Source organism: Pantoea sp. WMus005 (assembly GCF_013415305.1).
Classification (GTDB): domain Bacteria; phylum Pseudomonadota; class Gammaproteobacteria; order Enterobacterales; family Enterobacteriaceae; genus Pantoea; species Pantoea rara.
The window spans coordinates 228,748-285,693 of record NZ_JACBXU010000003.1; the positions used below are offsets into that span (position 1 = coordinate 228,748).

Genomic DNA, 56,946 nt, shown 5'->3' on the forward strand with positions numbered 1-56,946 from the left:
AGTCCGCTCTGTGCCAGAAGCGGACGTTGCCAACTCTGTATCACATTGATTCCTAGATAACAGCTCACGATCTTATAGGCTAGTGATTTCTGCCACGGTAGACCCCACCTTTGAAGGTTCAAATGCTACATATTTTGTTTTTAAACAACCGTGGGTTAAAATCTTAAATGTAAAAAGCAAACATCTTTAAATGTGAGGGATAATTTGGGAATCATTGACTTATACAGAAAAAATATTGAACGTAAGCGCAGTGACTTAAACCGATTGAGCGAGCAAAAATCTAAAGAATTAGCCAAGATTTCAGGTTTGAACAATAAAATTCAAACCGCGATTCGGCAAATGAACTCGTCTAAGTCCGCAACAACAATTAACAACCGGCAAAAGGATGTTTTCAAACTTCAGGTGGATATATCAAAAATAGAAAAAAAGGTTGCCGATTTTGAGGCAAAAATAGCTTCAAAAAACAGAGAGTTACAGGATGAACAGCGAAAACTAGATGCTCAAGAGCTAAAAGAACATAAGAGTCGCCAAAAAATGCAGGAAAAATTTCAGCGTCAGCAAAAAAGCGCATTGAGCGATGTTAGCAAAACTCTCTCGGAACACACCGACATGATAAACACTTTGAGTAAGTTACCTAAAGAAATTACGGTACTTTTTTTTGCCTCTAACCCTCAAGATCAAGGACAACTGAGATTAGATGAAGAGGTAAGGTCTATTAAAGAGATGATAAGAATGTCACGACATCGTGATGCCGTAAAACTGGAGTCATGTTGGGCAGTCAGACCGGGTGATATTTTGCAAAACATAAACGAGTACTCACCAACTATTGTGCATTTTAGTGGGCATGGAAGTTCTGATGATGAATTGGTTCTCATGGATAATCAGTCCAATACTAAACTGGTTTCTATGCAATCCATTGTACAGGCTATGAGTGTGGCAAATGACAATCTGAGACTGGTTTTTTTCAATACTTGTCACTCGCAAAATCAAGCAAGTAAAGTAATCGAACATGTCGAATGTGCTATTGGAATGAGTACATCTATAAGAGATGATGCAGCAAGAGTTTTCTCAGCTCAATTTTACTCCTCGCTAACTTTTGGACTTTCAGTTGAAAAATCTTTTAATCAGGCAAAAGCAGCTCTGATGCTTGAGGGTATTCCACAAGAAGATACTCCTATGCTTTTTATGAGAGATGGTCTTGAAGCAGCTGATATGTACATTATCTCACAGTAATCTGAGCTTGCATGAGAGTGACTTTGAGAATTTGTATAATGTGGGCAAACGTCCGCCTTTCGCTCATAGCGGACATTGGGTCAATGTCAGTCCGTTTTGTGCCAGAAGCGGCCTCACCAGTTTGGCGCAAAAGTGAAGCCAGCCGCTGGCTGTCAGGCCAGTGCGATCAGATTGACCATGATGACACTTAATGCCAGACCGATCAGAATGACGCCTGAGACACGCTCCAGCCAGGGCAATATCTGCGAAAAGTATTTCAGTATGACGCGGTTGCCAATGAAGATAGCTACCAGTAAATCCCACAGCAGCACAATGCTGAACATCCATACGCCATAGACGACCTTCAGACTCATCACGGTTGTACCGCCAATAAGCGTGGCCAGACTGACATAAAACAGCGCATTTTTTGGATTGAGAATACCGGATAAAAATCCCATGCTGAACTCACGGCAGTGTCTCCATCCGCCAGCAGACTCTGTAACTGAGCCATGGTTTTTTACATTGTATTCAGAAACAGAGTTTGCTCCCGCAAAGCGAATAAAAAGCACACCCATATAGAGCAGATAAGCACAGCCCGTGAGCTGAATAACGATGAAGCTGATGCTGTCAGGACTGAACAGCGTGATACCGCTGAAGGCGGCAAGAATGAACAACCCGTTCGCTATCGCTATTCCCAGACAGACATTTGCAGCGTGACGCCAGCCGGCTCTGATGGAGGTGCGCGCAACGAGAAAAAAATCCGGACCGGGTGACAGCAACGCCAGAAAATGCGCTGCAGCTAAAAAAAGAAATTCATGCATCCAGGTATTACCCTCTTAAAAATTTTTAACAGGGTGCATTCCTCGGGAAGGATTGTATTGAACAAAATTGCAGATTTTCAGCTCCGATAGCAGCCTGGCGTTACGCCGGCATGCGCCTTGAATACGCGCTGGAAATGACTCTGATCAGCGAAACCCAGCCGGTAAGCAATTTCGGCCATATCATGACCTGACTGCAGCCACCGCCGCGCCTGATTGATGCGTGCATTAAGCTGGTATGCATGCGGTGTCATCCCGGTCGCAGCGCGAAATGCCCTGATGATCTGATAACGACTCATGCCTGACAAATGTGCCAGCTCCGCTAAAGTCCAGGGCTGCCTTTCGGTCTGCTGCATCATATCAATAACGTTTTTCAACGTCCGCCTCACTTCAGACGACATGACAGGAAAAGCCTTCGCCCCACAGGATTCATATTCGCAGTCGCCGATAAACTCAATTAACGCCACATTTTTGTCTTCTGCACTGACTGTCGAAAACAGGGTGGCATTCAGTTCACAGAAGCGACGATACAGGTCCTCATCAGTTGTCACCCGAACACTTTCGTCACAAATAAGACTGCCTGAAACATCATGCATTTCAGCAATCAAAGCCCTTAACCACGCGGCATCAATATGCAGCATCTGATAGCTCCAGTGCTGATCGGGTAAGGGATTACAGGAATGAACAGCACCGGCTGGAATGAATACCATCATCCCCGGTCGCAGAGACCAGGTATCACCCGTCGCCCCTGTGAACACACTGCTGCCCGCGTCAACAGCGCCCAGAGAAAAAGTCGGATGACTGTGTAGCTTGTAACACGCGCGGCTGTGGCAGGCGCGACGGCTTTCTACAAAATTCATAGACGAATCGCGCCAGAATTCTGCAAGGTTACAGGTGCTGCCATTATCGCACCTGCAGCTGGAAGTACATGGGGGCAGGGTGAGCATACTGGTTCCATCCTTGTACAAATCATTGCGGTGATGCCTGCAAGGTGTTGAGCCAGACATAATACGATTAATTCCGATATTACCTCAGGCAGGCCTGCACATATCTATTAATATGTCCGCTTTTCGCTCATAGAGGACATTAGCCTGATGTCAGTCCGCTTTGTGCCATAAGCAGATGTTGTCGCCTTACTCGAATTAGATAGTTATGCTTAAAAATTTTTATGGCACATGCAAAAGGCTCGTAGAATAAAACTCACCAGGAAAAGCGATGACAATCATGCTGGCCTGCTCCAAAAAAACTGACTGGCGGCGTTATGTCCTTATTGTCAGGATGCCCGTCGCAGGTCGTCATGAGGATGCTGTGCCTGAAGCGTGTTTTGCAGTCAAGCCTCGTGCCGAAAATTTTAGCGGGTACGGTGCATCAATAAAGCTGCTCAGACAAAGAGAGAGTTATGGCGAACATTATTGACGATAAATGGATTAGGATATCTGTGATATCAGCAACATTTAGTAGTCTCGTGGGTTCATTACTGGTTTTAATCTATCTTTCCCTGGGGAAAGACAGTGCACCGGTAATAGGCCTCATATTTATTTATTTTTTCATCGTTACGATGAGTATTATTGGGACCACGATGGGAACAATGATAATCGGCATGCCATTAGCGATGATTTCGAAGCGATTTTATCCTGATGCCGCCCTGAAGGGGAGCTTTTGTATTGTGTGCTCTGTGCTCTTCATGTGGCTGTTTATACTGGCATGGCCTGTTATCAGGATATGTGAGGCGTCTTATTCGGATATTTTGCTTTTAAGCCCCTATGCTTTCTGTTCAGCTGCTGCACTTGCTTACCTGGTTTACTGGGAATGATGCGTATACATCAGATAGTGCAGACCGAAGGTAAACGGCGAACGCGCCGCCTGGCATGAACGCTGTTCAGCATATTTAATGTTGTTCCGGGCTCATGCATTCTATAGCAAAGCCCGCATTTAATTTTATATCTGCCTGCATAGCACTGTTTGTCTGGGGTAAGGAGCGTAAATGGCCAATGTCATCATTTTACCTGTTCACCTGAAGTAGAGGTCAGGCCTGGGTTGTTTACCATCCTATCGACTTGCACCGGCTGAATTCAGTCTGTGGAACAATGAGCGCCATATGATTTTCTGCCATGCACTGTTTAAAAACCTCCTTTTTGTAATCCCCTGCCTGTAAACCCAGCAGGGTGCTGGTCCGTTCGGCTGCGTTTTTTTCAATGTAATAGCCACAACTTTCTTTTAAATACTTAGCGTTATCGCTCCCAGAAATCGACCGTCTCAGCTGGGCTTCAACTGTATTAACTGACTTATCCTGGGGTACGGCTTTTGCTGATTTCAAGCCAGAATAGAGTGGGTTGACCAGTAACTTCTGTGCAAATCTCTGATTTTCTCCGGTTAAATGGCCGGTTTTACACAATTGCAGATAGACCTGCGAAAGGCGTTGCTCCTCAGCGTTGGCAGCATGAGTGCATTCTTCCTGGACTTGTTCATCAGACTTAGCCGGATGTTTTTCAGTGGACCTCCAGTAACTATTTTTAAAGTCCGGAACCGTGCCTTCAAAGCTGCCAAAAGGGCATAATGCACTGGCACAACCCAGTAAAAACATGGGTACGCACGTCAGCATCAGAATACGTAACAGGGGAAAGGTTTTAAGACTGCTTTTATTCATATTATTCTCATTTTATTTAGCTTCGGAGAGAAGGTACGGACAATGTAATTATTTTGACAGACTGCGTTCAGATGAGGCCCGGTCTTCTGCACAGAGTAACATAATCGGGGCAGACCTCGCTTTTTAGGGCAAGTTCGCATATCGATCTAAGTAAAGAAGGGGGCGTGATATTTTATCAATTCTCACTCTCACACCGGCTGCGTGCTATTCTGTTTCCTGCCTGCAACTTTGCTGCGTGTCGTCAGAGTGTGGCCTCATTCATTAATTTCAGATAACGGTAACCCGATATATTTCTGCCGCTAACCACGCAGACGACCTTACGTCCACTCAGTTCTTTTGCATAACGAAGGACTGCCGCAATTGCAGGTGCTCCCGAAGGTTCAATAACATGGCTGTGCTGATTCAGCATTAACAGCATCGCTGCTTTGATCCCGGCTTCTGAAACAATAAGAACACGATCAACGCGGTCGCGTACAAGGGGCCAGGTTATTGCTTCAGGCTCAATATAGCCACTGATGCCTTCGGCGATTGACGGGGATAATTCAACCGGGATCGTTTGGCCAGCCTCTTTCCAGTGTGCAAAAGTCGGGCTGGCTTCACTTTGAATTGCCCACACTTCGGCTGCAGGGTTGATAGCTTTGACGGCCGTCGCAATACCTGACGCCAGCCCGCCGCCGCCAATATTTACGAGAATGACGTCAGCGTCTGCCCAGTCTTCCATTATTTCCAGACCGACGGTGCCGGCTCCGGCTATCATCTGCTCATTATCGTAGGCGGAGACAAACGTCGCGCCGGACTCCTGCGCAGCCACAATCGCGGCCTGTCTCGCCTCTTCAATATTTTCAAAGAACGTAACCTGAGCACCATAGCTTTTCATTGCTGAGACCTTAATCGGGTCTGCTGAATAGGGCAGAAATATGGACACCGGTACACCTGCTGCGTGACCCGCGCATGCAAGCCCCAGTCCATGATTTCCCGCCGTCGGGGCAATGACGCCGGCAATGCGCTGGTCTGCATTAAGACTGGCAATGACGTTTGCAGCCCCCCTCAGTTTAAAGCTACCCGTATGCTGAAGACTCTCCATCTTGAGCCTGACCTCTGCTCCTGCAAGAGTAGACAGCGCCTGCGAAAGCTGCAGCGGGGTTCTGCAAACCGTTGTTTTGATGCGCGCGGAAGCAGCATAAATCGCCTTTAGCGTGACACTGTCCATTGGTCTTTGTGTGTGGTTTGTCATAATATGACCTCAGAGTTTATATAGGAAAATAACTATATAGGAGGTTGGCTATATGAACAATCCTGAAACATCAATGGCAGACCTTTTCCGCGCTCTCGGCAATGAGCACCGGCTCGTGATGGTGGAGTGGCTTTCCGATCCCAGGTCGCATTTTCCGGAACAGCAGGATGGCGATCTGGTTGAGGATGGGGTGTGTGTCGGGTTTATTACCGAAAAGATTGGTCTCAGTCAGCCGACCGTGACAGGCCATCTTCAGATTCTGGCTAAGGCCGGAATAGTGACCTCGAAACGTATCAAGAACTGGGTGTTCTATAAACTCGACCGTCAGCGGATGGATGAAGCAACAGTAATGCTGTCAGGATATGGGTAGCTTGCTACAGGTCCAAATTAACAGCCATAATCGGGCAGAGTGTCCATAACGAAGCGAGCAAAACCGGTAAGTAGGTATACTTCGTTTATAGTACTCCCGCCTTTCAGAGGGACATATCGAATCATCGTTATCTGCCGTCATCTTATGTGCAGTTTAAACTTCAGAAACTACACTGGCTGATAACCATCCTGCAGGTCAGGGTGCGCTTTTCGCTCTTAGCTGACGTTCATCTGATTCCTTCCGCTCTCTGCCAGAAGCGGACTTTGCCAAATCGCTTTTAGTTGGCCGTTGCCGCATAGCGCCCGGCGGATATCCATTGATGCGCTTAAAAGCTCTGCTGAATGCAGCCTGTGAGGCATAGCCAAGACGTAAAGCTACGGTGTCTATCGAAATTTTATCATGAAGAATCCAGTGACCTGCGAGGCGCATGCGCACTTCCCTTGCATAGCGCAGGGGAGGTATTCCAATGATTGATGTAAAGCGTTCAGCAAAAACAGAACGTGACACATGAGAGAGAGCAGCAAGCTCAGCAACAGACCACTCACGGCCCGCATCGCGATGAATGGCCAGAATCGCACGGGCAAGGCGTGGATCACGAAGCGCAGCGATAAGTCCAGCGGCATTCTCGCTGCCGTTTTCAATCCATCCACGCACGATCATGGCAGCAGCCACTTCTGCCAGACGTGCCAGAATGCCTGCGAAGCCCGCGCGTCCGGAACAGATTTCAAATTTCATCGCACCCAGAATGGGAACCAGCCCCGAATAGATCTGTTCATTAGCCTCGACCACTATAGCGTGCGGCATCAGTTTACCCAGACCCTGCATTCCACCGAGGTCGAACTCCATACAGCCATAAAACAGAACTGTACTGGGCGTCGGATGCGAACTGGGGCAGGTATTAATTCCGCTAACGGCCTCGCCCAAAGGCGCAGAGCCTAATGTATCGATATCCTGGAATGCACAGCCAGCTTCCGATATAAGCTGATGCTCCTCACCCTGGGGCATAAATACCATGCTTCCGGCTTTCAGCTCGTGAATTGCACCGTCGTTTGTGCGCAGCAGTGCAGTTCCCACCGCAATGTAATGAAAATAGGCATGTCCCGGCCTGTTACTAAAACCGATGCCAAACTCAGAGCCAGTCTGTAAACGGCGGTACTGCACACCACGCAGACGCATCTCCAGCAGCAGCTCACTGACGAGATCGGATGACAGGGCAAAATGTTTATTCACATACACGTCCGGGGTTTCGGGTAAAAAATCAGGATGTGGCATCATAGATCGTCCAGCTTCTCACCTCTAGACTTGGAACTGAAATTTTTTCAGAAAGAGTATGTTATGAGAAATGAAGCTACTGAAGCGGTATCCGCTTGTTTGTATAGTTCAGAACCTAAAGAATCCTCATGGATGGCTGTTATTTCACTGACTATGGGAGTTTTTGGATTGCTGACGGCAGAATATCTTCCTGCCAGCCTGCTGACACCTATGGCCGCCGATCTTGGTGTGACCGAAGCCCTTGCAGGTCAGGCTGTGACTGTAACTGCAGTGGTAGCCCTGTTTGCCGGCCTGATGGTTCCCCGCCTGACGCGTAATTATGATCGTCGAAATGTCTTGCTGGGTTTTACTTTGCTTATGATTGCCTCCAACCTGCTGGTCGCACTTTCATCAAGTCTGGCCGTTTTGTTAGTCATGCGCATTCTGCTGGGCATCGCGCTGGGAGGCTTCTGGAGTATGGCTGCCGCCGTAGCTATGCGACTGGTCCCTGCTAAAAGCGTCCCGCGCGCTCTCTCCATTATTTTTAGTGGTATTGCCGTTGGCACCGTCATTTCAATTCCACTGGGGAGCTATTTAGGTGGGCTATATGGCTGGCGCAGTGCATTTATCGCTGCAACCGGTGTAGGTGTTCTGACCCTGGTCTTTCAGCTGTTTACGCTTCCTGGCATGGCTCCGCGCAAAATGAGGGTGACAGCATCTGTCATGGATGTCCTTCGACGCCCGGGCATTGCGATTGGAATGACAGGATGTGTTATTGCGCACACGGGCCAATATGCCCTATTTACCTACATTCGTCCGGCTCTTGAAAATATTGCTCATCTGGATTCAGACCATTTGTCTTTAATACTGCTTGGATTCGGTGTCGCTAATTTTATTGGTACGCTACTGGCGGGATGGCTAATGGAAAGAAGCCTGCGCTTAACCCTGATAATGATGCCGGCACTTGTGGGTTTAGCCGCATTGAGCATGATTTTATTTCCACTGGAAGAAAAGGGATTGATCGGGCTTGTGGCGTTGTGGGGGATGGCCTTTGGTGGCGTGCCTGTAGCCTGGTCAAACTGGGTTGCGCGTTCCGTTCCCGATCAGGCTGAAACAGCAGGTGGGATGGTAGTCGCAGCAGTACAGTCTTCCATTGCTGCTGGGGCTGTGTTGGGAGGCTTACTGTTTACTATCAGCGGTGTACCCGGTGTTTTCATCACAGCGGGTTGCATAATGTTTCTTGCCACGCTCGTTATTGGACTGAAAGTGAAGGTCGCGGTGATCTGATCATTACGAATATGATCCCGATTTATATAAAGGCCAGCTGAATTCGATTGCTGGCCAGAATAGAAGCCTTAAGATTTCCTGCGTTGTTCCGCTTATGTTCGTGCAGGATAATGCCACCATAATTGAAATCGAATTTGACGCAACACTCCAGGCGTTGTGACGCAATCTGCCAACCCACCTGCTACATCCAGGCAGGTGGGTTGCTTTTGGAAATATTATTCACCAGGGCGCACGCTTTTCATCGAAATAGAAGCCTGCGGTAAGTGTCTGGGCTGCTTCAGCCGCGAGCCAGACGATTCCTCTGGCCGCTTCGGAGACCGTTCTGTAACCGGTATGTCCGTTAAAATCGGTGGCCGTATAACCCGGGTCAACTGCGTTTACGCTGATGCCATATTCTGACAGCCCGTTGGCAAATGCCACCGTAACGCCATTAAGTGCTGTTTTCGAACTGGTATAGCCCAGTGCCGCTACCTGAGAGTAAGGATGCGTTCGGTCGGAAACCCACTCCAGAGATCCCAGTCCGCTGCTGACCATTATTATCCGCGGCGCATCGCCCATTTTGAGCAGTGGCAGAAAAGCCTGCATTACCCTGATGACGCCAAAAACATTGGTGTTATAAACCGTCATAATATCGCTGATGCTCTGTGCCTCTGGCGCGCTGGGGTAGATTCCGGGAATACCCGCATTATTAACCAGCACATCAAGCTTTCCATCTTCTGACTTTAACTGCCCGACGGCCGCATCAATACTCTCCTGGTCTGTCACGTCAATGATAGCCAGCCGTGCGTCAATTCCTTCCGAGAGCAACAGACTGACTGCATCCTTACCGCGTACTGCGTCGCGACATCCCAGCCAGACCTTAAATCCCGACTGCCCCATCTCTCTGGCCGTTTCAAAGCCAATACTTTTGTTTGCGCCCGTAATTAAAACTGTTCTTTTGCTCATGTTGTTGCCTCAGTAATTTATGCAGGTGTAGTTGAGTTATAAATCTCTCAGGTCTGTTTGATAAGAGGTCACAATACGAATACGCTGTTCGGATATTCGAACAATGGCGGAATTGAGATGGATGATATCGCGATATTTCTTGCCGTATTCAGAGGCCGGGGTTTCCGGGCCGCAGCAAAGGCGTCAGGACTGGCACCCTCAACGGTTAGTGAGAGGGTCACCGCGCTGGAAGTGAGCCTGGGCGTTCCGCTGTTCATCCGCACAACCCGCAGCGTAACGCCGACCGAAGCGGGCAGGATGCTGGCTGAGCGCATGGCACCTCTGCTGAGCGAAATGAGATCGGTGATGAATGACGTGGCAAGTTCTCAACACGAGGTGCGTGGGCTACTCAGGCTAAACGTGACGGGCGCGGTGATGGTCGATATTCTGCCGCCTTTACTGGAGCAATTTCTCAATCGCCATCCCCTGTTGCGCGTCGAGATCATGGTGGACGATCGCCTGATTGATGCCACGGCAGAAGGTTGCGATGCAGGCATACGTTATGGAGAACATCTGGCCCAGGACAGCGTTGCCGTTCCTGTCGGTCCGCGCCGCCAGCGTCTGGCACTGGCGGCGGCTCCCGACTACCTCATTTCCCACGGTGCTCCTGTTCATCCGACTGAATTGACCGAACATCATTGCATCCGCCTTAAATATTCCAGCGGCGCGCTGATACCCTGGGAATTTGAACGTAACGGCGAAACCTGCAGTGTTAACCCTGCTGGTCGCCTGACGATCGGCGTCAATGGGGCTTCAGGGGCGATTGAGCTGGCAAAAAAAGGGCAGGGGATTATCGCCGTCTTTGAAAACTGGCTGCAGCCCAGCTTTACGACAGGTGAACTGCAACCCGTTCTTCCGGACTGGTGGCCTGAATTTGAAGGTCCCTGGCTCTACTTCCCCAGCCGATTTATTTCAGCACCGCTGCGCGCCTTTGTGGATTTTCTGAAAGAGGTACAGGAACAGCCTGAGCCGCTCAGTTGACTGCCGCAACAATAAAAAAGCCAGATTCTCATGTGAATCTGGCTACCAGAGTCAAAGCGGAGATAAATGCACCTGAACTTGCTGCGGTTTGCCATGCTGATCGGCGGTGCCTTTCACAATCACCAGGTAACGGCGTTCATCCCCATGAAGGCTATTCGAACAGGATCAGCGTGGTCGCGGGCAGCACGCTTTTTACGGCATTCACGGCATTCACCGCTTTCAGCGTTAAAAGCTACTCTGGCAGCAAAAGCGCAGGTGGCAACAACGTCCTTTCTGACACCGCTGATATTTACAAATAAGCAGAGTAATGCCCGGTAACGCAATGCAGACCGTATGCGTTCCGCGTTGCGTTTACTGCATCTGCTACTCGCATATAAACTGCTTTTTTGTCAGCATGCCCTGTTTTTCACTCATATCCCGACGTTACGTCAAATTTACTAAAAGGAATAAACATGGAAGTCACGGTAGAACGGTGTCCACCAGATGAATGGGAATCTGTAGTAACAATCTTTACTGAAATGGAAGAACACTATTATGGAAAAGGCATTATTCAGGAACCACTGTTGAAGCATTATCTCCGCCATCAACTTTTCAGCCAGTCCTCCGGTACATGGGTGATCAGGGCTCGCTGCGAGACGCATATTATTGGGCTGGCCTGCTGCAGTATTCTCTATCCCTCACCCCGATACAGCGGACAACTTCATATCAAGGAGCTTTATGTTTCACAAAGCGAGAGAGGGAAGGGTACAGGAAAATCCTTAATGCGCTTTATGGCGAAACTCGCTCTTGAGCAGGATTGCCGCAGCCTGAGCTGGAATGCTGAGAAATCAAACCACCGGGCTAATCATTTTTATCGCTCTTTAGGTGGAAGAGTAGATGACAGCATTGTGAATTATGCCCTTCAGGGTGAACGCCTGAGCGCGCTGGCTTCCGGGGATTAGGTCGTACCTCAGGCTGCTGACGAACGGCGCAATGAAAAAAATAATTAATGTTTTTTAAAAAGAAACCGATGAAGGAATTTGCCTTAACGGTTCAAACCTGCGAGCAAAAAGGTTTAAGCGTCCCCGGGGCTTTAGACGAGTCATAGCGCCGGGTTTCGTCAGTTTTCCAGGTTTCGTGCCCCACAGGTGAGTATAGAAACGCAGTGGTCGTGCTACGAAAAGAACGGCACTGCTGTACAAGGATTACCTTCATGGATATGGAATTAAAATGAAAAAAAGCACCGTTGCAGTGATGATGATGACTTTGTCAGGCGGAGCCTGTGCAGATTCAGGTCGGTTTGCACCGACTCTTTCGCCTGAAAGTTTTACCGTCTCGACGTCAGCCGGGATGCTGAGTGGCAAATCTCATGAGATGGTTTACGATACAGAAACAGGCCGCAAAGTGAGTCAGCTGGACTGGAAAATAAAGAATGTGGCTATTCTGAAAGGCGAACTCTCATGGGATGCATATTCATTTCTGACACTGAATGCGCGAGGCTGGACTTCCCTGGCTTCTGGTTCAGGTCATATGGATGACTATGACTGGCTTGATGACAACCAGTCTGACTGGACAGACCATTCCTCCCATCCCCGCACGGATGTTAATTACGCCAATGAATACGATCTCAATATAAAGGGCTGGGCTTTACAGGGAGATAACTATAAGGCCGGGTTAACTGCTGGTTATCAGGAAACGCGTTTAAGCTGGACGGCCTTTGGCGGATCCTACAATTACGATAACGGCGCTTCTACCGGTGATTTCCCAAGAGGCGAACGTGGTATTGGCTACAGCCAGCGTTTTTCCATGCCGTACATTGGCCTTGCGGGCCAGTACCGTATTAACGACTTTGAATTTAACGCCTTATTTAAATTCAGTGACTGGGTCCGGGCGCATGACAACGACGAGCACTATATGCGTGATCTTACTTTCCGTGAGAAAGCGACTAATTCGCGATACTACGGAACATCGGTAGATGCCGGATATTATGTGACCCCAAATGCCAAAGTTTTTGCCGAATTCACTTACAGCAAATACGAAGAAGGCAAAGGCAGTACGCAGATTATTGACAGGTTTTCCGGTGATTCGGGAACAATTAACGGAGATGCGGCTGGTATATCAAATAAAAACACTACTATTACCGCGGGTCTGCAATACCGGTTCTGATCCAGAGCGTTGCGTCATATGATTGTTTAAACATAAAGCCCCCATGGGCTTTATGTTTTTCAAAAAATCACCAGATGCATCAATCCTGAAAAGAGGGCTTTGAATAAGCCGACAGCCAGTTATCTGTTTCAGCGATACACATCAAGTGCAGCGTTGCTTCTCTAACCGGATAAAATCACCATCAATTTTTGTCTTATTATCCCAGCCGAGTTGCATATAGAATTTCGCCGCGCGGCTATTTCCATCGGTTTCAAGCCAGGCAATATCGTGATGCCTGAACAGCTCCTGTTCCGCAAGCAGGGTCAGTCTGCGACCGATGCCTTTGCCTTCATAGGCAGGAAGAACAAAAAGACCATAAAGACAGCCTTTCTCCGTTAAAATCATCGAAAAACCGATAACTTCATCATCTTTTGTCGCAACCCATGTGCAATGACCCTTTTCGATCATTTCGCCTACAGTACTTTCGGTGATGCCCATCTTCCGCATTTCTTCATGGCTAAGATGATTTTCGATAACAGATGTTCTGACAGTGAAAATACTCTCAACATCAGATAATTTGGCTGGTCTGATATTTATGTTCATCAGTCTTACTCCCTGTATGACAAAGATAAATGTCAATGATAATGCAGTTATATCCTTAAGAGCCGAATAACACAAAGTGACATTGCTGCTGAAGATGATGCCCGCTTTTTTGCTCTTAACAAACCTTATATCAGTCTCCTGATCTCAAAATTTATATCGTCCAGACGTCACGCCAGATACACGGCGAAAAAAGATGATAAATGCACACACATTGTCGTAGCCCAAATCCAGCACGATTGCCCTTGCAGACTGAACCGTAGCCAGACGTTCAGGAGCCGCACACGCTGTCTATCTTCAGGGAAGCCAAAGCCGGTTTCAGCGCTGAATCACCGCGTGACTGTCTGTGGCGATAGTCCGGCCCATGTCGCCCATGTACATGTGTTCAGTCGCCTGATCGGCATTACTCCAGATGTTGATCAGAAAATGATGAGCCGTGATTAGCGTTACTGACAAAGACGCTTATCCACAGAGCGTTAAAGCCACATTGATGTCTGGCAGATTGGCGATCCTGAAAATGGCTTTCACGGCTGCGCTTTTTACGGCAAAGTTGATGAAAAAGCTGTAAATCCCTCGTAAGCTCCCCGGACAAGAGGTGTTTCCAGTAAATCGACTAAGATCAGACAGATAAAAACGTTATATCATTATTTTTATAGCGTTTTATTTCCTTATACACCTCAGATAACGCTGACTTTTACCGACTTCTCCACCAGATCCCAAAAAAGCTGCTAAACATAAAGGCAGAGATACGCGCGTAAAGATTAGGGTTATCACAATTTCCCCGATTTAACTCCCGTCAGAAAAATACCAATAAAAACTTATCTTTTTAGCCCACAACAATGGGAAGCAGACAATGTCGGAAAAAATATCGCTAACAATGCAGGTTAATGGCCAGTCGCAGCAGATGCAGGTCGATCCGCGTGTCACGCTGCTCGACGCGCTGCGCGAACAACTGAACCTGACCGGCACCAAAAAAGGGTGCGACCAGGGACAGTGCGGTGCCTGCACGGTACTGATTAATGGTCAGCGTGTGCTGAGTTGTCTGACGCTGGCGGCCCAGGCGGACGGCGCAGACGTGACCAGCATTGAAGGGCTGGCCTCCAGCGAGGGTGAACTGCACCCGGTGCAGCGCTGCTTTATGGAAAATGATGCCTTCCAGTGTGGCTACTGCACGCCGGGCCAGATTATGTCCGCCGTCGCCTGCATCAAAGAGGGCCACGCCGGTTCGGACGATGAGATTCGTGAATACATGAGCGGCAACTTATGCCGTTGCGGGGCTTATCCGCACATCGTCGATGCCATTAAACAGGCTGCCGCAGAGATGGCGAAGGAGATCGCATGAATGAATTCAGCTGGAAAGTCGCCCAGTCTCCTCTGGATGCTGCATCACTGAAACAGCAGTCAGGCAGCCAGTTGCTGGCAGGCGGCACCACGCAGCTCGATCTGATGAAGTGTGGCGTCTTCACTCCCCCGCAGTTAATTGGCATCAGCGGCTTAACGGAGCTAAAAAACCTGCAGTTTGGAGAAGATAAGATCACCGCTGGCGCGCTGGTCACCATGAGCCAGCTGGCGGATGATCCCGCGTGCCAGCAGAACGCGCCCGCCATTTATGGCAGCCTGTGGCAGGCTGCGTCTCCCCAGATTCGAAACATGGCGACGCTGGGTGGCAATTTACGTCAACGCACCCGTTGCGCCTATTATCGCGATCCGGCGACCTTCACGGCCTGCAACAAACGCAATCCAGGATCTGGCTGCGCCGCGCTGGATGGCGTCAACAGCAACCATGCCATTCTCGGTGCCAGCAACAGCTGTATCGCGGTCTATCCCGGCGATCTGGCCGTTGCGCTGGTGGCGTTTGACGCCATTGTGGTCCTGCAGAATCAGCAGGGCGAAACCCGCCGCATTGCAATTGATGATTTCTTCCTGCTGCCAGGTGATACGCCTGACCGCGAGCACGATCTGCATGATGACGAAATTATTGTGGCGATTGAAGTGCCGCAAACCGGGTCACTTCGTCGCTCTCACTATCTTAAAGTCCGCGACCGCAGTTCCTATGAGTTTGCTGCAGCCAGCGCAGCCGCAGGCTTTACGCTGGAAAACGGTGTGATGCGTCAGGTGCATATCGCCCTGGGCGGCGTGGCAACCAAACCCTGGCGGGTCAGGTCAGTAGAGCAGGCGCTGGAAGGCCAGCCGTTTAATGAAGAGACGGTGTTCCAGGCGGCTGAACTCATTACTCAGGAAACGCAGGCGCTGACTCATAACGCCTATAAAGTGAAACTGGCACCGCGCGTGATTGCACGCGCGCTGATGGCAGCAGGAGAAACCGCATGAGTGACGTAAATGACAAGGCGCGTCCGGATTTAACAAAGGCGAACTCAGCGGCAGACACAGCGATTGAAGGGCTGGGTGCTCCACGCTCGCGAGGCGACGGTAAAGTAAAAGTCACCGGCGAGGCACGTTATGCGGTCGAGCATCAGCCGGAAAATCCGCTCTATGGCGTGGTGATTCAGTCCACTGTCGCCAGCGGTCGTATCAGCCGCATGTCGACGGAAAAGGCACAACAATCCTCGGGTGTGCTGGCGGTCTATACGCACCTGAACACGCTGAAGATCAACAAGCCAACCGCAATTGCAGACGGCGGTGCAGCGCAGACAACCTATACCCCCATTCAGGACGATGTGATTGTTCACAACGGCCAGAACATCGGTCTGGTGGTGGCAGAGACGTTTGAGCAGGCGACCTATGCGGCCTCGCTGGTGGAAATTGAGTATGAAACCTCACCCGCGCTGATTTTTGCCACGGATGAGGGCGTCGAGCCGAAACCGGTCTCGAAGCAGGATATCGATATGGGCGATGCGCAGGCGGCGATGCAGCAGGCCGAGGTGCGTCTGAGCCAGCGCTACACCACACCGCGCGAATACAACATGCCGATGGAGCCGCACGCCTGTGTAGCGCAGTGGCAGGATGGACGCATCACCGTCTGGGAGCCGAGCCAGTGGGTAGCGGGCGCGCAGGTTGAAATCGCCGAGTGGATGGGCATTGAGGTTGAGGACGTGCGCATCATCTCGCCTTATGTCGGCGGCGGATTTGGTTCAAAGCCGGTTCCTTATACCCACGTCGCGCTGGCGAGTGTGGCATCACGGGCGCTGAACCGTCCGATCAAGGTGTCGCTGACCCGTCCGCAGATCTTTACCGGCTTCGGCGGACGTGCCGCCACCTCACAGCAGCTGGAGCTGGGTGCATCCCGTGACGGCAAAATCCAGGCGATTATCCAGCGTAGCTTCAGTGAAACGTCACTCATTGACGTGTTCGCCGAGAACTGCAGCAAAGTCACCGCCCGTATGTATGCGGTGGAAAACGTCTCTGCTCAGCATCAGATCAGGCCGATCAACACCGTGACCCCAGGCTGGATGCGTGCACCGGGTGAAAACCCCAGCGCTTTTGGGCTGGAAGTCGCGATGGATGAGATGGCCTATGCCCTGAACATCGATCCGCTGGAGCTGCGTCTGCGCAACTGGGCAGACAAAGATTATCAACTCGACCTGCCGTGGAGTTCGCGCCGTCTGAAAGAGGCCTATCAGAAAGGCGCAGAAGCCTTTGGCTGGGACCAGCGGATCATGACGCCGCGATCGATGCGCGAAGGGCGTGAACTGATTGGCTGGGGCATGGCTTCCGGCACCTATCCGGTCAACAAACTGCCCGCTGAAGCGAAAATCATTCTGACGCCGCAGGGAACATTTGTGGTGCAGTGCGGCGGTGCGGATATCGGCACCGGAACCTATACCATTCTGGCGCAGACCGCCGCCGACATTCTGGGCGTCGCTTCCACTACCATTGAGGTTCAGCTGGGTGATACCGAGCTGCCGCGCGCGGGTGTAGCAGGCGGTTCGCAGCTGGCAGGTAACGTAACCGCCGCGGTGGACGACACGGCTAAACGTATGCGTGACCAGCTGCTGAAGCTGGCCAGTGAGCTGCCGCAGTCGCCACTGAAGGGAACGCCCGTATCCCAGCTCACGCTGAAAGGCGACGGTGTGCAGCATACTCAGGGCAGCAATCTGGCGGTGTCATTCGTGGAGCTGGCGAGCCTGGCACCGTCGGAGAGTCTGGCGGTGAAAGGCGGAACCTTCCCGGACGATATGTCAGAAAGTGAGCGCGACAAGATGGTGCGCAACCTCAATGACGGGACCCGTCCTGAAAAATTCTCTGCCCACAGCTGGAGTGCGCATTTTGTTGAAGTGCGCGTCGATGAAGATTTCGGCACCATTCGGGTAAAACGAATGGTGGCGGCACTCGACAGCGGCCGTCTCTACAATCCTAAACTGGCGCGCAGTCAGTGGATTGGCGGCATGATCATGGGTGTCGGTCAGGCACTGATGGAAGAGGGCATTATCGATCCGCGTAACGGTCGGGTGATCAACAACAACCTGGCAGATTATCTGGTGCCGGTTAACGGTGATATTCCTGACATCACGACCATCAACGTTGGCGAGCCGGACTTTGAGGCGACCACGATGGGGGGTAAACCCGTGGGTGAACTGGGTATCGTCGGCGTTGCGGCAGCGATCAGTAATGCCGTGTTCCATGCCACCGGCAAGCGTGTACGCGACCTGCCCATTACGCTCGACAAGATTATCTGAGCCGGTTCCTGATCTGCTGACAGCAGATCAGATTGTCGTTTTGCGGGCGTCGGCTGGAGCCTGCGCCCGTTTTGCACGTCAGGCGGAGAAGAAAGTGAAGATAGCATTGGTCATACTGGCCGCCGGGCTGAGCCGCCGTTTTCGGCAACAGGCTGGCGAGCATAAGCTGCTGGCTGACCTGGCGGGCAAACCGGTACTGCAGCACACGCTGGAGAATGCCGCTGCCAGCGGGCTTGACCTGTTCGTGGTGACACGTCCTGATGCTGTTGCTATCCACATGCTCTGCTCGCAGGCGACTTTAGTACCCTGTGACAGCGGCGGGCTGGGCGAATCGATCGCTGCCGGCGTTGACGCCAGCCGCGACTATGATGGCTGGCTGATTGCGCTGGGCGATATGCCGTTTGTCACGCCTGAAAGTTATCGTGCGGTCAGTGCCGCGCTGGCGGATGCGCCGATCGTCAGGCCGTGGATTGACGGCAGGGCAGGCCATCCGGTGGGCTTTCAGCAGCAATGTTATCCGATGCTGAGCGTTTTGCAGGGCGATGCCGGGCCGCAGGCGGCAGTGAAGTCACTGGCCGTCCGGCTACCGCTTTACGATCGCGGCTGCCTGTGTGATATCGACCTCCCCGCCGATCTCCAGTTAATAAAGGAATTTTCATGATAACGCTGGATCAACGCGTCATTGATGCGGCACTCAGCAGTTGCCAGGCGGGCCAGCAGGTCTGGCTGTGCACGGTGCTGCGCACCTACGGCTCTTCACCGCGCGCGCCGGGCACGCTGATGACGGTTAACGAAACCGGGGCTTACTGCGGATCGCTGTCAGGCGGCTGCATTGAAGAGGATTTTCTGGCACAACTGGCGGCGGGTGCCTATCGCGCCAGTAGTCAGCGTGTGCGATACGGCGAGGGCGGCATGCGGCCTGACGTCAGTCTGCCGTGTGGTGGCAGTCTTGAGATCGTCATAGAGTTTCTGCCGCCTGATGACACCACGCTGGCGCTGCTGACGGCGATGCAGCGCGCGCTGAGTGGACAACAGCCAGTGGTAAAAATGATACGGCCCGGCGAACGCGCGCAGTGGGAAATCCTCGCCGCCGATCGGGTTTTACCCGCGCTGGATGCCAGCGAAGACCACATGTTACTGCCGGTCGGTGCGATACCGGAACTGCTAATCGCGGGCTACTCCAGCGTGGCCCATGAGTGCATCCGCCTCGGGCAGATGCTGGGATTTCACGTGCGGGTCTGTGAGCACCGCCCGGAGATGCTGACGGAACTGGAAAGCCACTTCAGTGGCGCAGATAACGTGACGCTGGTATCACAGCATCCGGCGCGCTGGCTGGAGCTGAACGGCGCGCACGCGGCGGTGGCGATTGTAGCATTGACCCACGATCCGCGTATTGATGACCTGACCATGATGGAGGCGATTGCCACACCCGCATTCTATATCGGCATCATGGGATCGGTGAAAAATAGCGAGAAACGGCGGGCGCGACTAAAACAGATCGCCGGACTGGATCGTGCCGAACTGGACCGCATCCATGCGCCCATCGGCCTGCCCATCGGCAGCAAAACGCCGGCAGAGATTGCGCTGTCGGTTATGGCCGATATCGTCCGGGTGAAAAATCGCGGGGAGTCAGCCGCCTGATGCCGGTTTCTCCTCGGGAGCCAGCCGATAGAGGTAGCTGCCCGAATAGGGGACAGGCAGGAAATCCCGAAACAGCTGTCGTAACGTCTGTTCAGGATCGACGTCATGAAACAGCTGTGGATAGAGCGTAGTCGCGAAAAACTCGGTCGCGACCACATGCCACGGACTGAGATAAAAGTTGTGCCAGATGGCGCCGGCATGACCGTCGCGCAGTGCTGTGAGTTGCTTCAGCGCATTCTGCTGACCCGTCAGCGCCAGCAGGCTTTGCCGGGTTTGCGCCGTGGTGACGGCGGGACCAGCCTTCAGCGCGCCTGCGTCATCAGCGCTGCCGGTGCCGGTGGCGAAGTAGTAATCTGGCTGGGCCGCAATCACGCTTTCCTCACTCAGCCGCCCAAACACACCTTTGATCTGCTGGCTGGCAAGATTGTTGCCACCGGCAAACTTCAGCAGCTCACCCAGATTGCCATTGACCGACGTCACGCAGCACTCACTGCGGCGTCCAAGATGCAACTGCAGCAGCACGGACGGTTTCGGGCCATGGTAGGCCGCCAGCCGGCTCGTAATGCGCTGCATATGGCTGCGGTAAAAGCGATTAAAGTCAGCAGCACGCTGGGGCTGATTCAGTACCTCACCCAGAAGCGTGATGCTACGCTCGGTGTTTTTCAGTAGCTCAACCCGCAGATCGATTTTCACTACCGGGATATTCGCCGCCGCGAGCATCTTCTCCAGCACGGCGCCGCTTTCACTGCTGCGGGCCAGCTGCGGGAGGATGACCACATCAGGCTTGAGCGCGATCACCTGTTCAGGGTTCATGTCATTGACGCCATCCAGACCCAGTACCGGGATAGTGTTCATCTGCGGAAACTGGCGGGCAAAGATCTGCCAGGTCTGGGGATCATACTTTTTCAGATCCTGCGGCCAGCCAGCGATATGCTTTAGCGGATTGCCTGGCGTCAGCAGCGCAACGCTGTAGAGCATCCGGCTTTCACCCAGCACAATACGCTGCGGATGGTCTGGGATGGTCACCTGGCGACCAGTGATGTCGGTCAGCGTACGGGCGTGTACCCCTGCGCTGACCAGCATCACGCCGAGCATCAGCATCGCAGATCGAAGCGATTTAAAATTCAACACGGGCCTGTACCATCAGGTTGCGGGTTTCGCCTTCACGGACGCGCAGATTGCCGCCGCTTGAAGTGTAATAGTGCTGATTAAACAGGTTATTGACGTTCAGGCGCAGCTCGGTTTTTTCGCCGAACAGGTGGTTTTTCCACGCGACGAAGCTGTCTGCCACCACATAGTCGGGCAGGGTGAAACTGTTATCGGGATCGCCTGCGCGACTACCGATATAGCGCGCGCCGCCGCCGAGTCGCAGCGAGCCTGGCAGGCCACTGACCTGCAGGTCATGGCTCAGATAGAGCGCACCGGCATGACGCGGGGCGTTCTGCAGACGATTGCCGTTGTTATCCGGATTAACCCGGTCGCTGACGATTTCCGCCTGATCATAGCTGTAGTTCGCACTCAAATCCCAGCCTTCAGCAATCTGGCCGTTCAGCTCAAATTCAGCACCCGTCGATCGCGCTTTATCAATCGCCCGCGTGCTGCCATTGATATTCAGTGACATCGCCCTTTCATCTATCCGATAAAGCGCTACGCTGGCCAGCAGTGCCGGTGATAGCTGCCATTTACTGCCGACTTCCCAGCTGGTGCCCTGTTCCGGTTTACCGACGTTGCCGTCATCATCGACATCGGTTGAAGGCGTGAACGACTTGCTGACGCTGGTGTAGAAAGAGAGATCTGGCGTAAGTTTGTAGATCACCCCCGCCTGCGGCAGGAATTTATTGCCCTCGTCGTTCAGAGTCTCCACCTGCGGATTAAAGCCGCGCGAGGCGCGCTGTTCATAATGCTGATAACGACCACCCAGCACGACAATCCAGTCACGTGACAGGGAAATGCTGTCTTTAGCGTAGAGCGAGCGGCTATGAATACGGTTCAGATTATTGGCTGCTGCGCTGTTTTCCGTACCGTTGTCCGTGACCGGTGACAGCAGGTCATAGTCGGGATTGAAATAGTTGAACTGGCGGTTAATCTTGCCCTGATACTGATGGGCACGATAAGTCTGGTTCATCTCATAGTCGGTGCCTGCCACCAGCGCGTGCTGCATCCCCAGGATTTCCGGGTTACCCAGCAGATCCCAGCTCAGGTATTTGGTTTTATGGTTAAACCCGCGATTGGCATCGGCACGACGTGTCACCACGCCGCTGGTGGCATTCACCGCTGTCACGCGCACCTCGTTATTGTCATAACGTCGTTGATTCCAGCCCAGCGTTAACCGGGTTCGCCACTCATCATTAAACTGCCAGTCATAGTGGGCATTCAGGGTTTTGTTATGGCCCCAGGCGTGGTTGGCTTTGTCATCCAGGCGATCTTTATAACCGATGTCGATCGGCTTGCCGTCGATAAAGGCCGTGCCGCGATCGTAGGGAATGTCATAGCGATAGTCGGCATAGCTGATGAGAAAGCTGGCCTGCTCGCCGAACCACTGCAGTGATGGCGCCAGTAGTGTGTGATCTTCACTGCCAAAGTTGCGCCAGTAATCCTGATTCTGCTTTTCGGCAATTAGCCGGAAGGCAAAACCGTTGCCCAGCGGGCCGGTAACATCCACCGTGCCTGCGCCGCCACCTTCGCTGGCGTAACGCCCGGTGACGCTGGAGTGCCAGTTGTACTGCGGCTTTTTGCTGACCACATTGATAATGCCGCCAGGATTCTGGATGCCATACAGTAGCGAGGAGGAGCCTTTCAGCACCTCAACCCTTTCGGTGGTGGCATCAAAATTGAGTCCCTGACTGCTGCGAATGCCATCCCGGTAGACTGACCCATCAGCGTTGCTGCCAAAACCGCGTCGGACAAAACCATCTTCGGTGCCTGCCAGCGTGTTCGCCTCGGAGACGCCGCTGACAAAGCGCATCGCATCCGCCAGAGAGCTAGCCTGGAAGTCCTCCAGTTGCTGTTGTGTGACGACGCTAACCGATTGCACCTCGTCAAGCCGCGCGGTCGGCATTTTGCTGGCGACGCTGCTCTCGCTGGCGATGTAATTTCCCTCTGCGCTGGCATCCGCCGTCACGGTCATATCCGGAGCGCTGTCGGCTGCTGCACGGACCTGCGGCAGCATCATGCTGCCACACATCGCCACGACCAGAGCGGGGTGTCGGGCCGGATATCGTGAGTCTTTGTTTTTCATTTTTCTTTTCGTGTCTGTAACTGGCAGTTTCTAAAGCTAATACGCCCTGATGGCTGTCATTCACGCAGGGCTTCCCTGGAGGTGGTCTGCAATATGCAGCGCGTTAAGCAGAGGAGAGCACATCAGGGTCAGACACCATTACGTCGCCCGGACGACAATACTTCTCATCTGTAATTGAGAATCATTCAAACATCCGATAATGTAGTAGTAAACATAAATCGCAGTGTTTCTGCTACATTTTTGACGCATCGCTTTTGATAAAGTAATTGCTCAGGGTTTATTAGTAATATATTGAAAAAATTGAATATCAATCCATTAAAGGATGCGGTGAAAGGTCTTTATCCCTGGCTTTTGCAGGTGAAATGCATAACAGCATGGGACTTTTACTACATTTTCGGGTTCTGAAAATGTCACTGTGGTAACAGACCGGTAGTGAGCCTTTCTTACTTTTAACGTCAGCAGCAGGAACAGCATGAAACTGAACAGGCCGATCAAAAACAGAGTGGATGTGGTGGCAGAGCGTCTTCGTGCCCGCGAAAAGCAGCTCTCTCCCCGTCTGCTGGCCGTGGCGCGTTATATTGACCAACAACGCGAAACGGTGCTCGAAAGCACCGCGATGGAGATCGCCGTGGCGAATAATACTTCTGATGCCACGGTGATCCGCGCTATTCAGGCACTGGGCTTCAGCGGGCTGCGCGACCTCAAGCAGACGCTGAAAGCCTGGTTTGGTCCGTCGCTGACCTCTGAAGATAAGATGGTCACCACTGTCAGTGAGGTGACCAGCGACGTGAACAGCGCCATCGACTTTGTGCTGAGCGGCCACCGGCACGCCTGTGAGGTGCTGTCGCAGCCGCAGAATCGGGTGGCGGTGGCCGATGCCGTAGCACTGCTGGGCGAAGCGCGGGAAGTCGCTATTTTTGGCATAAATGCTTCGGGAATTCTGGCGGACTATACCGTGCGGTTGCTAAACCGTATTGGTCTTCCCGCCTTCTCTCTGAATCGCGCCGGTATTGCGCTGGCAGAACAGATGCTGGCGCTGCAGCGTGGTGACGTGCTGGTGATGATGGCGCAGCAGTCGGCACACCGGGAAGGCACTACCGTGGTACGTGAAGCGAAGCGGCTGGGTATTCCAGTCATTCTGTTGACCAACGCCACCGATTCCTTTTTCGCGCGCGAGGCGGATGTGGTGATTAATGTGCCTCGCGGTGGCGAGAAGGGACGCATTCCGCTGCACGGCACGATTATGGTCTGCCTGGAGATGCTGATCCTGTCGGTGGCCTCGACACTGCCGCAGCGCACGGTTAAAACTATGAAACGGTTACAGGATCTCTATCGCGGGCTGAAATCTGCCAGTAAAAAGTAACAAATATCACTAAGCCGTGACCGGAATTTCCCGATAGACCGATCGTCATGGCTTCCTTTAAGTCAAATTTCTCCGCTTTGCGACGTCGATCGCGTCTTTTCTTCTGCCTCTTTTCTCAGACGTCTACGCTTACAGCTGCCGCGCCACCGGGTGCGACACTTACTTTCATTTTAATGTTGATTTGTGCGGAGCTGCTGATGAAACCCCTTCACGCGCAATACCTTTTTTGCTGTGCAACCCTGAGCCTGCTATCCCCTCTGCCTGCTTTTGCCTGGAGCGATCTCACCGTTTTTGGCGATAGCCTGAGTGATGGCGGCAACGTAGGCCGCTTTACCTACGATAGCGCGACCCATCCGCTTTATGACGAAATCCTGGCGCAATCGCTGGGCGATACCCTGCGTCCCTCATCCCAGGGTGGACAGAACTATGCCGAAGGTGGCGCCGTTGCAGTGCCGGCGATCAATCCCCTGTTTAATACTCAGGATCAGCTTGATAGCTACCTTGCGGCGCGTGGCGGACGGGCCGACCCGAACGGTCTCTACATTCACTGGATTGGCGGCAATGATTTAGCGGCGGCAGCCCTGGCGCCGCTTGCTGCGCAGCAGATCGTGGATAACAGTGCCAGTGCAGCGGCCTCACAGGTCAGCCGGTTGCTGAATGCCGGGGCCGGAACGGTGATTGTGCCGACGGTACCAAATGTGGGAGCGACGCCTGCTTTGTTGCAGGCGATACTGCAGGTGCTTGGCCCGGCCGCGCAACCCGCTACGGCGGCGCTGTTTCAGTCGCTGAGCACCACCACCACACCGGACCGTGCTGCAAGAGAGCAGGCGATTGAAACCGCACTTAACGAGGCGGCGGGACAGGTCTCTTCGATTCCGCTTATCCGCGACGCCCTTGCGCAACAGCTGATTGCCGCCTGGCAGTTACTGAGTCAGGAGGCTGCGTCCCTTACCGATCGTTACAATCAGGCTGAAGAACAGGGGCTGGTGGCAGCACACGGGAACATCGCGCGGGTGGATATCAATGGCCTGTTTAATGAGGTGATTGATAATCCGCGTCTGTATGGACTCAGCAATACGGCGGGTATGGCCTGTCCGCCTGGCGTCTCATCCATGGACTGTACTTCCTCAACGCCAGGATTTTCGCAGTCACAGCAATATCTGTTCGCCGACCGACTGCACCCCAGCCCGGCAGTGCATGCGCTGATCGCCGATTATATTGAGTCGGTACTGAATGCTCCGCTGCAGGTGGCGGCGCTAAGTCAGGCGCCGTCGATGCTGGTGGGCGATGCGCATAATACGCTCGATGGACATCTGCAGCAGCAGCGTCAGCAGCCCGCTAGCGCGGGTGAGTTGACAGTTTTCGGCGGTTATGCCGGGCAGCAGCGTGATTTTCGCGGCGACAGCCTGCTCGATGGCGATGCTACCAGCGCCACTGGCACCGTGGGTGTCGGCTATCAGCTGACCGATCACTGGCAGGCCGGAGCGATGCTCTCCACCACCTCGCAACGTCAGGATCCCTCATCGCGCTTTGATTACCGTTTACGCGGCAATCTGGTGGCGCTCTGGAGTCAGTTCAATTATCTCGAGAGTGGATGGATTAATGCGGATGTCCATTATGCCGATCTCAACTTTGATGATATCAAGCGTCAGATCAGGCTGGGACCGGCAACACGCACTGAAAAGGGCAGCAGTGACGGCACAGTGCTGGGTATGCGGGTACAGACCGGCTGGGATTTACCGCTGGGTCGCTATGTCTCCACCGGCCCGATGGCCAGCTATGCGCTGGATTACACCCAGGTCGATGGCTATGAGGAAGAAGGCAACAGCAGTACTTCTATGCGCTTTGGCGACCAGACACTGCATTCCCAAATCGGCTCAGTCGGCTGGCGTATCGACAGCAAAGATCTGCTGATCAATCCCTGGGCGCAGGTCAGCTATAACCGCCAGTTTGGTGACAGCGACTCTGCAGTCACCGCCGGATTGAAGTCGACCCGCACCGCCTTTACCCGCAGCAGCGGTTCCCGTGATGATAACTGGATCGATATGGCGGTCGGTGCGAGCGTGCCCATTGGCGCATCGGTCAATGCGTTCGCGGGCGTCTCTGCTGTGGCAGGCAACAGCGACACGCATCAGGTGACATGGAATGTCGGGCTTAACGCCCGCTTTTAAGCGTTCAGCGTTGTCTGTCGTTATCGCAGGAGGAGAGCGGCGGGCAATGTTGGAGCGGGATGGCACCCTCATTATGCCTCCGGCACGCTCAGGTGTTTCACTCTCCTGAAGCGTGCTGTTTTCACGCATCTAACCCCGCTGCAGTGTGATAACGTAACGGCTCAGTCCAGGAGCCGGAGGCCATCATGATTGTCAGACAGGCATCGCCCGAAGAGGCATACACGTTATGGAATATTCGTAATCTGGCCATCCGTCATGGCTGCCAGAATGCCTATCCACCCGATGTCCTTGCGGCGTGGACGCCGGACCGCATGCCCGCCAGTTTTCCTGCGATGATTCGTGTAAATCCCTTCTTCGTGATTGATGGCCCGGACGGCGTGCCAGTGGCTACGGGATCGCTGGATCTGGCTGCCGCGAGTGTGGAAGCCATTTTTACGCTGCCCGATTTCGCCGGACAGGGAATGGCGGGTCTGATCATCGACACCATCAAAGCGGAGGCGCTGCAGCGTGGCTACCGCCGATTGACGCTTGAGTCGACGCCGAACGCCGTGAGCTTTTATCAGCAGCATGGCTTCCGGCCGCTGGGTGAAAGTCTTTATCCATCAAAGCTGGCGGGCTGCGCGTTGCGCTGTATGGCGATGGAGATTGACCTGTAATTGCGGACACTCCCCGGCCTGACGAAGAGTGGGAAAAGTTTCCCGCGCAAAGACTTCGCAAGCCACCGCCGGTAAGGTATAGTCCGCGTTTTTTGGAGGAATCATGCTGACTGGATCATCAACACGTCTTAATAAATACATCAGCGAGAGCGGTATCTGCTCCCGTCGTGACGCCGATCGTTACATCGAGCAGGGCAACGTTTTCATTAACGGCAAACGCGCCTCTGTAGGCGCGCAGGTATTTGCAGGCGATGTGGTGAAGGTGAATGGTCAGCTGATTGAACCGCGCGACGAAGACGATCTGGTGCTGATTGCGCTCAATAAGCCCGTGGGGATCATCACCACCATGGAAGAGGGTGAGCGGGATAACATCAGCGACTTCGTCAATCACAGCAAGCGCGTCTTCCCGATAGGCCGCCTTGATAAAGACTCTCAGGGCCTGATCTTCCTCACCAACCACGGTGATCTGGTCAACAAGATCCTGCGCGCCGGTAACAACCACGAAAAAGAGTATGTCGTGACGGTCGACAAGCCCATCACCGACGAGTTTATTGCCGGAATGAGTGCAGGCGTGCCGATGCTGGGCACGGTGACTAAAAAGTGCAAAGTGAAAAAAGAAGCGCCGTTTGTCTTCCGCATCACACTGGTTCAGGGTCTGAATCGTCAAATCCGCCGCATGTGTAAGCATTTTGGCTTTGAAGTCACGAAGCTGGAACGTACCCGCATCATGAACGTCAATCTTAAAGGCTTACCGCTGGGGGAATGGCGCGATCTTACTGACGACGAACTCGTTGAGCTGTTTAAACTGCTGGAAAACTCCTCCTCAGAAGATAAACCCGCAAAGAAAGCCAAAGCCCCGGCAAAAGCCGCCGCCGTTAAAAAACCGCAGAAGAGTGCCGCTAAACCGGCTGAAAAAGCGGACGCCAGCGGTGCATCACGCAAGCGCTTTGTGCAGCCGGGACGTAAGAAGAAAGGGCGCTAAGATCCGTCCTGTGCAGAGAGCGATAACCTCGCTCTCTGTGCTTTCACTACGCCATCACGGAATAATCCCTGCCACCCGAAAGCGGGTAAACAGATCGCAGAACATCTCATCGGTTGCACGATAACCGTGAAAACCCGCCCGTCGCAGTTTGCTGCCATCGCCAAACATGTCGTAGTTCCAGCCAAAAACAAAATCTGCGAAAGCGCCGTCACTGAGCCTGAGAATATCGGCTTCGACCAGTGCGTTTTCGGCGGCGATGCCCCCCCACAGCGCACGATAGTCCTGAAACATCTGCCGGAACGACAGCGAGACGGGTGGCGCGACGTCCAGTTCAAACCAGGCTGCAATCACCGGCCACAGCTCACACCAGCGCCAGAGATCGCCATTGTTGATGTTAAACGCCTGATTGTGTGTATCAGGGCTGCGCGCGGTCCAGATCGTGGCGTCGGCCAGCAGCGTGGCATCGGTAAAATCGACTAAGCTGTTCCAGGTTTTCTGCGAACCGGGAAAGCGTAAGGGCAGTCGTGTCGCACGACAGATCGACGCATAGATCGCCAGGCTCAGTGCCAGATTCATACTGTTGCCAGGCCGGTTACTGCCGACGACACCAGGCCGTAAAGCACTCCAGTGCCAGGCTTTACCCAGCTGCTGTGCAGCCAGCCAGTTTAGCTGTGCGGCATTGAATTCGGCACCGGGTACGCCAGCATCGCTTTCCCGCGCCGGCGTTTTAAACTGCCCGAGATGGGCGCCATACACTTTGTATCCCTGCATCAGGCTGACATGTTCAAGCGGAGCGATATCTTCCATTACCTGAACCAGATTCTGCAGCATGGCGAGATTGGGCCCAACCATCGACTCCCAGTCAGCGCTATTCAGCCAGGCGCTGTAAAAGATATGGGTGACGTCAGTGAGCGAGGCCAGCCGTTCATGGCTCTGCTGCGGGTCGCGCAGATCCACTGCGATGACCCCGGCTCCGTTAACTGCAAAGTCTGACCGATGAGTGAGCGCGGTTACCTGCCACTGGTCTGCCACCAGTGCCTGGCTCAGTTGCTGGCCGACAATCCCGCTGGCTCCTGCCACCAGCGCAACCTTTTTACCTTGCGTCGTTTTCATGTTTACAGCCTTGTTAAGAGAGAAGCCGCATTCTCACCTGCGCTTAATTCTGATTAAATACCCTCAACCGGATATCACTTATCAGAAAAATCAATAAATGCAGAACAAACTGACGGCGATACAGACTTTCGTCCGGGTGGCGGAAGCGGGATCTTTTTCAGCAGCGGCACGGCAAAACGGCATGAAGCAATCGGCAGTGAGCCAGCAGATCGCAGCACTCGAGGAGACGCTGGGTGTGGTGCTTTTGCACCGCACTACACGAAAAATGGCGCTGACGGAGCAGGGGCAGCATTATCTCCAGCAGGTCAGGCTGGTGCTCAGCGCAATGGAGGAGCTGGAAGAGCAATTGCGGCCCGGATCGCAGCCGCTTCACGGCAAACTGCATATTCAGCTGCCGAGCGGCATCGGGCAGCGATTGATGCCGCATCTCATTGCCTTCCAGCAGACATATCCTGCGCTGCGTCTGAATATTGCGCTGGAGGATCGCCTGTCGGACCTCATCGCCGAGGGCGTGGATGTGGCGATTCGCCTCAGCGAGTCACCGCCTGCCACTTTAGCTGCCCGCCCGCTGACCACGGTTGAAACCGTGCTGGTGGCTTCCCCGGAATGGATGGCACGTAACGGCACACCGCAGACACCCGATGATTTGCAGCGCCATCCCTACATACGTTTCAGCGGTGTGTCACCCAATGCGCCGCTGCAGCTGATTTCGGCGGAGGCAAAAGTATCTGTGCCGGTAGAGAGTGTATTTCGCTCTAACAACAGTGATGCACTCATGCAGGCGCTTGAAGCGGGGCTGGGGATCGGCGGCTTACAGACGCTGATCGGTGCAGACGCGCTGGCATCTGGCCGACTGATACGGGTGTTACCGGACTGGCGACTTCCCGACCGCTATCTGTATGCGGTGTTCCCTGATGCCCGTTTTATTCCTGATAAAGTCCGCAAGCTGGTGGCGAAGGTGAGTGAGGTACTGGTGGTGCGGTGATAAGGGTGATCCGGTAAGGCTCCCAGCCTCCAATGCCTGACGGGTTATAACGGCATCCTCTTGCCTCCAGATCAAACAGTGAGCTTCTCCCCCTATAGACCTTAATGTGCTCATATTCAGAACAACGACACTTTTCACCCTGATCCGGGCGTGGCAGGATAAGCGCAATCAATCAAGGAGTGTCCCTGATGTTACTGAAAGGTATGAACGATCCGCTGCTGAAAGCGTATCAGCATCCCAAATCACGGATGATGATCAGCCGTTTCAGGGGGCTGGCGGGGGATCGAAGACTCAGTGACTGGCAGGCGTTCTGTATTCTGGTCACCGGTTTTACCAATTACTGGTATGTGAAGGCGGGTCACTACGCCATTAATGTCTCGCTCACTAAAACCCGCCAGTTTGACTTCCTGCAGGACTTTTTGCATTTCACGGTTACGCTGGATGGGTTGATTGGGGATGAACATTTTCGCAGCCCGGACTTTGTGCTGCCGCATTACGATGTGCCCTATGAATTCTGCCGCTGGCGCAACAAACGCGGTTATGACGCCTTAACGACCTATGTCAGCAAACAGGGTGTGAAATCCCACAAAGGGATGTTCGTCGCTTCTGAGGGCGCTTCTCCAGAGGAGCAGGTGATGAAATGGGAAGGGGTGGTCAACGTCTATGACAAAACTTTTTTCAGCGTCGGTAACTTCAATACTACCCAGGAATTCCTGATCAAAGACATCAGTAAAGCTATTCAGGAAGGATTACTGAAGCACCTGAGTTTTTACCGCGATCTGTTTCACTATATCTTTCCGACCCCGGCGGAGGCGCGGTTGCAGGCGCGTGATGACAGGCGCTATCTGGCTAAAAAATAGCACCTGAGCATCTCTGCTTTAGTTCAGGGATGTCACCGCTGAAACACGACGCCCCAGGCAGTTAACTGGCCGCACAACGGATTTTACCACTTCATCTCGCCGGTATTGACTTTGGCGCTGAGTTCCAGCGAAGCCGGCTCAGCCAGTTCTGGCCAGGCGGCTTTCATGGTGGTAACCACCTTTGATGAGGTTTTGTCTTGTGACAGTGCCGCTTCAAAAAGCTTCAGGTAATTCAGTGTGAAATCAATCGCCTGCGAACCCGCAGGACGTGCACCGAGGTAGTGACCCGGAATAACCGTTTTCGCATTCAGCGTCTGCATTTCTGTAAGGATATGACGCCACTCCGCGCGGCTCTGAACGGTCTGGGTGTCAGCCGTCCAGACGTGAATGCCAGAGGAAAGGGCCGTTCCACCCAGAATGGTGCGCGCAGCGGGGATCCAGATGTAGGCGGCATAGTGCTCAGGATGTCGCAGTTCCAGCACCTCGCCGTCGACGCTGAAGCTTGTCTGATGCGTTACTTCAGGCACGAACACCTTATCCGGCGCGCCCTGCTTCATCTGTGGACCCCAGTACTTCAGCTTGGCGTCATGTGTCTCCTGAATATGTTTCACCACCGCAGGCGCGGCAACCACTTTTACATCCGGCCAGGCCTTAATAATCGGCTCCAGACCAAAGTAAAAATCAGGGTCGCCTGAGGTGATCACAATTTCCTTCAGCTTTTTACCGTTCTTTTTAATCATCTCCACCAGTTTTTCCCCGTCGAGCGTGCTGAACTGTGCATCAAACAGGATCGCTTCGGTTGGCCCGGAAACCAGCGTGGAGGAGACAGGAAAGATGCCCTTCTCCTGCGGATTATAGGTTTCCAGTTGCAGACTGGCCGCGCTGGCGGAGGCCGAAGCCAGAATCAACATCACAGGTAATAGTGTGGCTTTCATTGAGAATCCTCAGAGATAAATGCCCGCTTCAGGCAGGTGTATCGGGCGCGGTTTAGCGTCAGTGGCGCTATTCTACCCATTTGAGAATCTGTTAGAATTCCCGCAATCAGAGATGCTGAGTTTCATAATCCGAACAGGTGGATGTAATGGACAGAGTGACGGCGGCAGCCGTTTTCAACCGGATATGTGAGCTGGGCAGTCTGAGTGCCGCCTCACGTGCGCTGGGGATTTCGCGTCCGATGGTGAGCCGGTATCTGGAGGAGATGGAAAAGTGGGCGGGTACGCGGCTGCTGCATCGCTCTTCGCGGCGACTCACCCTGACGCCTGCCGGTGAGGCGATTCTTCAAAAGACCCGTCAGCTGGCGCTGCTTTCAGAGGCGATCCAGCAGGAGACCACCCAGAATGTACCCGGCGGAACGCTACGCATTGCTTGCGCTCACTTTACGGCGCTTCACCTTGTCGGCCCGGTGATTCCCGATTTTCTGGCGCGTTATCCTGCCTTACGCATCGAGCTTGAGATCAACAATCAGCCGGTGAGCCTGATTGGAGAGCGCATCGACCTTGCTGTTCGCATCACCGATGCCCCAGAGCCGGGCGCTATCGCACGCCGCCTCGGCGAATGTCGCTCAGTACTCTGCGCCTCACCTGCGTATCTGCAGCAACGGGGCATCCCGGAAACGCCGGACGATCTGGCGCTGCACAACTGCCTCTACTACAGTCGCTTTGCCGGGCAGAGCTGGCATTTCACCGCGACCGGAGGAGAAACCATTGCAGTTGCCGTTAAGGGGAATCTCAGTGCTGGCATCTCTTCGCTGTTATGTGATGCGGCAATTGCGGATTGCGGGATAGCGATGGTGCCTGAGCAGGAGGCTCGCCATGCACTGGAATCCGGAAAGCTGGTGACGTTACTGGCCGATTATGAGCCGCAGCGTATTGGGATTTGGGGGCTTTATCAGTCGCGTGAGCATCAGTCTGCTGCACTTCGGCTGATGCTGGATGAATTGCAAAGCAGCATGCGAGCCGGGAATGAACAGAGGTCGTAACTGACAACAATGGACGCACTTATGGATAACAATCAAAACCTGTACTGGAACCGAATGGTGCCAGAACTGACCGTCACAGACTTTACCGCTTCGCTGCACTTTTACACTGTGGTGCTGGGGTTTGAGGTGAGGATTCAGCGTCAGGATCCTGAATTCGCTTATCTCTGTTATGGAGAGGCGCAACTGATGATTGAGCAGTTCCATCCACAGGGATGGAATACAGCCGGTCTGCGCTGGCCACTGGGGCGGGGAATCAATTTTCAGATTGAAGTCGATGACATTGAGACCGTCCTGGTGCGCTTGCAGCAGCACGCCATTCCGCTTTATCGGGCGCTTCGTGATAACCACTATGACATCGGGGAGACCACCGCCTGCCAGCGGGAGTTTCTGTTACAGGATCCGGATGGTTACCTTCTGCGCTTTAGTCAGTATCTGGAATAAACTGAAGAGTTGTTGGGAAATATCTAAATTCGTGAGGCTGGCGTGAGTTAATTAACTCATCAAGTATCACCTTTAGATTTTTATGTCCGAATATACTGATATTGCGAAAAAATAGAAGTGTGGGGCATTTATAATGAATGCTTTTGTACCCTGCTACGTTAGTGGTTCCTTTAATGCCATGTCGATCGCCAGAATGAATCCCAACTGAAGAGAATGTGAGACTTTAATGCGGGTTCTTTGATTTTTTGTCAATGTGCTTTAAATGATATTAAAATTAAATCAAGTGCATTAATTACACTATACTCATTTTTACTGGCAGGATCGGGATAATTCGTCACAACACATCTTAATGGATTTCATTGGGCCAGGCGTCTGAAAATTTACATTTTTTTTCACTCAGCACTTAATCTTTGAGTCTGTGAGCCGATAACCGGTAACACATACTCTGGAGGACGAAAAATGAAATCACTTTTAATAACCTGCTTTACCACGCTGCTGATTACCCTGGCGGGTGCAGCAAGGGCAGATTCACATTCAGGTCCTATCACCTTCAGTGGCGCCATCATTAATGGTTCATGTAATATGAATATCGGCCAGAATCCAGTCGGGTTTGACTGTTACGATCCTGCCCGTGGCAAGTCTGTTGTGACTGCTGTTAATCTGATGAACCCAAAATCCCTTACCGGCCTGCCGTTAGCAGTAAAGATGCAGTGGTTTAATCCTGAGAAAACCAAAGGGATTATTGAAGTCAGCTATCTGTAATTCTTAAAACAGGTTTTGCTATCACCGGATAACGCCAGCGCAATCTGCCTGTGATAGCACGTATGTAGTGAGTTAACGTTAAAGCCCTTGCTCAATCAGGTTCGATTATTAACTCACCTATTCTGGGGAGCACAGTAAGCGGAAAGTAAACCGTTAAGTTCAGCCGGTCGGGCTCAAAAGGGCATACTGGTGAGGCTGGTAATTGGTTAAACCCCTTTCATTTACGGGGTTGTTGAGTTCTGTATTGCTTTGCTGGTGGATAAAGAGAAATGCCCACCTTTATTACTGAAGGTGGGCATTATTTATATTCAGATAAAATGTCTGAGAATCAGTAAGGGTCTGAAGAGCGTTGAGTAAAGTACTTCGTGCTCTGACGCTTTTCCTTTTTACGACGCAGAACCAGGCTGGTGGTAATAATCAGTAGCGTTAAGCCGCCTGTAGCCAGTAATTCAGTCTGATGTTTCGCGTCAAACAACATGATCACCAGCACTGTCACGATAAACAGAATAGTGACCCACGTCAGGCCGGGGAATAGCCACATCCGGTAGCTCAGGACTTCACCTGCTTTCTCGCGCTTTTTACGTAGCACCAGATGCGATGCGGCGATCACCAGATAGACCAGCAATGCAATCGCCCCCGAGGTCGCCAGTAAAAATTCAAATACCACGCTCGGTGCCAGATAATTCGCGATCACCGCCAGAAACGCCGCCGCGGTTGAGAGCAGTACAGCAACCCACGGTGTGCCGCTGCGATTGGTGCGTGAAGCGGCAGCCGGTGCATCTTTACGGCGTGACAGCGAGTAGAGCATGCGCGATGAAGTATAGAGCGCGGAGTTGAGACAGCTGCATACCGCCATCAGCACCACCAGATCAACAATCAGTCGGGCGTGCGGGATGTTCATCGCCGTTAATACTGTCTGCCATGAACCCTGTTCCACCAGTCCTGGCGTGTTCCACGGCACCAGCGCGACCACAAAGAAAATCGACAGCAGATAGAAAAGCGCAATACGCCAGATAACCGAGTTAGTCGCCTGAGTGATCTGCTTGCCGGGGTTTTTTGATTCGGCAGCGGCAATCGTGACGATTTCTGTGCCCATAAAAGAGAACATCGTTGTAAGGATAGCCGCCACGACCGCGCCCATCCCATTCGGCATAAATCCGTGCGTGTCATAAAGATGCGACAGGCCACTGGTGTTGCTGTCAGGCAGCAGACCAAACACTGCCGCACCCGCCACACCCAGGAACAGGATGATAGCGACCACCTTGATCAGGGCAAACCAGAACTCAAACTCCCCGTAATTCTTCACGCTGAGCAGGTTGGTGATGGTCAGCAGTAAGGTGATGGCGAAGGTAAATTGCCAGATAGCGACCTCAGGGAACCAGGCGTGCAGAATAGTGCCTGCTGCATTGGCCTCCAGCGGGATAACCAGCACCCAGAACCACCAGTAGAGCCAGCCGATGGTAAATCCGGCCCAGCGGCCCAGCGCCCTATCCGCGTAGGTTGAGAACGAGCCGGAATCGGGTGAGGCGACGGCCATCTCGGCCAGCATTCGCATAATCAGCACCACCAGCGCACCGGCAGCGGCATAGGAGATCAGCACCGCCGGGCCTGCTTCAGATATAGCGTGGCCGGAGCCGACAAACAGCCCTGCGCCAATCACACCAGCAATTGAGAGCATACGCACGTGGCGCGGTTTCAGGTTTTGAGCGAGCGAGTCTTCATTCGCACTCTGAGTCATCGTCATGTAAACGTCTCCTGGCGGCGTCCGGCCTGTGTGGCCGGACGCACGGGGGAATAAATTTGCTTAACGCGCCAGCGACATCAGGCTGGGACGACGGGATTTCCGGCAGATGCGACACAGTGATCAATCACCGCAGAGAGAATGGTCAGCGCCTGGCTGAACTGGGCATCAGGAATGGTGAGCGGATAGAGAAAGCGGATGACGTTGCCTTTCGCTCCGCAGGTCAGCAGCAGCAGGCCCTGTTCCATCGCCCTCTTCTGAACGGCCTGCGCGGTGCCGGACTGATAGAACTCCATCGCCACCATTGAACCCAGCGCACGCACTTCGGCAATATCCGGATGCCTGCGCTGATGCACCTGCAGTTCAGCTTCAAGCCGGGCGCCGAGATCAACCGCGCGCTGACAGAGCTGCTCCTCTTCAATCACATCCAGCACCGCATGGGCTGAGGCGATTGCCAACGGGTTGCCGGCATAAGTCCCACCCAGGCCACCTGGTGATGGGGCATCCATCACCTCAGCGCGACCGGCGACGGCAGAGAGCGGCATTCCACCGGCCAGACTTTTCGCCATGGTGATGATGTCGGCCTTAACCGGATAATGTTCCATGGCGAACAGCTTGCCGGTACGGGCAAATCCGCTCTGGACTTCATCCGCAATCAGCAGAATGCCGTGGCGATCAGCCAGCTCACGCAGCTGCACCATAAATTCTGCGGGTGCCGCATGGAATCCACCTTCGCCCTGAACCGGCTCCAGTACGATTGCGGCAACGTCATGCGGCGCAATATCCTGGGTAAAAATCTCGTCGAGGCTGGTCAGTGCGGCCTCAATGCTGATTCCCTGAACTGTGCTGGGGTAGCGTGCATGGAATACAGACGGTGGCATCGGACCGAAATCCCGCTTGTAGGGTGCCACTTTGCCGGTCATCGCCATGGTCATGAACGTGCGGCCATGGAATGCATTGCCAAAGGTGATGATGCCGTGACGACGGGTATAGGCGCGCGCCACTTTGACTGCATTTTCTACCGCTTCCGCGCCAGTCGTGAAGAAGGCGGTTTTTGCCGGACCATTAATGGGCACCCGCTGATTAATGCGCTCAGCCAGGGCGATGTAGCTTTCATAAGGGGTGATCTGAAAAGCAGTATGGGTAAACTTTGTTAACTGTTGGGCAATGGCCTGTTCAATGCGTGGATGGCGGTGGCCGGTGTTCAGCACCGCGATACCGCCCGCGAAGTCAATCCAGCTATTACCGTCCTGATCCCATAAGGTGGCGTTCTCTGCCCGGGCAACGTACCAGTCGCACAGCGTGCCGATACCTTTGGGGAGAGCCTGTGCTTTGCGTTGCTGCAGCAGGTTATTTTTTTCGCTCATTTATTCCACCTCGTTGATATGCGTGTTTACAATTCCCGACAAACACGTTTATTTATGCCTGAGGCGTGGTGAGTTGCCAGAGCCAATTGTGAGAGGAAAGGTGGAGCCAATTGCGACTGTTGTACGCAGATCATCTATTAGCACGGTTACAGTTTTTAAGAACAGGCTCATTACATCAGCGGCTGCTGAACTGCATGCAGGCTGCGATCGCTGAAGAGGTGTTCCCGCGCGGAAGCCGTTTACCACCCACCCGCGATCTGGCGCGCGAACTGGGCGTGTCGCGAAACACCGTTATGCATGTCTATGAGAGCCTGATGGCGCAGGGCTATGTCACTGCGCGAACCGGCAGCGGCACCTGGATTGCCGAGACGCTGCCGGAAAACTGTCTGCAGAGCGATGCGATTGCCGATCTCCAGGCGGTGAGGGCGCAGCGACAGGCAACGCTGTCTAAGCGTGGCGCCAGTCTGCTGGGGCATGCCACCGCATCGCCTTACCAGTGGGGCGCATTTGTTCCCGGCGCGCCCGATGTCACCGAATTTCCCCACAAGCTGTTCAGTCAGATTCAGGCGCGGCTGAACCGCGAACCTGACGTCCATCGCCTGGTCTACAGCAGCGGCGGGGGCTGTCCCGATCTGCGGCATGCACTGGTAGATTATCTGCGCGTGGCGCGCTCTGTGCGAGCCGATGCCGACCAGATCCTGATTACCGAAGGGGTTCATCAGGCGGTCGATCTGGTGACGCGGGTATTATGTGATCCTGGCGATCGGGTCTGGATGGAGGAGCCGGGCTACTGGGGTACACGCAATCTGCTGCGCATGAATGGTCTGAAGATTCGCGCGATGCCGGTGGATGAGCAGGGGCTGGTGCCAGACAGCGGCCCGCCACCTAAGATGGTATTTGTGACGCCTTCTCATCAGTATCCGCTGGGTGTGCATCTCAGCCTGGCCCGTCGTCAGGCACTCCTCGCCCTGGCTCGCCGTCATCAGAGCTGGATTGTTGAAGATGACTATGACAGCGAGTTTCGTTTTTCGGGGCAGCCCCATCCTTCCCTGCAGGGGCTGGAAGCGGATGCACCGGTCATATACATGGGCACGTTCAGCAAAACGCTCTATCCCGCCTTGCGCATCGGCTACCTGGTCGTGCCGAAACCGCTGGCACAACCGTTGCGTATCGCGGCGGCGGAACTCTATCGCGGTGGGCATCTGCTGATTCAGCGGGCGCTGGCGGAGTTCATCCGGCTGGGTCATTACATGGAACATATCCGACGGATGCGTCTGCTTTATCGTCAGCGGCGACAGTTTCTCTGCCGCCTGATTGAGCGCTATCTGGGACCCGCCTTTTTACCGGCATTCAATCATGAAGCCGGGCTGCATCTGGTGATGCCGCTGCCAGCGGGCGCGGACGACGTGGCAATAGCCGCAGAAGCGTTAAAGCGCGGAGTTAAAGTGCGGCCACTTTCTCAATATTACATGCACCCGCAGGAAGAGCGCGGATTGCTGCTGGGTTACGCCTGTGTCAATGAGCGGCAGTGTCAGGATGCCTTTGGCACCCTTAAAGCCTGTCTGGCGTCTGCGGGTATTGAGTTCACACCGCAGCGCTAGTGGGTTCAGAGGTTGATATTGAGGGCGGCGATTTACGTTTGCCGCTGAGCGAGCGCATTGACATTTAACCAGACTCACCGAGAATACACCTCTTTGCGTCCCGACCAGACAATACTGGAGTTTATCATCGTCCTGAATCCCTTCACTGCACCGGCCAGAACCGCTATTAAGCGAGGCGCCGCACTGGCTGCGGCGTTGTTGCTGGTCAGTTGCGCCTCTGAGCCGCCGAAATCGCTGGTGACCCCTTTTCCGCCCGTGACCAAACAGCCATTACCTGCACCCGGCAAGCCAGACCGCCCTCAGGTGCATGAACCGGTGCGGGGCGTCTGGCTTGCCACGGTGTCGCGCCTCGACTGGCCGCCGGTTGCGTCGGTCAATGGCACCAGTCCCGCGCAGCGTATCCGCCTGCAGCAGCAATCGCTCACTGACAAGCTCGATAAGCTGAAAAGCCTGGGGATTAACACGGTCTTTTTCCAGGTCAAGCCCGATGCTACCGCGCTATGGCCCTCAAAAATCCTTCCCTGGTCAGATATGCTGACCGGCAAAATCGGCGACGATCCGGGCTATGATCCGCTGCAGTTTATGCTGGATGAGGCACATAAACGCGGTATTAAAGTCCATGCCTGGTTTAACCCTTATCGGGTATCGGTAAATACGAAGCCTTCGACCGTCAGCGAACTGAACCGCACGCTTTCACTGCATCCGGCCAGCGTTTTTGTGTTGCATCGCGACTGGATCCGCACTTCAGGCGATCGCTATGTGCTCGATCCCGGTATCCCCGAAGCTCGTGACTGGATCACCAGCATTGTTGCCGAGGTCGTCGCGCGATATCCCATTGACGGTGTGCAGTTCGATGACTACTTCTATTCCGAATCTGCGGGTTCGCTGCTCAACGATAATCAGACCTTCAGCCGTTATGGCCAGGGTTTTGCCAGCAAAGCAGACTGGCGGCGTCACAACACTCAGCAGCTGATTGAGCAGGTATCTCGCACCATTAAGCAGCTGAAGCCGGAGGTTGAGTTTGGCGTCAGCCCGGCGGGCGTCTGGCGTAATCTGTCGCACGATCCCGCCGGTTCCGATACCCGCGGCGCGGCGGCCTATGACGAAGCCTTTGCAGATACTCGCCGCTGGGTACAGCAGGGCCTGCTGGACTACATCGCGCCCCAGCTCTACTGGCCATTCTCCCGCCAGGCTGCCCGTTACGACGTGCTGGCAAACTGGTGGGCTGAAGTCGTGAAACCAACTAAAACCCGGCTCTATATTGGTCTCGCGCTCTATAAAGTAGGGGAGCCTTCAAAAATTGAGCCTGACTGGACACTCCAAGGTGGCGTGCCAGAGCTGAAAAAACAGCTCGATCTCAATGCATCGAACCCCAACATCAACGGCACCATTCTGTTCAGAGAGAACTATCTGAATCAGCCACAGACTCAGCAGGCGGTGAGCTATCTAAAAAGCCGCTGGGGACGCTGAAAAATGCCACACCAGTATGACCAGTGCGGTTAAGTTTTTCCCTGTGAGTTACTGCTATTCTTGCGCTTTAAATGGGAGGAACCATGAGCGAACTGATTAATATTTTTACAAGTCATAAAAGTGAACGCAGTTTCACTGAGCAGCCTGTCGATGAAGCGGTGTTGGATCGTATTATCAGTACCGCTTATCGCGCACCGACATCAGTAAACTCGCAGCAGGTTTCTGTCGTGATTACGCGTGATGCCGGACGTCGCGCAGAGATCGCCGCTATCGCGGGCGGTCAATCGTGGATTGCCAAAGCACCGGTGTTCATCACTTTTGTGCTGGATATGCATAAATCAGCGGTGGGCATGTCCGCTGTCGATCAGCAACAGATCGCGCATCAGAGTATTGAGAGCATCGTGTCAGGTTCTACCGATATCGGTATTGCGCTGGGATCGGTAATGGCCGCTGCGCGTGCAGAAGGCCTGGGAATTGTGCCGATTGGGGGGATTCGTCGCGATCCGCAGGCGATGATTTCACTGCTGGAACTGCCGCCGATGACCTTCCCGGTTGCGGGCGTGGTGATCGGTCACGTTGACGAGCCCGCTCATCAGAAACCGCGTCTGCCTCTGGCAACGTTCCGCCATGATGAGACTTATCAGACCCAGGGTCTGGAGCAGCAGATTGCGGCTTATAACGAAGAAATGGTTCAGCACTGGAAAAACATCGGTCGTAACGACGGTGAAAGCTGGAGCGAAAGCGTTAGCGGTTACTACAAAAACATCTATTTCCCGGCGGTATTGCCAGCACTGTTAAAGCAGGGTTTCGGCACGGATAAATAATCCGCACGCTACATTGAGTGACCAGCAAAGGCCATCCGTACTTCGTGACGGGTGGTCTTTTTCATTTTGTTACTATAACGAAAGGTGACTTCTCAGGTTGTAACACATAATTTCTCTGTTAACCGAAGCGCAACTGCCTTTAACTCATACTTTCCAGGGAAATAACATGTCTCAGCGTTCACTCTTTGCGCTCTGTTTAATGAGCTTTTTTCTGGCCGATGTCCGCGACGGTCTGGGGCCCTTTCTGGGCATCTTTCTGACGGAGCGACACTGGCGTCCCGATGAAATTGGTCTGGTGATGACCTGCGGCGGAATTGCCGGATTACTTGCCACGCTGCCTGCCGGGATCGCCGCCGATGCAACCCGCTATAAAAAAATGATTGTGCTGCTAGGCTGTCTGGTGATTACCGTTGCTACGCTGCTTCTGTGGTACAGCAATCAGACCTGGACGGCGATGGTCTCGCAAATTGTGGCGGGAATTGCGGCGGCGTTTATCGGCCCGACCGTAGCTGGTATCACCTTAGGACTCACGGGTCAGCGCGGCTTCAACCATCAGATGGGACGCAATGAAGCCTTTAATCATGGCGGTAACACCATTGCAGCGTTGCTGGCCGGTTTTTCAGCCTGGTACTGGGGAATGGGGGCTGTTTTTATTCTCATGACGGTAATGGCCGTTTTCGCTGCTTTTGCCACGCTGGCGATTCGGGGTGATGAAATCGACAATGATGTGGCACGCGGGTATGAACAGCATGAAGAGCGTCAGCCCGCGCTGAGCTTATCAATGCTGATGCGTAAACCGGCGCTGATGACCGCGGGTGTGACGCTACTGTTGTTCCATCTTGCCAATGCCGCGCTGCTGCCGATGCTGAGCATGCGTGTCGCCTCCGCCGGTGGACAGGCGGCGGTCAGTCCAGGTCTGTATGCTGCGGCGACAGTGGTGATTTCTCAGCTGGTGATGATACCGGTTGCGCTGTGGGTGTCGAAGCGAGTTGAAACGCATGGTTATCGACTGTTCATCATGGTTGCTCTTATGATTTTGCCGCTACGCGCGGTTATCGCGGCAGGCTTTGCCGGGCCGATTTTTGTGATTCCGGTTCAGGTGCTGGATGGTATTGCCGCCGGGATCCTGGGCGTGGCGGTGCCAGGGTACATCGTTTCCCTGATGCGGGGCACCGGCCATGTCAACGCCGGGCAGAGCGTCATTATGCTGATGCAGGGCGTGGGCGCAGCGCTAAGTCCTGCTATGACTGGCATGATAGCTGCACGTTATTCCTACAGCACGGCATTTGCAGTACTCGGCGCAATAGCGCTGGCAGCACTGATTTTATGGTGGCGAACTGGCAGTTCCCCAGCCACGCGTCTTGCCTGATCTGACACAAAAAAGGCTGCCCAATGGGCAGCCTCTTCTGGCAAATCCGTTTGCGACCATCCGTTACTTATACAGTTCTGCGGTCATGTGAACACGGTTATTGGTGTTCGCTTCCGTAATTTTGTACTGCGCGCCCTGTTCCTGAGCCTGAGCAGCGATTTTTGATTCTGCGCCATCCAGGGTGGAAGAGGTAACAGAGACAGTTTCAGCAAAGCTACTAAATGAGATCATTGAAAGGGCAGCGATTGCGGCAATTGAGAGTGCTTTTACGTTTTTCATGGTCATATTCCTGAGTTATGAATGGGGAGGTTGTTGGCCTCCGATGGGAATAATAGTAACTCAGGTTACAATATCAATATTAACTATTAGTGCGGCAATGGTGATCATGCTAATTGTTTATCGCAGGATCAGATAGCGACTGGGCCGTCTCCGAAATTAACGTCCTGAACCAGCGATGGGCAGGATCATCGCGATAGCGTGCATGCCAGCCCATCTCAACCGGAAAAGTACCCAGGTCAACCGGCGCAGGAACGATTCTGAGTCGCTCATCGCGTGACAGATGCTGACAGATCAAACGTGGCAGGGTTGCGCAGTAGTCTGTGACCGCAATCATTTCCGGCACGGCCAGAAAGTGTGTGACGGACACGGCAACCTGGCGACGCAGGCCCCTTTGTTCCAGTGCCTGATACAAACCAGCGCGCATACGCCCAGGCGGCAGAACATTGACGTGCTTTAGCTGTTCATACTGTTCTGCGCTGAGGTTATCGTCTGCCAGCGGATGATCCGCGCGTAATACGCAGGCCAGACCTTCATTCATCAGGTGCTGCACCACCAGATTATCGGGTGGATCAACGATACGGCCCAACACCATATCGGTGTTGCCTGAAATCACGCCGGTTTCTGCGACGTCATTGCCGAAAGGGGTGAGACGAAGTCTGATGCCGGGCGCACAGGCCCTCAGGCGAGCCACGACGGCTGGCATCATGATGAATTCGACATAGCTGTTAGGTGCAAGCGTGAAAAGCCGCGTGGCGTGCAGCGGATCAAAGTCCTGCTGACCAAGGATAACCTTATCGATGGATGACAGCGCAGCACCGACCACCTGGGCCAGTTGTTCTGCTTTGGGAGTCGGACGCATCCCGTAACGCTCACGGATAAACAGGGGATCGTTGAGCGTTTCGCGTAACCGGTTCAAAGCATTAGAAAGCGCCGGCTGAGTAATACCCAGCCGTTCCGCAGCGCGGGTGACATTGCGCTCTTCCATCATTACCAGCAAAACCGGCAGTAAATTCAGATCATATTTCATCAAGGTATAATGCTATGTGAATAGCTGAAATTGAAGAAATAAATTTCATAAATATTCTGAAGCCCGCCATGATTAAAAGGTCAACGCAGAAGACGGCGGTTAACACGCTGGTTCTGACTATCCTTACATCTGAGACCGACTAACGGTTATATGGAGCGTAAATGAAAATTTTAATGGTTTTGACCTCGCATGATGAGTTGGGCACCACTGGTAAGAAGACCGGTTTCTGGCTGGAAGAGCTTGCGGCTCCTTACTATGCATTCCTGGATGCGGGCGCTGACATTACTCTGGCTTCGCCAAAGGGTGGACAGCCTCCACTCGATCCAAAAAGTGATGAACCCGATTCTCAGACTGATGAGACCCGCCGCTTCCACGCCGACTCTGCTGCTCAGGCCGTGCTGGCCTCTACCGTCAAGCTTGATACGGTTGACCAGGCCGCGTTTGATGCCGTTTTCTATCCAGGCGGCCATGGCCCTTTATGGGATCTGGCAAACGACAAACACTCTATCTCGCTGATTGAACAAACCCTGCAGGCGGGCAAACCGGTTGCGCTGGTCTGTCATGCTCCGGGTGTCCTGCGTAATGTGAAAAATGCGGATGGCACGCCGCTGGTCAAAGGCAAGAAAGTGACTGGCTTTACCAACAGTGAAGAAGAGGGCGTTGGCCTGACCGACATAGTGCCGTTCCTGGTAGAAGATGTGCTGAAACAGAATGGCGGACTCTACTCACGAGGCGATGACTGGCAGTCCTATACGGTTCAGGATGGTTTGCTGATTACTGGTCAAAACCCAGGTTCGTCAGCCGAGACCGCGAAGGTTTTACTGGCAAGTCTGGCTAGTAAAAGTGCTCGTTAGTGTAAAGAGTTATAAAGGCGCCTGAGGGCGCCTGTTTTATTGCACCCTTAAAGTACTGCGGCGGATAGTAACAGGGTAAATTATTCAAATTCATAAGGTCAGTCTTCTATTTTTATTAAGGTTGATAATCGTTGTACAAGAATTTTACGGCCTGAATTACGTGTCATTTGCTCCACTGAGAATATAAACATGTTTTTAAAACCAGTGTTGACATCGTTTTTTATATACGTAAAGTAGGACTCATCAGCGGCGTGCAGTTGCCCTGATAAACCGAAAAAAGTGTTACGAGTAAAGTAAAAAGGCCCGACAAATTTGAGAATTGAACTTGTCGGTGGTTCTGTTAAACATTGTTTTTAAAAAACTGTTCGTTAGTTAATGATAACCCTGTTAAATGGAGTCGAAGTAAGTCTTTAGCAGTTTGTAGTATCGCGTCGCGATGATGTAAGGCCTCGTAGTTCTGAACGTTACGTTACGACAGGATACGGTTGCGGTTTAAACGTCGTAATGAAAGTAAGGCAACGCATCAAAATTATATATCGCGATGGGGGTGTGCAGGTTTATACGGGCCTGACCTGTCTTTGTCTCCTGAAAGACTATCAGGTGGTTGAAACCGCTAATAATAGTGACATTTTAATATTGTGATCATTATTATCCGCAGGATCTGTTCATAAATAGCAGTACCGAAGTAGTACCTATCAATTAAGTTAGTTAATGGTAAACGTAAAATCTGTAGTACCTTAAAAGCCCTGGCTATTTCAGTCAGGGCTTTTATCATTTTGTGATGTCTGTCAGTTCTTTTCAGGACGTTGATATTAGTAATGACGCTTACCATGGCAACGTGTACCGATAAAAACTCGTTTGAGTCACGTGCGATTTATTTCCCTGCTATTCTTTCGTCAATTCAACACACTTTTTCCTGCTCAACCCGGCATCAATTTTTAAACCACTATCGATATACAAAGAGTGATTCTACCTTTTCAGCCATGGACGCCAGTCGTTCACGCAACCACTTATGCCCCTTATGGTGATAGGTTAGGTGATGCCGGGCCATGTTTTGCTGAAGCCAGGGATGCTTAGCGTTAGCAGCAATATGATCAGAAAAGCACGGATGATCGCTAAACCTCATCCGATAATCAATGGGTAACAGCAGTGGCTGAATGGACTTGTCGCTGCGGCAAGGTCGGCTAAACGCTAACGGGTGATAAGCTTGATAATTTATGACCAGCGCGTTTTCAGCATGTTGGTTGCCTCTTCCTGCAGGGTTTACTATTAACATAAGCCTCGAATAACGCCGCCCTCTTATGTTTGTAATACGAGAAATAGGGTGCGCCGTTTTATGTCTCACAAAATTGATATTTTCAGAAGAGTTTACCTGACAGGTCTGAGGCATCTTTTCTATATCGACAATTTTTACCTCTTTATCTTTGTTTCTCTGAGGAACAGAGTCTTTAGTGGTATCGCGCTTCTCGCACCCAATGAGTACCTGAGCTTAGATCGTGTACAAAAATGTCAGGAAAACTCAATAAATCAGCAAAAATAAATTAATCCTCATTTGAAGTTGGATAAACTTTAAAGTTGAATTCATTAGATTTAACTTATTGATTTAAATCAATTAAGTTATAACTTTTTATTATTACTATTCACTCATCCATTTAACAGGGGAAAGGTGGGTACTTAAAAAATAAAAAGAGCTGAAGTCTATATCAACAACCCTATTGGCTGTTGATAATGTTGAAAATATATGTATTTATCGTATCAAATTATTTTTCGCTGATTGAATCATGACGAATAAATACCCCGTTTAAAATCACTGCATTACCCAGTGTTTCAGGGTGTTGTATGTAAAAGGGTCGCTTTTTTTTGCATCTGTTACGCTGAATGAGGTGAGGCAGCTTTATTTATTAATTTTACTCCTTTTCCATCGCGAAGGATTTTCGTTTAATGATGGTAAAAAAATCATTCTGCGTCATAGTCAATATTCGCTGATTAATTGCGCTATATCTTGTTTTTAAATCATCTGCGTATGTTATGTGCGCTATTACCACAGAGGTTAAAATGTCTACTGAATCTCCAGAGAATATTTCAGGCGATCTTTCTAAGTTCGTTGGTACGCATTTTGTCTATACCTATGATAATGGCTGGAAATATGAGTGGTACGCTCGTAACGAAACCACCTGCGATTACCGCATTCATCAGGGATTAGTAGGTGGCCGCTGGGTGACTAACCAGAAGATGCACGCGATTCAGTTCGCCCCGGGCATCTACAAAGTAGACTGGCATGAGCCCACCGGCACCTGCGTCAGCCTGCTGTTTGATCTGAATCGCACTCTGGTTCACGGCACTATTTTCTTCCCGCAGTGGATTGCCGGAGAAGGTCAGCACCCGGAGAAAACTATCTGTTATCAGAATGACTTCATTGAAGATATGCACCGCTTCCGTGATGAAGGTCCGGCCTATCCCTACGTGATCATTCCTGAGTTTGCTAAAGTCACTTATATGAAAAACGAAGGACCTGATAACGATGAAGTGATCAATCAGGCACCCGGACAGATGCCTGCTGACTATTTTGATGGTAAATGATTAACCTGGCTACCTGCTCATTGTGAGTGGGTAGCTTCTGTCTGACGCGCCAGCGTGCGGGCCAGAATGGATGAATAGAGTGGTTTTCCCCCCAGAAATTGGGCCAGCAGTGTCGCCCCAAGACAGGTAATAATCATCGGCAATATCAGCTGATAGTTATCGGTCATCTCCAGCACCAGCACAATCCCTGTCAGCGGTGCTCTTACCGATGCTGCAAACAGTGCGCCCATTCCCGCAATTGCAAAGGTGCCTGCTTCCAGATGATAAAACGGGAACAGGTCTGTCATTGCCACCCCAAAGGCGGTTCCGAGCAGCGTTCCCAGTGCCAGCATTGGCGCAAAAATACCGCCCGGAGCCCCTGAGCCAAAACAGAGCAGTGTTGTTACCAGTCTGACCAAAAAAACAACCAGCAGCAGGGCGAAAGGGAACACACCATGAACTGCCTGTGGAATCAGCGATGAACCTCCGCCTGCCCCAGGTGCGAACAGTAGAGCCAGAATACCGCAGCCGCCGCCAAGCAAAGCACCCGCCAGCACCACGCGTGCTGTTTTACCGGCATAAAGGCGGGCAAAAAGATCCTGAGTTATAAATATCAGGCGATTAAACAGCACGCCGACCATGCCGATGATCATGCCGAGCACCAGATAGAGCCACAGCGTTTGCACCGGTGCATCAGCCAGCTTGCCCACAGAGATTACCGCCTGTCCGCCGTTGAAACAGCGAAAAACGATGCTCGCCATAATCACGCCGGTAAACACGGCTTTGATCGAAATCAGGTTATAACGGAACTGCGGACGCATCTCCTCGATGATAAACAGGATGCCCGCCAGCGGCGCATTAAACGCCGCCGCAAGACCGGCCGCCGCACCGGTTGCCAGCAGCGTATGACGTGCTTCATTGCTGCGCATCCCCAGAATATCGATGACCATGCGGCCAATGTTGCCACCCAGCTGCACCGTTGGGCCTTCCCGTCCCAGCACCATCCCGGCACCCAGCGTGCCCAGACCGCCAAAGAATTTCACCGGGATCACCCGCCACCAGCGAACCGGCCTCAGCTCTTCCAGCGCACCTTCAATTTCAGGAATACCGGAACCGCCCGCTTCGGGAGCGAAGCGTCGTACCAGGAAATAACCTACCATCGCCAGCAGAGCTGAGATGGCAAAGGCCGCGGCATAAAGCATCCAGCCCTGAAACTGTTCAGGCGTCAGCGTGTCGGCGCGCCACTGCTGTATTGCCTCAACGGACCGGGCAAACGCCACGCCCGCCAGGCCAACCAGTGTACCGACCAGTGCGGCGCAGAACAGCATCGCCAGCGGCGTTTTATCCCGATGTAGCAGGGCGCGAAACATCCGGCTGCGCGCCGCGATGGAGCGGGGAACATAAACAGGCTGCGGTGATTCTTCATTCATTGAGAGAGATTCTTGTTCAACCAGACCAGCGTGCCAGTTTACTGAGTGATAATGTGAAAACAAACGGCAGGATCAATTTCAACGGAGTAAAAGTGTTAATCGGTTTGTGGTGGACAAACCACTTGAGCTATGCGTTCGCGGTAGGCTGGATTGTCCTGATTTTTTAGCGCCTGAACCGCTGCGGTCAGCGTGACCTGATTCTGTTTCAGGTTGGGCTTATCATTGAGAAATGTCTGGCGCAATTGTTCGTCAGAAGTCGCTGGCGGAAGTTGACACTTCTGGCGCAGGTCGTCGGTAATTTGCTGCTTACGCAGCGCAAATTTCAGCGTGTCATAGGGCGCGGCTGCCACAACAAGTGGACTTAATAGCGGCAGAATAAACAGCGTATTGAGGATCACGTTCATGATGATCTCCTGGCTGCGGATTGCGTCTTCGGCAGTTTTCAGTTGAGTTTAATCGCATTGAGTGATTAGCCTGAGCACAGCACCATTGACCGACTGCGGTTAGTTCGCAACGGCTGGCATAATTATCATAGCAATACTGGCGTGACAGGGAGCTGACATGCAGCCACATTCCACTGAAATTATTACCGCTGACTGCTGTATTGTCGGCGGTGGCCCGGCCGGATTGATGCTGGGCTATCTTTTTGCCCGCGCAGGTCTGCGCATCGTGGTGATTGAAAAGCACGCCGATTTTCTCCACGATTTTCGCGGAGACACCATCCACCCCTCGACGCTGGAGATTATGCATCAGCTCGGTCTGCTGGAATCTTTCCTGACGTTGCCGCATCAGCGTGCCGAAAAGCTGGAGGCGGAAATTGCAGGACAGAGTATTACAATGGCCGATTTCTCACGTTTGCCGGTTAAATGCCGATTTATCGCTTTTATGCCGCAGTGGGATTTCCTGAACTTTATGGCAGAGCAGAGCGCCCGTTACGCGGGCTTCAGCCTGCTGCAATCGACTTCGTTTGAGTCCCTGACGTTGGAAAATGGCACGGTCAGTGGCGTGACGGCCTCACGCGGTAATCAGCAGCTGCATATCACCTGTAAACTGGTGGTCGGTGCAGATGGCCGCCATTCGCGGGTGCGCGAAGCGGCCGGACTCACCGGTCAGGAATTTGGCGCAGCGCGCGATGTCATCTGGTTCCGCTTAAGTAAGCAGCCGCACGATCCCGAACTGGGCATGGGTCATAAAGGACCACGGCAGAACTTTATCGTTATCGATCGTGGCAACTACTGGCAATGTGGGCTGACGATCCCGAAAGGGGAGTTTGAGGCTAAACAGGTCGCCGGACTCGACGCGTTTAAAGCAGAAGTGGCCGCACTATCGCCTTTTGAAGCGACGCGCATGGCGGAGATCACCCACTGGGAAGCGTTTAAGCTGCTGTCGATAAAGATTGACCGGCTGGATAAGTGGGCAAAACCCGGCGTGCTCTGCATTGGTGATGCTGCACATGCTATGTCACCGATTGGCGGCGTTGGCGTTAATCTGGCGATTCAGGATGCCGTAGCGACGGCGAACCTTCTGAGTGCCCCCCTGAAGCGGGGTGAACTGCAGCCACGCGATCTGGAAAAAGTGCAGAAGCGTCGTCAGTTCCCCACTGTCGCCACACAATTTTTGCAGATCAAAATGAGCCGAAACAAAGCGAAAAGGAAACCTACGGGAAGCAGCAAGGTTCCCGCCATAATCCAGCGCCTGCCGTTCCTGCGTTTTGTGCTGGGGCGCCTGATTGGTCTTGGCTTCAGGACGGAATCGCCACAGATCGCGCGCGTAAAAGAAGAGCGTTAAATGATTTCGACAGCGATTCTATATCGTGCGACACTGTTTCGCTGTGAAAGTACTGTCAGGTTGAGCCGCTATTCATCTGATAATTGGGCGCTAATTGAGCATTGTTAAGCTAAATTATTTTCGATTTTTGCGCCTGCATAAGAGAGGTTTCAGTGCATAACGAGCAAAATGGCAGCGATGTAAAACGTCGGAGCGCAATCAGGGCACTTTTGTCTCCGGACGAAGCCCGGGATAAAGTGCTGCAGAGATTTGTTAATCTCGCCAGCCAGGTGCTGGGTATTTCAGGCAGCTTCATTTCGATTATTGACGATCATAATCAATACATTAAAGCATCACGGAACTTCGATCTTAAACAATCGACCCGGGATGAATCTCTTTGCCGCCACGTTATCGATGGGGATGGGCATCTTGTGGTGGTGGACACGTTACTGGACGAGCGCTTTGTGACGCATCCCTTCGTTAAAGGGGAGCCGCATATTCGCTTCTATGCTGGTGTCTCTCTGCAGAATCTCGACGGTGCGACGCTGGGTACGCTTTGTGTGACCGACACGCAGCCACATTCCTTCAGTGAAGAGAAACTCGTCACGCTGCGTTCGCTGGCTACGCTGGTAACCTCTTTTCTGGATGTCTGGAATAACGCAGGTTATGCTGACGTTATTACACACCTCCCGAATCGCCCACGCCTGATTCGTGATATTCAGCAACTGACGCTTACTGCACCCCATAGCCGCTTTCGCCTGATTCTTATCGACTGCCTCGACATCATTCGCGCATATGAGCTTACCCGCGCGGTGGGTATTGGACCGATGGAGAAACTTCTGAAACAGATGGCACAGGATGTCGCACATCGGCTCAATCTGGCTGAAAATGACACGCTTTACTCTTTTGCCCCCGGCCGTTATGCGATCGTTCAGCCTTATTCAGGCCGTTTTACCGCACATAATTTACCCGACCTGTTTAAGGGCATGAAGGCCGATCTGTCAGAAAATATCACGCTCGACCTGGATGTTTTTGCCGGTGAAACAGAGTTTGTACCGGGTAAGATGGATGCCAACGAAACGGTGCGTCAGGCTGTGAGTGCGCTGCATGAGGGGATTGATGAAAACATCAGTGCGATGTGTTTTGAACAGAGTTACGACTCGCGACGCACCGATGACTTCATGATCATGAACGACCTGGCTCAGGCGCTGAATAAAGACGAAGAGCTTTACCTGGCCTGGCAGCCAAAAGTCTGTCTCAAAACCGGTAAAACGGTCGGGCTGGAGGCGCTGATCCGCTGGAATCACCCTGAGCGGGGCGAGCTCTTCCCATCAGAATTTATCCCGTTAGCGGGTAAAACTAACCTGATCTCCGATCTGACTAACTGGGTTATCGACCATACCGTTGAACAGCTGGCGCGCTGGAATCGTGAGTATGACCTGATTCCGGTCTCGATCAACGTCAGTGAGCGCGACTTCGCAAAAGCGGATTTTGCCGACAAGCTGGTGGCGAAATTAGCGGCGGCTCAGTTGCCCAACGCTATCCTGGGCATTGAGTGTCTGGAAAATGAGTTAATCACCAAAAGCGATGTGGCGATTAAAGGGCTGGTAGCGCTGAAATCCAGGGGCTTTGTGATATCACTGGATGATTTCGGCACCGGCTACAGCAACATCAGCTATCTGCAGGATATTCCGCTCGATGTGATCAAGATCGACCGGTCACTCATCTCACGTATGGGTGAAGATGATGCATCGAAAATCATTGTCAGATGTATTATTCAGATGCTCAAAGAACTGAATTACACCGTGCTTGCCGAGGGCGTCGAGGCAGAAGCAACCCTGGGATTGCTGAAAGCTTACGGTTGCGATCAAATCCAGGGCTACTTCTTCTCAAAACCGCTGCCCGCCAGCGATATTGAACACTGGTTGTATCCGAAGTCACGCTAGTAACCTGCCCGCAGCATTCGCTGCGGGCTCTCTTATCACTCACTGCCGATGGCGTAGCGCTCTACCGGGGTAATGCTTTTAATCAGCTTATTATCAAACAGAAATTGCTCATAAGCCTGATAACGTGCGCGATCCAGTTTAGCCGGGTCGGCTGCGAACAGCGGCAGGGTGGCACGCCATGCCTGATGGTTTAACGGCGTGTTCAGTTCCGGATGGGCCCGGACAAACGTCAGCCAGTTCTGCTCGGGATGCGCCTGCAATTCTGCATTTCCCTTCTTCAGTGCCCGCAGAAATTTCTGGATTTTCTCCGGGTGGGCTTCATCACGGTTAGCAACGATAATCAGCTCATCATAGGCCGGAACACCATAATCTTCGACGTTAAGCACCACCGGCGCTTTGCCCGCAAGTTTCATCTCCAGGGCTTCAATATTGCGATAGCCGCCTATCACTGCATCCACCTGGCCTGTCATTAGCGCGCTGGTGAGCTGAAAATTGACGTTAACCAGCTTCACCTGATTGGCGTTGACCCCATCATGGGCCAGCATAGTCGTCAGCGTCGCCTGCTCAATGCCGCTGACCGAGTAGCCGATGCGCTTCCCTTTTAAATCTGCCGGTTTTTTTACTGTTTTGTCTAACGTCATCAGCGTGTTCAGCGGCGTGTTAATCAGCGTACCCACCCGCATCAGCGGCAGGCCCTGGTCGGCGAAAAAATGCAGCTGCGGCTGATAGGTAATGGCTAAGTCCGCCTGTTTAGCTGCCACCAGACGTGGTGGCAGCGCCGGATCGGAAGGCGGCACGATGTTTACATCCAGCCCTTCAGCTGCAAACGCACCGGTCTGTTGCGCCACCATGATAGGTGCGTGATCGGGATTAATATACCAGTCGAGCACCAGCGTCAGTTTTTCCATCGCCTGAGCCTGAGTGGCTAAGGCGGCGCTGAACAGCAGGGTAAACAGAGGCAGTTTAGTCATGAGTTTTCTCATCTTTGGAGGTCATTAAATTGTCTCGGGAGCCCAGGAAATCAGGCGGCGCAGCAGGAAGTCGATAGTCAGCCACAGGCCCAGCGTCATCAGCACCAGAATGAAAAGCGCAGCGAAACAGAGGTCGCTCTGCATCCGTGCGTTAGCATTCAGCATTACGAAGCCCAGCCCTTCGGCTGAGCCAACCCATTCACCGATGATTGCCCCGATTGGCGCGACGGCCGCCGCCATCCGCAGCCCTGAACCCAGCGCGGGCAGCGCGGCTAACAGTCGGACATGACGCAGTTGTGAGGCACGTGAAGCGCCCATCGTTCGAGCCAGATCGAGATAGCCGGGGGTGACGCGGCGCAGTCCATCAAAAAAGCTGGAGGTTACCGGAAAGAAGATCACCAGCACGGCCATCGCGACTTTGGCGCCTATGCCAAAGCCAAACCAGAGCACCAGCAAAGGCGCCAGGGCAAACACCGGAATCGCCTGGCTGGTGATTACCAGCGGCATCATCCAGCGCTGTAACCATGGCGAAAATGTCATGCCCAGCGCCAGCGCGCCACCCAGCAGCACGCCGAGCGCCATGCCGCTGAGGATTTCGGTCAGGGTAATCAGCGTGTGATGGCTGAGATAGTCAGCGTTCTGCCACAGCGCGGCGGCGACCGCAGCGGGCGAGGGCAGCAGAAACGCCGGAATGGTGGTCAGCGTGGCGAGCCACCACAGCGTAATCAGTCCGGTAAACAGCGTCGCGCCCCGGCGAATACCGGTAAAATGGTTTCTCATCGGACTATCCTGCACAGCTGCTTCAGTAACGCGGAGTGACTCTGGATGACATGGATGTCGTCTGGAGCCCGCGGTGGCTGACCCTGCAGAGGCGTGCAGGCTTCTATCCCCGCCACACCTATCACCAGCAGATGATGACTGAGTCGGCAGGCTTCTGCGGCATCATGAGTAATTAACAGCACGGTATGCCCGACCAGCACTTCTGCGGCCAGCGTCTGTATCTGACTGCGTGTTAGTGCATCCAGCGCGGAAAACGGCTCATCCATCAGCACAATGGGCTGACGGGTGTAAAGAGTACGGGCCAGCGCGGCACGCTGACGCATCCCGCCGGAGAGCGTCGCGGGTCGTGCGCGGGCATATTTGCTTAGGCCCACCCGCTCCAGCAGATGCTGCGCCCAGTCATGGTCGGCTTTCTCGCCCTTCAGGCGACTGGCGAGGCAGACATTCTGTTGCACTGTGAGCCAGGGATAGAGCAGATCCTGTTGTCCCATCCAGGCGATGCGACCGGTCAGCGGCAGACCGTCGCTACCGCTAATCTGTCCGGAAGTCGGTGGCGTCAGACCGGCAATGACCCGCATCAGGCTGCTTTTACCAACGCCGCTGGCACCCAGTAAAGCGGTAAATGCACCGCCCGCAATCTCCAGATCAAGCTGGCTGAAAAGTTGCTGCTGACCCAGCGTCAGGCAGAGCTGGCGAATGGAAATACCAGGCGGCACGCCATCAACAGGCGGGTTCATGGGCTGACCCGAAAAGCGGCAGCATGGTTGAGCCCCATTTGCCAGAATGCTGCTTCCAGCCGGGTCGCAGTGTTGAAAATCTCCGCCAGCCGATCAAAACGCTGTTCACCCGCGCGCTGCTGAGCGAGAGCTTCAAACAGCAAAAGTGAGGAACCGACGCCTGCCAGGTAGGATTCATCGCCGTAATTCTCTATCCATGGGCCGTAAGGATTTCCCTCAAAGCGAGTCGAGGGATCATCCAGCAGCGTCAGACCAATTTCAGCGTAGCCAGCGACACACGGCATCAGTGCCGCCATCAGCTCCAGCGCATCCCCGGTGTGCCCTACGTCCAGCACATAGCGGGTGTAGTTGATCGTTTCCATTGCTTCGGGTTCGCTCGCCATCTCTGCCTCGGAGATACCCCATTGCTGACAGTAAGCCAGATGCAACGGCAGTTCGTTGACGATGGCGTTAAGCGATGCGGTCGCAGTGCGTAACATGGCGGGCTCAGAGAGTTTGCTGATCAGCAGACCCCAGGCACGCGCGAAGTGCAGCAGGAACAGCATGTCCTGAGTGAGGTAGTGGCGGAAAGCGGCGGGTGGCAGCGTGCCCTGACCGAGTTGCTGCACAAAATCGTGCCTGACATACGCGTGCCATTGAGTGCCTGCCTGCTGGCGCAGACGACCATAAAAGCCGGTTTCGAAAAGCGGATGTGACATGGGATCTCCAGTAACAGGGAGATCCGGGCATACGGTCTGGAACAGGGATAGTGCAGGAGATGACGCAGAAAAATCTGCCGACCCGTCCCTTCGCTGGCATGACCCAGATCAGGTTCAAAGGGTTCGGCTTACGCCATCTCAGCCCATTACAGGACACCCCTCGGAGACATTCGTTATACGATAATTTGTGCCAGAGTACAACGGCACGAGCGAGCGATCTTAGGTGACATTGTCACTCAAGATCGGCTCCGTTGCTGGCAATCACTTTCTTATACCACCAGAACGATTTCTTACGGGTGCGCGCCAGTGTGCCGTTGCCCAAATCGTCGCGGTCAACGTAGACGAAACCGTAGCGCTTGCTCATTTCACCGGTCGATGCAGCAACCAGATCGATGCAGCCCCAGCTGGTGTAACCCATCACCGGCACACCATCTTCGATGGCATCGCCCATGGCGCGGATGTGTTCACGCAGATAGCTGATGCGGTAATCATCGTTAATCTCGCCATTCGCATCGATTTCATCGCGCGCGCCCAGGCCGTTCTCAACCAGGAACAGCGGCTTCTGGTAACGGTCATACATCATATTCATGGTGATGCGTAAGCCTAGCGGATCGATACCCCATCCCCATTCGCTGCGTGGCACGTGAGGATTGGTCAGGGATTTCACCACATTGGCGGCGCTGCTGTTCTGCTCATTCATCTCCGCCGAAGCGCAGCGTGAGGCGTAGTAACTGAATGAGACAAAATCGACGCTGTTTTTCAGGATGTCAGCATCACCGTCTTCAATCTCAAGCGTCACGCCTTTTTCACGGAACACGCGCGCGGCGTAGGCCGGATAGGCGCCGCGCGCCTGCACATCAATAAAGAAAAGGTTTTCGCGATCTTTCTCCAGTGCCGCCCAGACATCTTCGGGTTTACTCGACCACGGGTAGAAGTTTCCGCCTGCCAGCATGCAGCCGACCTGATTGGCCGGATTCACTTCATGCGCGATCCGCGTCACCATCGCACTGGCAACCAGTTCATGATGTGCCGCCTGATACTTCACCTGATCCCTGTTCTCACCAGGCTCAAACACCAGGCCAGCTCCGGAAAACGGGCTATGCAGCAGAATATTGATCTCGTTAAAGGTCAGCCAGTATTTCACCAGCCCGTTAAACGCCTCGAAACAACTGCGGGCATAACGGGCAAAAA

Annotated in this window: 54 protein-coding genes and 1 riboswitch (1 of these 55 only partly in view); of the genes, 31 read left to right on the top strand and 23 right to left on the bottom strand. The window is 53.1% G+C overall.

The genetic code is table 11. The annotated features are described in order from the left end of the window. Positions 1–204 precede the first annotated feature (204 nt). A complete protein-coding gene (locus HZZ01_RS13830) occupies positions 205–1,233 on the top strand; it encodes a CHAT domain-containing protein (protein WP_179898177.1) in 1,029 nt (342 codons plus the stop codon). A gap of 152 nt (positions 1,234–1,385) precedes the next feature. Here HZZ01_RS13830 and HZZ01_RS13835 read toward each other — a convergent pair whose 3' ends face one another. Beyond that, positions 1,386–2,033, bottom strand: coding sequence for a LysE family translocator (locus tag HZZ01_RS13835; RefSeq protein ID WP_179898178.1), 648 nt, complete (start codon positions 2,031–2,033; stop codon positions 1,386–1,388). A gap of 77 nt (positions 2,034–2,110) precedes the next feature. Continuing rightward, positions 2,111–2,890: an AraC family transcriptional regulator gene (locus HZZ01_RS13840; RefSeq protein WP_255434233.1), complete on the bottom strand. Its 780-nt coding sequence runs from the start codon at positions 2,888–2,890 to the stop codon at positions 2,111–2,113. Between the two features lie 355 nt (positions 2,891–3,245). Here HZZ01_RS13840 and HZZ01_RS13845 point away from each other — a divergent pair, with 355 nt between their 5' ends. Together HZZ01_RS13845 and HZZ01_RS13850 are read left to right on the top strand one after the other, a co-directional pair. After that, complete coding sequence (locus tag HZZ01_RS13845) at positions 3,246–3,446, top strand: hypothetical protein (protein ID WP_008924791.1); 201 nt, start codon at positions 3,246–3,248, stop codon at positions 3,444–3,446. After that, a complete protein-coding gene (locus tag HZZ01_RS13850) occupies positions 3,430–3,843 on the top strand; it encodes a hypothetical protein (RefSeq protein WP_179898180.1) in 414 nt (137 codons plus the stop codon). The genes HZZ01_RS13845 and HZZ01_RS13850 overlap by 17 nt, the downstream gene beginning before the upstream one ends. Before the next feature lie 228 nt (positions 3,844–4,071). Here the strand turns inward: HZZ01_RS13850 and HZZ01_RS13855 are convergent, their stop codons facing one another. Together HZZ01_RS13855 and HZZ01_RS13860 are read right to left on the bottom strand one after the other, a co-directional pair. After that, a complete protein-coding gene (locus tag HZZ01_RS13855; RefSeq protein WP_179898181.1) occupies positions 4,072–4,677 on the bottom strand; it encodes a hypothetical protein in 606 nt (201 codons plus the stop codon). 241 nt (positions 4,678–4,918) lie between these two features. Beyond that, positions 4,919–5,911 (bottom strand): threonine/serine dehydratase, encoded by a 993-nt coding sequence (locus HZZ01_RS13860; protein WP_179898182.1) that lies wholly within the window; start codon positions 5,909–5,911, stop codon positions 4,919–4,921. A gap of 52 nt (positions 5,912–5,963) precedes the next feature. Between HZZ01_RS13860 and HZZ01_RS13865 the strand changes: the two genes are divergently transcribed. Further along, positions 5,964–6,281, top strand: coding sequence for a helix-turn-helix transcriptional regulator (locus tag HZZ01_RS13865; protein ID WP_179898183.1), 318 nt, complete (start codon positions 5,964–5,966; stop codon positions 6,279–6,281). A 195-nt stretch (positions 6,282–6,476) separates the two neighbouring features. On the opposite strand, the gene HZZ01_RS13870 is transcribed toward HZZ01_RS13865, so the two are convergent. Further along, on the bottom strand, positions 6,477–7,556 hold the full coding sequence (locus HZZ01_RS13870) for an AraC family transcriptional regulator (protein ID WP_179898184.1): 1,080 nt from the start codon (positions 7,554–7,556) through the stop codon (positions 6,477–6,479). A gap of 60 nt (positions 7,557–7,616) precedes the next feature. On the opposite strand from HZZ01_RS13870, the gene HZZ01_RS13875 reads away from it, so the two are divergent. After that, positions 7,617–8,819, top strand: a complete 1,203-nt coding sequence (locus tag HZZ01_RS13875) for an MFS transporter (RefSeq protein WP_179898185.1) — start codon at positions 7,617–7,619, stop codon at positions 8,817–8,819. A gap of 219 nt (positions 8,820–9,038) precedes the next feature. On the opposite strand, the gene HZZ01_RS13880 is transcribed toward HZZ01_RS13875, so the two are convergent. Then, positions 9,039–9,764: an SDR family oxidoreductase gene (locus HZZ01_RS13880; RefSeq protein WP_179898186.1), complete on the bottom strand. Its 726-nt coding sequence runs from the start codon at positions 9,762–9,764 to the stop codon at positions 9,039–9,041. 117 nt (positions 9,765–9,881) lie between these two features. On the opposite strand from HZZ01_RS13880, the gene HZZ01_RS13885 reads away from it, so the two are divergent. The 4 genes from HZZ01_RS13885 (at position 9,882) to HZZ01_RS13900 (ending at position 12,929) form a co-directional block, all read left to right on the top strand. Continuing rightward, positions 9,882–10,784 carry a LysR family transcriptional regulator gene (locus HZZ01_RS13885; protein ID WP_179898187.1) on the top strand — a complete coding sequence of 301 codons (903 nt, stop codon included), beginning with the start codon at positions 9,882–9,884 and terminating at the stop codon, positions 10,782–10,784. Further along, positions 10,781–11,083: a hypothetical protein gene (locus tag HZZ01_RS13890; protein WP_179898188.1), complete on the top strand. Its 303-nt coding sequence runs from the start codon at positions 10,781–10,783 to the stop codon at positions 11,081–11,083. The genes HZZ01_RS13885 and HZZ01_RS13890 overlap by 4 nt, the downstream gene beginning before the upstream one ends. Positions 11,084–11,236: 153 nt before the next feature. Further along, positions 11,237–11,725, top strand: a complete 489-nt coding sequence (locus HZZ01_RS13895; RefSeq protein ID WP_179898189.1) for an N-acetyltransferase — start codon at positions 11,237–11,239, stop codon at positions 11,723–11,725. Positions 11,726–11,993: 268 nt separating this feature from the next. Further along, complete coding sequence (locus tag HZZ01_RS13900; RefSeq protein ID WP_179898190.1) at positions 11,994–12,929, top strand: omptin family outer membrane protease; 936 nt, start codon at positions 11,994–11,996, stop codon at positions 12,927–12,929. A 141-nt stretch (positions 12,930–13,070) separates the two neighbouring features. Here the strand turns inward: HZZ01_RS13900 and HZZ01_RS13905 are convergent, their stop codons facing one another. After that, positions 13,071–13,511, bottom strand: a complete 441-nt coding sequence (locus HZZ01_RS13905) for a GNAT family N-acetyltransferase (RefSeq protein WP_179898191.1) — start codon at positions 13,509–13,511, stop codon at positions 13,071–13,073. Positions 13,512–13,826: 315 nt separating this feature from the next. Then, positions 13,827–13,964, bottom strand: coding sequence for a hypothetical protein (locus HZZ01_RS13910; protein ID WP_179898192.1), 138 nt, complete (start codon positions 13,962–13,964; stop codon positions 13,827–13,829). Positions 13,965–14,385: 421 nt separating this feature from the next. Between HZZ01_RS13910 and HZZ01_RS13915 the strand changes: the two genes are divergently transcribed. The 5 genes from HZZ01_RS13915 to HZZ01_RS13935 all read left to right on the top strand — a co-directional run bounded on the left by HZZ01_RS13915 (position 14,386) and on the right by HZZ01_RS13935 (position 19,786). After that, positions 14,386–14,850 (top strand): (2Fe-2S)-binding protein, encoded by a 465-nt coding sequence (locus tag HZZ01_RS13915; RefSeq protein WP_179898382.1) that lies wholly within the window; start codon positions 14,386–14,388, stop codon positions 14,848–14,850. Further along, positions 14,847–15,839: a xanthine dehydrogenase family protein subunit M gene (locus HZZ01_RS13920; protein WP_179898193.1), complete on the top strand. Its 993-nt coding sequence runs from the start codon at positions 14,847–14,849 to the stop codon at positions 15,837–15,839. Before HZZ01_RS13915 ends, HZZ01_RS13920 begins: the two co-directional genes overlap by 4 nt. Further along, positions 15,836–18,145, top strand: coding sequence for a xanthine dehydrogenase family protein molybdopterin-binding subunit (locus HZZ01_RS13925; RefSeq protein ID WP_179898194.1), 2,310 nt, complete (start codon positions 15,836–15,838; stop codon positions 18,143–18,145). Before HZZ01_RS13920 ends, HZZ01_RS13925 begins: the two co-directional genes overlap by 4 nt. Before the next feature lie 94 nt (positions 18,146–18,239). Beyond that, positions 18,240–18,806 (top strand): nucleotidyltransferase family protein, encoded by a 567-nt coding sequence (locus tag HZZ01_RS13930; protein WP_179898195.1) that lies wholly within the window; start codon positions 18,240–18,242, stop codon positions 18,804–18,806. Beyond that, complete coding sequence (locus tag HZZ01_RS13935) at positions 18,803–19,786, top strand: XdhC family protein (protein WP_179898196.1); 984 nt, start codon at positions 18,803–18,805, stop codon at positions 19,784–19,786. The genes HZZ01_RS13930 and HZZ01_RS13935 overlap by 4 nt, the downstream gene beginning before the upstream one ends. Here HZZ01_RS13935 and HZZ01_RS13940 read toward each other — a convergent pair. Beyond that, positions 19,775–20,869, bottom strand: coding sequence for an ABC transporter substrate-binding protein (locus HZZ01_RS13940; protein WP_179898383.1), 1,095 nt, complete (start codon positions 20,867–20,869; stop codon positions 19,775–19,777). The genes HZZ01_RS13935 and HZZ01_RS13940 overlap by 12 nt on opposite strands. A 34-nt stretch (positions 20,870–20,903) precedes the next feature. Further along, positions 20,904–23,024, bottom strand: a complete 2,121-nt coding sequence (locus HZZ01_RS13945) for a TonB-dependent siderophore receptor (protein WP_179898197.1) — start codon at positions 23,022–23,024, stop codon at positions 20,904–20,906. Positions 23,025–23,496: 472 nt separating this feature from the next. Here HZZ01_RS13945 and HZZ01_RS13950 point away from each other — a divergent pair, with 472 nt between their 5' ends. The 4 genes from HZZ01_RS13950 to rluF all read left to right on the top strand — a co-directional run bounded on the left by HZZ01_RS13950 (position 23,497) and on the right by rluF (position 28,196). Next, positions 23,497–24,387, top strand: coding sequence for a MurR/RpiR family transcriptional regulator (locus HZZ01_RS13950; RefSeq protein WP_179898198.1), 891 nt, complete (start codon positions 23,497–23,499; stop codon positions 24,385–24,387). 197 nt (positions 24,388–24,584) lie between these two features. Continuing rightward, positions 24,585–26,558 carry an autotransporter outer membrane beta-barrel domain-containing protein gene (locus tag HZZ01_RS13955; protein WP_179898199.1) on the top strand — a complete coding sequence of 658 codons (1,974 nt, stop codon included), beginning with the start codon at positions 24,585–24,587 and terminating at the stop codon, positions 26,556–26,558. A 185-nt stretch (positions 26,559–26,743) separates the two neighbouring features. Continuing rightward, a complete protein-coding gene (locus HZZ01_RS13960) occupies positions 26,744–27,214 on the top strand; it encodes a GNAT family N-acetyltransferase (protein WP_179898200.1) in 471 nt (156 codons plus the stop codon). 103 nt (positions 27,215–27,317) lie between these two features. Continuing rightward, entirely contained in the window at positions 27,318–28,196 is an 879-nt protein-coding gene (rluF, locus tag HZZ01_RS13965; protein ID WP_179898201.1) for a 23S rRNA pseudouridine(2604) synthase RluF, read from the top strand. A gap of 54 nt (positions 28,197–28,250) precedes the next feature. Here rluF and HZZ01_RS13970 read toward each other — a convergent pair whose 3' ends face one another. Beyond that, entirely contained in the window at positions 28,251–29,309 is a 1,059-nt protein-coding gene (locus HZZ01_RS13970; RefSeq protein ID WP_179898202.1) for an SDR family oxidoreductase, read from the bottom strand. Positions 29,310–29,406: 97 nt separating this feature from the next. On the opposite strand from HZZ01_RS13970, the gene HZZ01_RS13975 reads away from it, so the two are divergent. Then, entirely contained in the window at positions 29,407–30,294 is an 888-nt protein-coding gene (locus HZZ01_RS13975) for a LysR family transcriptional regulator (RefSeq protein WP_179898203.1), read from the top strand. A gap of 188 nt (positions 30,295–30,482) precedes the next feature. Continuing rightward, on the top strand, positions 30,483–31,154 hold the full coding sequence (locus HZZ01_RS13980) for a hypothetical protein (protein ID WP_179898204.1): 672 nt from the start codon (positions 30,483–30,485) through the stop codon (positions 31,152–31,154). Between the two features lie 83 nt (positions 31,155–31,237). On the opposite strand, the gene HZZ01_RS13985 is transcribed toward HZZ01_RS13980, so the two are convergent. Beyond that, the gene (locus tag HZZ01_RS13985; RefSeq protein WP_179898205.1) at positions 31,238–32,089 is read right to left on the bottom strand and encodes a Vmh family MBL fold metallo-hydrolase; all 852 of its coding nucleotides are present in this window, start codon (positions 32,087–32,089) and stop codon (positions 31,238–31,240) included. A 146-nt stretch (positions 32,090–32,235) separates the two neighbouring features. On the opposite strand from HZZ01_RS13985, the gene HZZ01_RS13990 reads away from it, so the two are divergent. From HZZ01_RS13990 to HZZ01_RS14000, 3 genes are all read left to right on the top strand, one after another. After that, positions 32,236–33,132, top strand: a complete 897-nt coding sequence (locus HZZ01_RS13990; RefSeq protein ID WP_179898206.1) for a LysR family transcriptional regulator — start codon at positions 32,236–32,238, stop codon at positions 33,130–33,132. A 21-nt stretch (positions 33,133–33,153) separates the two neighbouring features. After that, a complete protein-coding gene (locus HZZ01_RS13995) occupies positions 33,154–33,573 on the top strand; it encodes a VOC family protein (RefSeq protein ID WP_179898207.1) in 420 nt (139 codons plus the stop codon). A gap of 459 nt (positions 33,574–34,032) precedes the next feature. After that, positions 34,033–34,335, top strand: a complete 303-nt coding sequence (locus HZZ01_RS14000; protein WP_179898208.1) for a type 1 fimbrial protein — start codon at positions 34,033–34,035, stop codon at positions 34,333–34,335. 328 nt (positions 34,336–34,663) lie between these two features. On the opposite strand, the gene gabP is transcribed toward HZZ01_RS14000, so the two are convergent. Further along, the gene (gabP, locus tag HZZ01_RS14005; RefSeq protein ID WP_179898209.1) at positions 34,664–36,079 is read right to left on the bottom strand and encodes a GABA permease; all 1,416 of its coding nucleotides are present in this window, start codon (positions 36,077–36,079) and stop codon (positions 34,664–34,666) included. 77 nt (positions 36,080–36,156) lie between these two features. After that, a complete protein-coding gene (gene gabT / locus HZZ01_RS14010; protein WP_179898210.1) occupies positions 36,157–37,443 on the bottom strand; it encodes a 4-aminobutyrate--2-oxoglutarate transaminase in 1,287 nt (428 codons plus the stop codon). 110 nt (positions 37,444–37,553) lie between these two features. On the opposite strand from gabT, the gene HZZ01_RS14015 reads away from it, so the two are divergent. The 4 genes from HZZ01_RS14015 (at position 37,554) to HZZ01_RS14030 (ending at position 42,707) form a co-directional block, all read left to right on the top strand. Beyond that, positions 37,554–39,044 (top strand): PLP-dependent aminotransferase family protein, encoded by a 1,491-nt coding sequence (locus HZZ01_RS14015; RefSeq protein WP_179898211.1) that lies wholly within the window; start codon positions 37,554–37,556, stop codon positions 39,042–39,044. Positions 39,045–39,137: 93 nt separating this feature from the next. After that, entirely contained in the window at positions 39,138–40,514 is a 1,377-nt protein-coding gene (locus HZZ01_RS14020) for a glycoside hydrolase family 10 protein (protein WP_218928197.1), read from the top strand. Between the two features lie 83 nt (positions 40,515–40,597). Continuing rightward, positions 40,598–41,338, top strand: a complete 741-nt coding sequence (locus tag HZZ01_RS14025; RefSeq protein WP_179898212.1) for a nitroreductase family protein — start codon at positions 40,598–40,600, stop codon at positions 41,336–41,338. A 166-nt stretch (positions 41,339–41,504) separates the two neighbouring features. Beyond that, a complete protein-coding gene (locus HZZ01_RS14030) occupies positions 41,505–42,707 on the top strand; it encodes an MFS transporter (RefSeq protein WP_179898213.1) in 1,203 nt (400 codons plus the stop codon). Between the two features lie 63 nt (positions 42,708–42,770). Here the strand turns inward: HZZ01_RS14030 and HZZ01_RS14035 are convergent, their stop codons facing one another. Both HZZ01_RS14035 and HZZ01_RS14040 read right to left on the bottom strand, forming a co-directional pair. Next, positions 42,771–42,986 carry a YdgH/BhsA/McbA-like domain containing protein gene (locus HZZ01_RS14035; RefSeq protein ID WP_179898214.1) on the bottom strand — a complete coding sequence of 72 codons (216 nt, stop codon included), beginning with the start codon at positions 42,984–42,986 and terminating at the stop codon, positions 42,771–42,773. Positions 42,987–43,095: 109 nt separating this feature from the next. Continuing rightward, complete coding sequence (locus HZZ01_RS14040; protein ID WP_179898215.1) at positions 43,096–44,013, bottom strand: LysR substrate-binding domain-containing protein; 918 nt, start codon at positions 44,011–44,013, stop codon at positions 43,096–43,098. A gap of 161 nt (positions 44,014–44,174) precedes the next feature. Here HZZ01_RS14040 and HZZ01_RS14045 point away from each other — a divergent pair, with 161 nt between their 5' ends. Beyond that, positions 44,175–44,867 carry a type 1 glutamine amidotransferase domain-containing protein gene (locus tag HZZ01_RS14045; RefSeq protein ID WP_179898216.1) on the top strand — a complete coding sequence of 231 codons (693 nt, stop codon included), beginning with the start codon at positions 44,175–44,177 and terminating at the stop codon, positions 44,865–44,867. Between the two features lie 2,055 nt (positions 44,868–46,922). Continuing rightward, entirely contained in the window at positions 46,923–47,447 is a 525-nt protein-coding gene (locus tag HZZ01_RS14050; RefSeq protein ID WP_179898217.1) for a phenolic acid decarboxylase, read from the top strand. 17 nt (positions 47,448–47,464) lie between these two features. On the opposite strand, the gene clcA is transcribed toward HZZ01_RS14050, so the two are convergent. Next, complete coding sequence (clcA, locus tag HZZ01_RS14055) at positions 47,465–48,856, bottom strand: H(+)/Cl(-) exchange transporter ClcA (protein WP_179898218.1); 1,392 nt, start codon at positions 48,854–48,856, stop codon at positions 47,465–47,467. Positions 48,857–48,951: 95 nt separating this feature from the next. Continuing rightward, positions 48,952–49,260 (bottom strand): YicS family protein, encoded by a 309-nt coding sequence (locus tag HZZ01_RS14060; protein ID WP_179898219.1) that lies wholly within the window; start codon positions 49,258–49,260, stop codon positions 48,952–48,954. Between the two features lie 157 nt (positions 49,261–49,417). Here HZZ01_RS14060 and HZZ01_RS14065 point away from each other — a divergent pair, with 157 nt between their 5' ends. Further along, positions 49,418–50,644: an FAD-dependent oxidoreductase gene (locus HZZ01_RS14065; RefSeq protein WP_179898220.1), complete on the top strand. Its 1,227-nt coding sequence runs from the start codon at positions 49,418–49,420 to the stop codon at positions 50,642–50,644. A 152-nt stretch (positions 50,645–50,796) separates the two neighbouring features. After that, positions 50,797–52,569 carry an EAL domain-containing protein gene (locus HZZ01_RS14070; RefSeq protein WP_179898221.1) on the top strand — a complete coding sequence of 591 codons (1,773 nt, stop codon included), beginning with the start codon at positions 50,797–50,799 and terminating at the stop codon, positions 52,567–52,569. A 35-nt stretch (positions 52,570–52,604) separates the two neighbouring features. Here the strand turns inward: HZZ01_RS14070 and HZZ01_RS14075 are convergent, their stop codons facing one another. From HZZ01_RS14075 to HZZ01_RS14095, 5 genes are all read right to left on the bottom strand, one after another. Next, the gene (locus tag HZZ01_RS14075) at positions 52,605–53,540 is read right to left on the bottom strand and encodes an ABC transporter substrate-binding protein (protein WP_179898222.1); all 936 of its coding nucleotides are present in this window, start codon (positions 53,538–53,540) and stop codon (positions 52,605–52,607) included. Positions 53,541–53,564: 24 nt separating this feature from the next. Continuing rightward, entirely contained in the window at positions 53,565–54,320 is a 756-nt protein-coding gene (locus HZZ01_RS14080) for an ABC transporter permease (RefSeq protein WP_179898223.1), read from the bottom strand. Continuing rightward, complete coding sequence (locus tag HZZ01_RS14085) at positions 54,317–55,057, bottom strand: ABC transporter ATP-binding protein (RefSeq protein ID WP_179898224.1); 741 nt, start codon at positions 55,055–55,057, stop codon at positions 54,317–54,319. The genes HZZ01_RS14080 and HZZ01_RS14085 overlap by 4 nt, the downstream gene beginning before the upstream one ends. Further along, a complete protein-coding gene (gene tenA, locus HZZ01_RS14090) occupies positions 55,054–55,755 on the bottom strand; it encodes a thiaminase II (protein WP_179898225.1) in 702 nt (233 codons plus the stop codon). The genes HZZ01_RS14085 and tenA overlap by 4 nt, the downstream gene beginning before the upstream one ends. Positions 55,756–55,823: 68 nt before the next feature. After that, a riboswitch (TPP riboswitch) is annotated at positions 55,824–55,926 on the bottom strand. A gap of 61 nt (positions 55,927–55,987) precedes the next feature. Continuing rightward, positions 55,988–56,946, bottom strand: the 3' portion of a protein-coding gene (locus HZZ01_RS14095; RefSeq protein ID WP_179898226.1) for a 6-phospho-beta-glucosidase. It continues 472 nt past the right edge of the window; the window shows 959 of its 1,431 coding nt (coding positions 473–1,431); its start codon lies beyond the right edge, outside the window; the stop codon is at positions 55,988–55,990.

What these genes read in the sequence shown, in the direction of transcription:
- clcA (WP_179898218.1), bottom strand. Translation starts at nt 48,856, where the DNA reads ATGAATGAAGAATCACCGCAGCCTGTTTATGTTCCCCGCTCCATCGCG.
- HZZ01_RS13985 (WP_179898205.1), bottom strand. Translation starts at nt 32,089, where the DNA reads ATGAAAGCCACACTATTACCTGTGATGTTGATTCTGGCTTCGGCCTCC.
- gabT (WP_179898210.1), bottom strand. Translation starts at nt 37,443, where the DNA reads ATGAGCGAAAAAAATAACCTGCTGCAGCAACGCAAAGCACAGGCTCTC.
- HZZ01_RS14060 (WP_179898219.1), bottom strand. Translation starts at nt 49,260, where the DNA reads ATGAACGTGATCCTCAATACGCTGTTTATTCTGCCGCTATTAAGTCCA.
- HZZ01_RS13895 (WP_179898189.1), top strand. Translation starts at nt 11,237, where the DNA reads ATGGAAGTCACGGTAGAACGGTGTCCACCAGATGAATGGGAATCTGTA.
- HZZ01_RS14045 (WP_179898216.1), top strand. Translation starts at nt 44,175, where the DNA reads ATGAAAATTTTAATGGTTTTGACCTCGCATGATGAGTTGGGCACCACT.
- HZZ01_RS13960 (WP_179898200.1), top strand. Translation starts at nt 26,744, where the DNA reads ATGATTGTCAGACAGGCATCGCCCGAAGAGGCATACACGTTATGGAAT.
- gabP (WP_179898209.1), bottom strand. Translation starts at nt 36,079, where the DNA reads ATGACGATGACTCAGAGTGCGAATGAAGACTCGCTCGCTCAAAACCTG.
- HZZ01_RS13970 (WP_179898202.1), bottom strand. Translation starts at nt 29,309, where the DNA reads ATGAAAACGACGCAAGGTAAAAAGGTTGCGCTGGTGGCAGGAGCCAGC.
- HZZ01_RS14030 (WP_179898213.1), top strand. Translation starts at nt 41,505, where the DNA reads ATGTCTCAGCGTTCACTCTTTGCGCTCTGTTTAATGAGCTTTTTTCTG.
- HZZ01_RS13990 (WP_179898206.1), top strand. Translation starts at nt 32,236, where the DNA reads ATGGACAGAGTGACGGCGGCAGCCGTTTTCAACCGGATATGTGAGCTG.
- HZZ01_RS13865 (WP_179898183.1), top strand. Translation starts at nt 5,964, where the DNA reads ATGAACAATCCTGAAACATCAATGGCAGACCTTTTCCGCGCTCTCGGC.
- HZZ01_RS14040 (WP_179898215.1), bottom strand. Translation starts at nt 44,013, where the DNA reads ATGAAATATGATCTGAATTTACTGCCGGTTTTGCTGGTAATGATGGAA.
- HZZ01_RS14025 (WP_179898212.1), top strand. Translation starts at nt 40,598, where the DNA reads ATGAGCGAACTGATTAATATTTTTACAAGTCATAAAAGTGAACGCAGT.
- HZZ01_RS13940 (WP_179898383.1), bottom strand. Translation starts at nt 20,869, where the DNA reads ATGCTGGTCAGCGCAGGGGTACACGCCCGTACGCTGACCGACATCACT.
- HZZ01_RS14075 (WP_179898222.1), bottom strand. Translation starts at nt 53,540, where the DNA reads ATGACTAAACTGCCTCTGTTTACCCTGCTGTTCAGCGCCGCCTTAGCC.
- HZZ01_RS13855 (WP_179898181.1), bottom strand. Translation starts at nt 4,677, where the DNA reads ATGAATAAAAGCAGTCTTAAAACCTTTCCCCTGTTACGTATTCTGATG.
- HZZ01_RS13995 (WP_179898207.1), top strand. Translation starts at nt 33,154, where the DNA reads ATGGATAACAATCAAAACCTGTACTGGAACCGAATGGTGCCAGAACTG.
- HZZ01_RS13945 (WP_179898197.1), bottom strand. Translation starts at nt 23,024, where the DNA reads ATGAAAAACAAAGACTCACGATATCCGGCCCGACACCCCGCTCTGGTC.
- HZZ01_RS14000 (WP_179898208.1), top strand. Translation starts at nt 34,033, where the DNA reads ATGAAATCACTTTTAATAACCTGCTTTACCACGCTGCTGATTACCCTG.
- tenA (WP_179898225.1), bottom strand. Translation starts at nt 55,755, where the DNA reads ATGTCACATCCGCTTTTCGAAACCGGCTTTTATGGTCGTCTGCGCCAG.
- HZZ01_RS13935 (WP_179898196.1), top strand. Translation starts at nt 18,803, where the DNA reads ATGATAACGCTGGATCAACGCGTCATTGATGCGGCACTCAGCAGTTGC.
- HZZ01_RS13915 (WP_179898382.1), top strand. Translation starts at nt 14,386, where the DNA reads ATGCAGGTTAATGGCCAGTCGCAGCAGATGCAGGTCGATCCGCGTGTC.
- HZZ01_RS14050 (WP_179898217.1), top strand. Translation starts at nt 46,923, where the DNA reads ATGTCTACTGAATCTCCAGAGAATATTTCAGGCGATCTTTCTAAGTTC.
- HZZ01_RS13950 (WP_179898198.1), top strand. Translation starts at nt 23,497, where the DNA reads ATGAAACTGAACAGGCCGATCAAAAACAGAGTGGATGTGGTGGCAGAG.
- HZZ01_RS13840 (WP_255434233.1), bottom strand. Translation starts at nt 2,890, where the DNA reads ATGAATTTTGTAGAAAGCCGTCGCGCCTGCCACAGCCGCGCGTGTTAC.
- HZZ01_RS13850 (WP_179898180.1), top strand. Translation starts at nt 3,430, where the DNA reads ATGGCGAACATTATTGACGATAAATGGATTAGGATATCTGTGATATCA.
- HZZ01_RS14035 (WP_179898214.1), bottom strand. Translation starts at nt 42,986, where the DNA reads ATGAAAAACGTAAAAGCACTCTCAATTGCCGCAATCGCTGCCCTTTCA.
- HZZ01_RS13955 (WP_179898199.1), top strand. Translation starts at nt 24,585, where the DNA reads ATGAAACCCCTTCACGCGCAATACCTTTTTTGCTGTGCAACCCTGAGC.
- HZZ01_RS13925 (WP_179898194.1), top strand. Translation starts at nt 15,836, where the DNA reads ATGAGTGACGTAAATGACAAGGCGCGTCCGGATTTAACAAAGGCGAAC.
- HZZ01_RS13980 (WP_179898204.1), top strand. Translation starts at nt 30,483, where the DNA reads ATGTTACTGAAAGGTATGAACGATCCGCTGCTGAAAGCGTATCAGCAT.
- HZZ01_RS13905 (WP_179898191.1), bottom strand. Translation starts at nt 13,511, where the DNA reads ATGAACATAAATATCAGACCAGCCAAATTATCTGATGTTGAGAGTATT.
- rluF (WP_179898201.1), top strand. Translation starts at nt 27,318, where the DNA reads ATGCTGACTGGATCATCAACACGTCTTAATAAATACATCAGCGAGAGC.
- HZZ01_RS13975 (WP_179898203.1), top strand. Translation starts at nt 29,407, where the DNA reads ATGCAGAACAAACTGACGGCGATACAGACTTTCGTCCGGGTGGCGGAA.
- HZZ01_RS13875 (WP_179898185.1), top strand. Translation starts at nt 7,617, where the DNA reads ATGAGAAATGAAGCTACTGAAGCGGTATCCGCTTGTTTGTATAGTTCA.
- HZZ01_RS14085 (WP_179898224.1), bottom strand. Translation starts at nt 55,057, where the DNA reads ATGAACCCGCCTGTTGATGGCGTGCCGCCTGGTATTTCCATTCGCCAG.
- HZZ01_RS13860 (WP_179898182.1), bottom strand. Translation starts at nt 5,911, where the DNA reads ATGACAAACCACACACAAAGACCAATGGACAGTGTCACGCTAAAGGCG.
- HZZ01_RS13885 (WP_179898187.1), top strand. Translation starts at nt 9,882, where the DNA reads ATGGATGATATCGCGATATTTCTTGCCGTATTCAGAGGCCGGGGTTTC.
- HZZ01_RS13920 (WP_179898193.1), top strand. Translation starts at nt 14,847, where the DNA reads ATGAATGAATTCAGCTGGAAAGTCGCCCAGTCTCCTCTGGATGCTGCA.
- HZZ01_RS13880 (WP_179898186.1), bottom strand. Translation starts at nt 9,764, where the DNA reads ATGAGCAAAAGAACAGTTTTAATTACGGGCGCAAACAAAAGTATTGGC.
- HZZ01_RS13835 (WP_179898178.1), bottom strand. Translation starts at nt 2,033, where the DNA reads ATGCATGAATTTCTTTTTTTAGCTGCAGCGCATTTTCTGGCGTTGCTG.
- HZZ01_RS13900 (WP_179898190.1), top strand. Translation starts at nt 11,994, where the DNA reads ATGAAAAAAAGCACCGTTGCAGTGATGATGATGACTTTGTCAGGCGGA.
- HZZ01_RS14080 (WP_179898223.1), bottom strand. Translation starts at nt 54,320, where the DNA reads ATGAGAAACCATTTTACCGGTATTCGCCGGGGCGCGACGCTGTTTACC.
- HZZ01_RS13870 (WP_179898184.1), bottom strand. Translation starts at nt 7,556, where the DNA reads ATGATGCCACATCCTGATTTTTTACCCGAAACCCCGGACGTGTATGTG.
- HZZ01_RS13845 (WP_008924791.1), top strand. Translation starts at nt 3,246, where the DNA reads ATGACAATCATGCTGGCCTGCTCCAAAAAAACTGACTGGCGGCGTTAT.
- HZZ01_RS14065 (WP_179898220.1), top strand. Translation starts at nt 49,418, where the DNA reads ATGCAGCCACATTCCACTGAAATTATTACCGCTGACTGCTGTATTGTC.